This window comes from Yoonia maritima, from assembly GCF_043641945.1.
Taxonomy (GTDB): Bacteria; Pseudomonadota; Alphaproteobacteria; order Rhodobacterales; family Rhodobacteraceae; genus Yoonia; species Yoonia maritima_B.
In genome coordinates, this window is the sequence record NZ_JBHZRX010000002.1 from 225225 (window position 1) to 281193 (window position 55969).

General features: G+C 54.1%; 61 protein-coding genes and 1 tRNA gene (1 of these 62 running past the window's edge). 33 read left to right on the top strand and 29 right to left on the bottom strand.

All coding sequences use genetic code 11. The features are described 5' to 3' along the window. Positions 1–200: 200 nt before the first annotated feature. The 5 genes from ACHUEV_RS04655 to tgt form a co-directional block, all read right to left on the bottom strand. Positions 201–276, bottom strand: a tRNA-Val gene (locus ACHUEV_RS04655). Between the two features lie 41 nt (positions 277–317). Further along, positions 318–878 carry a histidine phosphatase family protein gene (locus ACHUEV_RS04660; RefSeq protein WP_394177897.1) on the bottom strand — a complete coding sequence of 187 codons (561 nt, stop codon included), beginning with the start codon at positions 876–878 and terminating at the stop codon, positions 318–320. A gap of 37 nt (positions 879–915) precedes the next feature. Next, complete coding sequence (locus ACHUEV_RS04665) at positions 916–1236, bottom strand: HU family DNA-binding protein (RefSeq protein WP_394177898.1); 321 nt, start codon at positions 1234–1236, stop codon at positions 916–918. Positions 1237–1372: 136 nt separating this feature from the next. Beyond that, a complete protein-coding gene (gene lon / locus ACHUEV_RS04670; protein ID WP_394177899.1) occupies positions 1373–3778 on the bottom strand; it encodes an endopeptidase La in 2406 nt (801 codons plus the stop codon). A gap of 236 nt (positions 3779–4014) precedes the next feature. After that, positions 4015–5145, bottom strand: coding sequence for a tRNA guanosine(34) transglycosylase Tgt (gene tgt / locus ACHUEV_RS04675; RefSeq protein WP_394177900.1), 1131 nt, complete (start codon positions 5143–5145; stop codon positions 4015–4017). A 149-nt stretch (positions 5146–5294) separates the two neighbouring features. Between tgt and ACHUEV_RS04680 the strand changes: the two genes are divergently transcribed. The 4 genes from ACHUEV_RS04680 (at position 5295) to ACHUEV_RS04695 (ending at position 7618) form a co-directional block, all read left to right on the top strand. After that, on the top strand, positions 5295–5657 hold the full coding sequence (locus ACHUEV_RS04680) for an SUF system Fe-S cluster assembly protein (RefSeq protein WP_106355789.1): 363 nt from the start codon (positions 5295–5297) through the stop codon (positions 5655–5657). A 169-nt stretch (positions 5658–5826) separates the two neighbouring features. Next, positions 5827–6465, top strand: a complete 639-nt coding sequence (locus tag ACHUEV_RS04685; RefSeq protein ID WP_394177901.1) for a MarR family transcriptional regulator — start codon at positions 5827–5829, stop codon at positions 6463–6465. Continuing rightward, positions 6465–7229, top strand: a complete 765-nt coding sequence (locus ACHUEV_RS04690; RefSeq protein WP_394177902.1) for a DUF3307 domain-containing protein — start codon at positions 6465–6467, stop codon at positions 7227–7229. The genes ACHUEV_RS04685 and ACHUEV_RS04690 overlap by 1 nt, the downstream gene beginning before the upstream one ends. A 23-nt stretch (positions 7230–7252) precedes the next feature. After that, the gene (locus ACHUEV_RS04695; protein ID WP_106355795.1) at positions 7253–7618 is read left to right on the top strand and encodes a HesB/IscA family protein; all 366 of its coding nucleotides are present in this window, start codon (positions 7253–7255) and stop codon (positions 7616–7618) included. On the opposite strand, the gene ACHUEV_RS04700 is transcribed toward ACHUEV_RS04695, so the two are convergent. Next, entirely contained in the window at positions 7615–8532 is a 918-nt protein-coding gene (locus ACHUEV_RS04700; RefSeq protein WP_394177903.1) for an isopenicillin N synthase family dioxygenase, read from the bottom strand. The genes ACHUEV_RS04695 and ACHUEV_RS04700 overlap by 4 nt on opposite strands. Positions 8533–8598: 66 nt before the next feature. On the opposite strand from ACHUEV_RS04700, the gene tpiA reads away from it, so the two are divergent. Beyond that, complete coding sequence (tpiA, locus tag ACHUEV_RS04705) at positions 8599–9330, top strand: triose-phosphate isomerase (protein ID WP_394177904.1); 732 nt, start codon at positions 8599–8601, stop codon at positions 9328–9330. A gap of 40 nt (positions 9331–9370) precedes the next feature. Here the strand turns inward: tpiA and ACHUEV_RS04710 are convergent, their stop codons facing one another. From ACHUEV_RS04710 to ACHUEV_RS04735, 6 genes are all read right to left on the bottom strand, one after another. Beyond that, a complete protein-coding gene (locus ACHUEV_RS04710) occupies positions 9371–9730 on the bottom strand; it encodes a VOC family protein (protein ID WP_394177905.1) in 360 nt (119 codons plus the stop codon). A 137-nt stretch (positions 9731–9867) separates the two neighbouring features. Further along, the gene (locus ACHUEV_RS04715) at positions 9868–11334 is read right to left on the bottom strand and encodes a TRAP transporter large permease (RefSeq protein ID WP_394177906.1); all 1467 of its coding nucleotides are present in this window, start codon (positions 11332–11334) and stop codon (positions 9868–9870) included. 4 nt (positions 11335–11338) lie between these two features. After that, positions 11339–12019, bottom strand: a complete 681-nt coding sequence (locus ACHUEV_RS04720) for a TRAP transporter small permease (RefSeq protein ID WP_394177907.1) — start codon at positions 12017–12019, stop codon at positions 11339–11341. 95 nt (positions 12020–12114) lie between these two features. After that, positions 12115–13131, bottom strand: a complete 1017-nt coding sequence (locus ACHUEV_RS04725; protein ID WP_394177908.1) for a DctP family TRAP transporter solute-binding subunit — start codon at positions 13129–13131, stop codon at positions 12115–12117. Positions 13132–13378: 247 nt separating this feature from the next. Beyond that, entirely contained in the window at positions 13379–14608 is a 1230-nt protein-coding gene (locus ACHUEV_RS04730; RefSeq protein WP_394177909.1) for a sigma-54-dependent transcriptional regulator, read from the bottom strand. After that, entirely contained in the window at positions 14605–16374 is a 1770-nt protein-coding gene (locus ACHUEV_RS04735) for a sensor histidine kinase (RefSeq protein ID WP_394177910.1), read from the bottom strand. Before ACHUEV_RS04735 ends, ACHUEV_RS04730 begins: the two co-directional genes overlap by 4 nt. Positions 16375–16433: 59 nt before the next feature. On the opposite strand from ACHUEV_RS04735, the gene ACHUEV_RS04740 reads away from it, so the two are divergent. Beyond that, positions 16434–17597 carry a cytochrome P450 gene (locus tag ACHUEV_RS04740; protein WP_394178273.1) on the top strand — a complete coding sequence of 388 codons (1164 nt, stop codon included), beginning with the start codon at positions 16434–16436 and terminating at the stop codon, positions 17595–17597. 121 nt (positions 17598–17718) lie between these two features. Here ACHUEV_RS04740 and ACHUEV_RS04745 read toward each other — a convergent pair whose 3' ends face one another. The 3 genes from ACHUEV_RS04745 to ACHUEV_RS04755 form a co-directional block, all read right to left on the bottom strand. Further along, positions 17719–18633 carry a hypothetical protein gene (locus tag ACHUEV_RS04745; protein WP_394177911.1) on the bottom strand — a complete coding sequence of 305 codons (915 nt, stop codon included), beginning with the start codon at positions 18631–18633 and terminating at the stop codon, positions 17719–17721. 326 nt (positions 18634–18959) lie between these two features. Beyond that, positions 18960–19151, bottom strand: a complete 192-nt coding sequence (locus ACHUEV_RS04750) for a hypothetical protein (RefSeq protein WP_394177912.1) — start codon at positions 19149–19151, stop codon at positions 18960–18962. Positions 19152–19232: 81 nt separating this feature from the next. Next, positions 19233–19694, bottom strand: coding sequence for an Lrp/AsnC family transcriptional regulator (locus ACHUEV_RS04755; RefSeq protein WP_106355820.1), 462 nt, complete (start codon positions 19692–19694; stop codon positions 19233–19235). Between the two features lie 135 nt (positions 19695–19829). On the opposite strand from ACHUEV_RS04755, the gene cysG reads away from it, so the two are divergent. The 6 genes from cysG (at position 19830) to ACHUEV_RS04785 (ending at position 25303) form a co-directional block, all read left to right on the top strand. Continuing rightward, positions 19830–21221, top strand: coding sequence for a siroheme synthase CysG (gene cysG / locus ACHUEV_RS04760; protein ID WP_394177913.1), 1392 nt, complete (start codon positions 19830–19832; stop codon positions 21219–21221). Further along, positions 21221–21532: a DUF2849 domain-containing protein gene (locus ACHUEV_RS04765; protein ID WP_394177914.1), complete on the top strand. Its 312-nt coding sequence runs from the start codon at positions 21221–21223 to the stop codon at positions 21530–21532. The genes cysG and ACHUEV_RS04765 overlap by 1 nt, the downstream gene beginning before the upstream one ends. Before the next feature lie 65 nt (positions 21533–21597). Continuing rightward, complete coding sequence (locus ACHUEV_RS04770; RefSeq protein WP_394177915.1) at positions 21598–23271, top strand: nitrite/sulfite reductase; 1674 nt, start codon at positions 21598–21600, stop codon at positions 23269–23271. Beyond that, on the top strand, positions 23261–23980 hold the full coding sequence (locus tag ACHUEV_RS04775) for a phosphoadenylyl-sulfate reductase (RefSeq protein ID WP_394177916.1): 720 nt from the start codon (positions 23261–23263) through the stop codon (positions 23978–23980). The genes ACHUEV_RS04770 and ACHUEV_RS04775 overlap by 11 nt, the downstream gene beginning before the upstream one ends. Then, the gene (locus tag ACHUEV_RS04780) at positions 23977–24384 is read left to right on the top strand and encodes a DUF934 domain-containing protein (RefSeq protein WP_394177917.1); all 408 of its coding nucleotides are present in this window, start codon (positions 23977–23979) and stop codon (positions 24382–24384) included. Before ACHUEV_RS04775 ends, ACHUEV_RS04780 begins: the two co-directional genes overlap by 4 nt. A 70-nt stretch (positions 24385–24454) precedes the next feature. Then, complete coding sequence (locus ACHUEV_RS04785; protein ID WP_394177918.1) at positions 24455–25303, top strand: ferredoxin--NADP reductase; 849 nt, start codon at positions 24455–24457, stop codon at positions 25301–25303. 74 nt (positions 25304–25377) lie between these two features. Here ACHUEV_RS04785 and ACHUEV_RS04790 read toward each other — a convergent pair whose 3' ends face one another. Continuing rightward, positions 25378–26193: a hypothetical protein gene (locus ACHUEV_RS04790; RefSeq protein ID WP_394177919.1), complete on the bottom strand. Its 816-nt coding sequence runs from the start codon at positions 26191–26193 to the stop codon at positions 25378–25380. Positions 26194–26437: 244 nt separating this feature from the next. Between ACHUEV_RS04790 and infC the strand changes: the two genes are divergently transcribed. After that, positions 26438–26932, top strand: a complete 495-nt coding sequence (infC, locus tag ACHUEV_RS04795) for a translation initiation factor IF-3 (protein ID WP_463602999.1) — start codon at positions 26438–26440, stop codon at positions 26930–26932. Between the two features lie 89 nt (positions 26933–27021). Here the strand turns inward: infC and ACHUEV_RS04800 are convergent, their stop codons facing one another. The 4 genes from ACHUEV_RS04800 to ACHUEV_RS04815 all read right to left on the bottom strand — a co-directional run bounded on the left by ACHUEV_RS04800 (position 27022) and on the right by ACHUEV_RS04815 (position 31255). Next, a complete protein-coding gene (locus tag ACHUEV_RS04800; protein ID WP_394177920.1) occupies positions 27022–28656 on the bottom strand; it encodes a Hint domain-containing protein in 1635 nt (544 codons plus the stop codon). A 245-nt stretch (positions 28657–28901) separates the two neighbouring features. Beyond that, positions 28902–29690 carry an FAD binding domain-containing protein gene (locus ACHUEV_RS04805; RefSeq protein WP_394177921.1) on the bottom strand — a complete coding sequence of 263 codons (789 nt, stop codon included), beginning with the start codon at positions 29688–29690 and terminating at the stop codon, positions 28902–28904. A gap of 11 nt (positions 29691–29701) precedes the next feature. Then, positions 29702–30187: a (2Fe-2S)-binding protein gene (locus ACHUEV_RS04810; RefSeq protein ID WP_394177922.1), complete on the bottom strand. Its 486-nt coding sequence runs from the start codon at positions 30185–30187 to the stop codon at positions 29702–29704. A gap of 90 nt (positions 30188–30277) precedes the next feature. Beyond that, positions 30278–31255 carry an XdhC family protein gene (locus tag ACHUEV_RS04815; RefSeq protein WP_394177923.1) on the bottom strand — a complete coding sequence of 326 codons (978 nt, stop codon included), beginning with the start codon at positions 31253–31255 and terminating at the stop codon, positions 30278–30280. A gap of 551 nt (positions 31256–31806) precedes the next feature. Here ACHUEV_RS04815 and ACHUEV_RS04820 point away from each other — a divergent pair. After that, positions 31807–32721, top strand: coding sequence for a phosphoadenosine phosphosulfate reductase (locus ACHUEV_RS04820; RefSeq protein WP_394177924.1), 915 nt, complete (start codon positions 31807–31809; stop codon positions 32719–32721). 12 nt (positions 32722–32733) lie between these two features. On the opposite strand, the gene ACHUEV_RS04825 is transcribed toward ACHUEV_RS04820, so the two are convergent. Next, positions 32734–32955, bottom strand: a complete 222-nt coding sequence (locus ACHUEV_RS04825; RefSeq protein WP_394177925.1) for a DUF1127 domain-containing protein — start codon at positions 32953–32955, stop codon at positions 32734–32736. A 104-nt stretch (positions 32956–33059) separates the two neighbouring features. Beyond that, complete coding sequence (locus ACHUEV_RS04830) at positions 33060–33344, bottom strand: hypothetical protein (protein WP_394177926.1); 285 nt, start codon at positions 33342–33344, stop codon at positions 33060–33062. A 118-nt stretch (positions 33345–33462) separates the two neighbouring features. On the opposite strand from ACHUEV_RS04830, the gene pyrC reads away from it, so the two are divergent. The 4 genes from pyrC (at position 33463) to ACHUEV_RS04850 (ending at position 37575) form a co-directional block, all read left to right on the top strand. Further along, complete coding sequence (pyrC, locus tag ACHUEV_RS04835; protein WP_394177927.1) at positions 33463–34515, top strand: dihydroorotase; 1053 nt, start codon at positions 33463–33465, stop codon at positions 34513–34515. 49 nt (positions 34516–34564) lie between these two features. Beyond that, on the top strand, positions 34565–35233 hold the full coding sequence (locus ACHUEV_RS04840) for an orotate phosphoribosyltransferase (RefSeq protein ID WP_394177928.1): 669 nt from the start codon (positions 34565–34567) through the stop codon (positions 35231–35233). A gap of 190 nt (positions 35234–35423) precedes the next feature. After that, positions 35424–36911, top strand: coding sequence for a replicative DNA helicase (locus ACHUEV_RS04845; protein ID WP_394177929.1), 1488 nt, complete (start codon positions 35424–35426; stop codon positions 36909–36911). 37 nt (positions 36912–36948) lie between these two features. After that, a complete protein-coding gene (locus ACHUEV_RS04850; RefSeq protein WP_394177930.1) occupies positions 36949–37575 on the top strand; it encodes a hypothetical protein in 627 nt (208 codons plus the stop codon). Positions 37576–37581: 6 nt separating this feature from the next. Here ACHUEV_RS04850 and ACHUEV_RS04855 read toward each other — a convergent pair whose 3' ends face one another. Continuing rightward, on the bottom strand, positions 37582–38733 hold the full coding sequence (locus ACHUEV_RS04855) for a sterol desaturase family protein (RefSeq protein ID WP_394177931.1): 1152 nt from the start codon (positions 38731–38733) through the stop codon (positions 37582–37584). Between the two features lie 204 nt (positions 38734–38937). On the opposite strand from ACHUEV_RS04855, the gene alr reads away from it, so the two are divergent. The 11 genes from alr to ACHUEV_RS04910 all read left to right on the top strand — a co-directional run bounded on the left by alr (position 38938) and on the right by ACHUEV_RS04910 (position 48374). After that, complete coding sequence (gene alr / locus ACHUEV_RS04860) at positions 38938–39975, top strand: alanine racemase (RefSeq protein WP_394177932.1); 1038 nt, start codon at positions 38938–38940, stop codon at positions 39973–39975. After that, positions 39976–40413 carry a paraquat-inducible protein A gene (locus ACHUEV_RS04865; RefSeq protein WP_106744643.1) on the top strand — a complete coding sequence of 146 codons (438 nt, stop codon included), beginning with the start codon at positions 39976–39978 and terminating at the stop codon, positions 40411–40413. It abuts the gene before it with no gap. 53 nt (positions 40414–40466) lie between these two features. Beyond that, the gene (gene radA / locus ACHUEV_RS04870) at positions 40467–41831 is read left to right on the top strand and encodes a DNA repair protein RadA (protein ID WP_394177933.1); all 1365 of its coding nucleotides are present in this window, start codon (positions 40467–40469) and stop codon (positions 41829–41831) included. Between the two features lie 21 nt (positions 41832–41852). Then, a complete protein-coding gene (locus ACHUEV_RS04875; protein WP_394177934.1) occupies positions 41853–42416 on the top strand; it encodes a CvpA family protein in 564 nt (187 codons plus the stop codon). 193 nt (positions 42417–42609) lie between these two features. Beyond that, complete coding sequence (gene purF, locus ACHUEV_RS04880) at positions 42610–44082, top strand: amidophosphoribosyltransferase (protein WP_394177935.1); 1473 nt, start codon at positions 42610–42612, stop codon at positions 44080–44082. Between the two features lie 3 nt (positions 44083–44085). Then, positions 44086–44490 (top strand): arsenate reductase (glutaredoxin), encoded by a 405-nt coding sequence (gene arsC, locus ACHUEV_RS04885; RefSeq protein ID WP_394177936.1) that lies wholly within the window; start codon positions 44086–44088, stop codon positions 44488–44490. A gap of 108 nt (positions 44491–44598) precedes the next feature. Beyond that, positions 44599–44859, top strand: a complete 261-nt coding sequence (locus tag ACHUEV_RS04890) for a hypothetical protein (protein WP_394177937.1) — start codon at positions 44599–44601, stop codon at positions 44857–44859. A 38-nt stretch (positions 44860–44897) separates the two neighbouring features. Next, on the top strand, positions 44898–45539 hold the full coding sequence (locus tag ACHUEV_RS04895) for an SDR family NAD(P)-dependent oxidoreductase (RefSeq protein WP_394177938.1): 642 nt from the start codon (positions 44898–44900) through the stop codon (positions 45537–45539). Between the two features lie 121 nt (positions 45540–45660). Continuing rightward, entirely contained in the window at positions 45661–46446 is a 786-nt protein-coding gene (gene surE, locus ACHUEV_RS04900) for a 5'/3'-nucleotidase SurE (protein WP_394177939.1), read from the top strand. Then, on the top strand, positions 46443–47084 hold the full coding sequence (locus tag ACHUEV_RS04905) for a protein-L-isoaspartate(D-aspartate) O-methyltransferase (RefSeq protein ID WP_394177940.1): 642 nt from the start codon (positions 46443–46445) through the stop codon (positions 47082–47084). Before surE ends, ACHUEV_RS04905 begins: the two co-directional genes overlap by 4 nt. A gap of 63 nt (positions 47085–47147) precedes the next feature. Beyond that, positions 47148–48374 (top strand): peptidoglycan DD-metalloendopeptidase family protein, encoded by a 1227-nt coding sequence (locus ACHUEV_RS04910; protein WP_394177941.1) that lies wholly within the window; start codon positions 47148–47150, stop codon positions 48372–48374. 33 nt (positions 48375–48407) lie between these two features. On the opposite strand, the gene ACHUEV_RS04915 is transcribed toward ACHUEV_RS04910, so the two are convergent. The 4 genes from ACHUEV_RS04915 to ACHUEV_RS04930 are packed head-to-tail and all read right to left on the bottom strand — an operon-like array spanning position 48408 to position 50751. Next, a complete protein-coding gene (locus ACHUEV_RS04915) occupies positions 48408–49256 on the bottom strand; it encodes an ATP-binding protein (protein ID WP_394177942.1) in 849 nt (282 codons plus the stop codon). Next, on the bottom strand, positions 49243–50112 hold the full coding sequence (gene tatC / locus ACHUEV_RS04920; protein ID WP_394177943.1) for a twin-arginine translocase subunit TatC: 870 nt from the start codon (positions 50110–50112) through the stop codon (positions 49243–49245). Before tatC ends, ACHUEV_RS04915 begins: the two co-directional genes overlap by 14 nt. Continuing rightward, positions 50109–50516: a Sec-independent protein translocase protein TatB gene (tatB, locus tag ACHUEV_RS04925; protein ID WP_394177944.1), complete on the bottom strand. Its 408-nt coding sequence runs from the start codon at positions 50514–50516 to the stop codon at positions 50109–50111. Before tatB ends, tatC begins: the two co-directional genes overlap by 4 nt. A gap of 22 nt (positions 50517–50538) precedes the next feature. Then, positions 50539–50751, bottom strand: a complete 213-nt coding sequence (locus tag ACHUEV_RS04930; RefSeq protein ID WP_394177945.1) for a twin-arginine translocase TatA/TatE family subunit — start codon at positions 50749–50751, stop codon at positions 50539–50541. A gap of 203 nt (positions 50752–50954) precedes the next feature. On the opposite strand from ACHUEV_RS04930, the gene ACHUEV_RS04935 reads away from it, so the two are divergent. Both ACHUEV_RS04935 and ACHUEV_RS04940 read left to right on the top strand, forming a co-directional pair. Continuing rightward, positions 50955–51626: a helix-turn-helix transcriptional regulator gene (locus ACHUEV_RS04935; protein ID WP_394177946.1), complete on the top strand. Its 672-nt coding sequence runs from the start codon at positions 50955–50957 to the stop codon at positions 51624–51626. Positions 51627–51681: 55 nt separating this feature from the next. Next, on the top strand, positions 51682–52722 hold the full coding sequence (locus ACHUEV_RS04940) for a hypothetical protein (protein WP_394177947.1): 1041 nt from the start codon (positions 51682–51684) through the stop codon (positions 52720–52722). Between the two features lie 2 nt (positions 52723–52724). On the opposite strand, the gene ACHUEV_RS04945 is transcribed toward ACHUEV_RS04940, so the two are convergent. Together ACHUEV_RS04945 and dusA are read right to left on the bottom strand one after the other, a co-directional pair. Further along, positions 52725–53543 (bottom strand): sulfite exporter TauE/SafE family protein, encoded by an 819-nt coding sequence (locus tag ACHUEV_RS04945; RefSeq protein ID WP_394177948.1) that lies wholly within the window; start codon positions 53541–53543, stop codon positions 52725–52727. 10 nt (positions 53544–53553) lie between these two features. Continuing rightward, positions 53554–54570, bottom strand: a complete 1017-nt coding sequence (gene dusA, locus ACHUEV_RS04950) for a tRNA dihydrouridine(20/20a) synthase DusA (protein ID WP_394177949.1) — start codon at positions 54568–54570, stop codon at positions 53554–53556. Between the two features lie 287 nt (positions 54571–54857). Between dusA and ytfQ the strand changes: the two genes are divergently transcribed. Together ytfQ and ACHUEV_RS04960 are read left to right on the top strand one after the other, a co-directional pair. After that, the gene (gene ytfQ / locus ACHUEV_RS04955) at positions 54858–55811 is read left to right on the top strand and encodes a galactofuranose ABC transporter, galactofuranose-binding protein YtfQ (RefSeq protein WP_394177950.1); all 954 of its coding nucleotides are present in this window, start codon (positions 54858–54860) and stop codon (positions 55809–55811) included. Between the two features lie 87 nt (positions 55812–55898). Next, on the top strand, positions 55899–55969 hold the start of the coding sequence (locus ACHUEV_RS04960; RefSeq protein ID WP_394177951.1) for a sugar ABC transporter ATP-binding protein. 1444 nt of this gene lie beyond the right edge of the window; 71 of the gene's 1515 nt are visible here — the first part of the coding sequence; it begins with the start codon at positions 55899–55901; the stop codon falls past the right edge of the window.

Here is a 55969-nt window from a genome sequence, read left to right on the forward strand (position 1 = left end):
GCGCATCTAACTTCCGGTCTGTGACCGAACGTGGGGTGCTTCTATGACTGTGCCCCGCCCCCGTCAAGCGGTCCTTGCGCAAAAAATGACTTCATGTGAATCTTTTCTAAAACAGACCAATGAGCGCAGGATATCGCAGCACAAAAAACGCAACAAACCGGCGGTGGCTGCGTTAAGCTATAAACTGATAGCGTGGGGGATGGTGGGTGATGAGAGGCTCGAACTCCCGACATCTTCCGTGTAAAGGAAGCGCTCTACCAACTGAGCTAATCACCCGATGTGGCGTGATTTAGGGTATGTTGCCGGTGGGCGCAAGCCTAAGAAAGCAACTTTTCTGAACCATTTTTCAAATGATAGACGCAGCCCTGCCCGCCGTGGATGTCAGTACCCTGAGTTGCGTCCTTACCAGCAACGATTTCGCGCAATGCCCGCCCCGTGACGCCATGGGTAACCAGTACCGCAGGACCCTTTAATTCCTGCAAAAATGCGTGACAGCGCGCGGTCACAGCAGCCAAGCCTTCGCCATTCGGGGCTATTTCGTACTGCGCCATAAACGGATCGTCCGCTTGCGGAAGCGGAAGCGAGTCGCGCAGCAAACCAGACCAATCCCCAACGCCGATTTCACGCAAACGATCATCTGTTTGGATGATTCCCGCGATACGGCTCAGTGCGATTCCCGCAGTTTGCACCGCCCTGCCCTGTGGGCTGCTGAAAAATGCGAATCCCCGCAGGTCGCATTGGGCAAGAATCGCACCTTGATGGGCTGCTTCAGATTCGCCCTGCGCGGTAAGAGGCGAATTTAACTCCCCCTGCATCCGGCCTTCAAGATTCCACTCCGTCTGGCCGTGACGCAGGATGTATAGTTCTGGATAGTTCAACGATTAACCTTCGCCATTCGCAAAAAAGAAATGAGGATTATTCGTCTGCGTCAGCCGAGTCGGCATGCGCTTGAACAACTGCGACCTTAGGAGTGCGAAATTTTACGGTCAGCAATGCAGCGCCGTCACCAATATCCTTGGTCTTCACGATCCGAGTTTTTCCCATAGGCGGCAAAATCAATTCGTCCCCACGCGCGAGCGCCTCACCGATGACCGCAAGTGCGGCTTCAACCGCCGGCTTCACGTCTCTTTTCTTAAGACCAGTTCGTGCAACTACTTCGTTGAAAAGCTGAGGTTTCTTTAATACTGGCGCGACCTCGTTGACTTCATCAACTTGCGGTTCGATTGGAGTAGCCATTCACATGTTCCTTTTATTTTGCTGCAATCTAGCAGGTCAGCGGTCACATAAGCCAGCAATGCTTTGCATTACGACCACCACAAACCAAAAAGGCGCGCCACAATGGGCGCGCCTTTGTTTGCTAGTTCGCTAACGCTTAATGCGCGCGGGCACCCTCATCGCCAAGTTTCGCTTTCAGAGCAGCCGCCGCCGCTTCTTCAGCAGCCTCGTCCCATTCGATCGCCTCTGGCTTGCGTACCAATGCGTGTTCCAGAACTTCTGACACGTGCTTAACGGGGATGATCGTCAGTCCCTCTTTCACGTTGTCAGGAATATCTGGCAGGTCCTTGGCGTTATCTTGAGGAATCAAAACTGTTTTGATTCCACCGCGCAACGCGGCCAGCAGTTTTTCCTTTAGGCCACCGATTGGCATCGCATTCCCGCGCAGTGACACTTCGCCAGTCATGGCGACATCCTTGCGCACAGGGATCTTGGTCAGCACAGATACAATAGATGTCACCATGGCAAGACCAGCCGAAGGACCATCCTTTGGCGTTGCGCCATCGGGCACGTGCACGTGGATATCAAGCGTATCGAACTGCGGTGGTTTCACACCAATTTCAGGCGCAATCGAACGCACGTACGAAGACGCCGCATCAATCGATTCCTTCATGACATCACCCAGCTTACCAGTCGTTTTCATGCGACCTTTACCGGGCAAACGCAGTGCTTCGATGTTCAAAAGCTCACCACCAACGCTTGTCCATGCCAGACCGGTGACAACACCAACCTGATCTTCTTCTTCGGCCAAGCCAAAGCGGTGCTTTTCTACGCCCAAGAATTCGGTCAGATTTTCGGCAGTGACCGCAATCACTTTTGCTTCTTTCTTTACGATCTTGGTCACAGCTTTCCGTGCCACTTTCGCCAGCTCACGCTCAAGGCTCCGCACACCAGCTTCACGGGTGTAGACGCGGACCATCGACAGCAGCGCATCATCAGAAACGCTGAATTCGGATGGCTTCAGGCCGTGGTTCTTCATAACCTTCGGCAGCAAGTGCTGCTTTGAGATTTCGACCTTTTCGTCTTCGGTGTAACCCGACAGTGAAATGATCTCCATCCGGTCCAACAGAGGCCCCGGCATGTTATAGCTGTTCGCTGTGGTCAGGAACATCACGTTCGACAGGTCATATTCGACCTCAAGGTAGTGATCGACGAATGTGCCGTTCTGTTCCGGATCTAACACCTCAAGCATCGCTGACGCGGGATCGCCACGGAAATCCTGCCCCATCTTGTCGATTTCATCGAGCAAGATCAGCGGGTTCGTGGTTTTCGCCTTTTTCAGCGCCTGAATGATCTTACCGGGCATAGACCCGATGTAAGTCCGACGGTGGCCACGAATCTCAGATTCGTCACGTACACCACCAAGGCTGATGCGGATGAATTCACGACCCGTTGCTTTGGCTACAGATTTCCCAAGGCTGGTTTTACCAACACCCGGAGGGCCAACAAGGCACATGATTGGGCCTTTCAGCTTTTTGGAGCGCTGCTGTACCGCAAGGTATTCAACGATGCGTTCTTTTACCTTTTCAAGGCCATAGTGGTCGGAATCGAGAACTTTCTGCGCGTGGCCCAGATCTTTCTTGGTGCGTGACTTAGTGCCCCATGGCACAGCCAAGATCCAATCCAGATAGTTGCGCACGACCGTAGCTTCGGCAGACATAGGCGACATGTTCTTAAGCTTCTTCAGCTCAGCATCGACCTTTTCTTTAGCCTCTTTCGAAAGCTTGGTTTCAGCGATCTTCGCTTCAAGCTCGGCTACTTCGTTCTGGCCTTCTTCGCCGTCGCCCAATTCCTTCTGAATGGCTTTCATTTGCTCATTCAGATAGTATTCGCGCTGGGTGCGCTCCATCTGAGATTTGACGCGCGTTTTGATCTTTTTCTCGACCTGCAGCACAGACATTTCGCCCTGCATCAGACCGTAAACCTTTTCAAGGCGCTCGGTCACTGACAGCGTCTCAAGCAAGCCCTGTTTTTGATCGACCTCAATACCAAGGTGACCCGCAACCAAATCGGCCAGCTTTGCAGGCTCTGTGGCTTCACCAACGGCGGCCATTGCTTCTTCAGGGATGTTTTTCTTGATCTTGGCGTAACGCTCAAACTCGGCAGCGACATTGCGCACAAGCGCTTCTTCTTCAGCGGCCTCGCCCTGTGTTTCGTCAAGATACTCTGCTGACGCTTCGAAAAAGTCGATGTTTTCGACAAATCCGGTAATGCGCACGCGGCTACGACCTTCGACAAGCACCTTAACGGTACCATCGGGCAGCTTTAGCAGTTGCAGCACATTGGCCAGTACACCTGTTTTATAAATACCATCCTGCGCCGGATCGTCTTCACCAGCGTCAATCTGGCTCGACAACAGAATCTGTTTATCGTCCTGCATCACCTCTTCGAGTGCGCGGACCGATTTTTCACGCCCAACAAACAGCGGCACGATCATATGTGGGAACACCACAATATCGCGCAGCGGCAGAACGGGATAAGATGAACTCAACGGTTCTTGCATATTTACTTCCTTTTTTGGCAAGACACCCAGCCCCGTTTAACGGCAGCGTTAGGAGTCTCCTCTTGCCTAATGCATGTGGGGTTGATGGGGGCGCCTTTCAACCAAACACGTCGTTATATCGCGCCGTAGACTGCCCGTGTCTGTCCCCAGCCGCAACCATACAAACGCAAAAATATTAAGACAGGGTCACGAACCAACATGTTTTTTTGTCGGCCCGCCATAATTGTAAGCAGTGATCACAAAGGCGCGATATCACCTAACGCGCGCTGCGCATGAAAATCCGCTTCCCAAGCGTCAAACGCACCAGCAGAGATCGCATCGCGCATGCGCTGCATAATCTCTTGGAAATAGTGCAGGTTATGCCAGGTCAACAGCATCCCGCTGATCATTTCCTGCGCACGGAACACGTGATGCAGATAGGCGCGTGAATAGTTGCTACAGGCTGGGCACGTGCAATGTTCGTCCAGCGGACGCGGGTCATCCATGTGACGCGCATTTTTGATGTTTAGCACACCACGACGGGTAAATACCTGCCCTGTCCGGCCTGAACGGCTGGGCAGAACACAGTCCATCATATCGATTCCCCGCTTTACGGCGCCAACAATATCGTCAGGTTTGCCAACGCCCATCAGGTAACGTGGCTTATCTGTGGGCAACTGATCTGGCGCGAAATCAAGTACGTTAAACATCGCCTCTTGGCCTTCGCCAACAGCAAGCCCACCAACGGCGTAACCGTCAAATTCGATATCACGCAAAGCCTGCGCCGATTCAGCCCGCAAGTCTTCTTCAAGCCCACCCTGCTGAATGCCAAACAACGCATGCCCCGGACGGTCGCCAAATGCCTCGCGTGACCGCGCGGCCCACCGCATGGACAACTGCATGCTTTCGTTAATGCGTGTGCGATCAGCAGGCAGTGCCGGGCATTCGTCGAAACACATCACAATGTCAGAACCCAACAGGCGCTGAATTTCCATCGACCGCTCTGGGGTTAGCTCGTGCTTGGACCCGTCGATATGCGATTTAAACGTAACGCCTTTTTCAGTCAGCTTGCGCAGATCGGCAAGCGACATCACCTGAAAGCCACCGCTATCCGTTAGAATCGGCTTATCCCAATTCATAAACTTGTGCAGGCCACCCAAACGGTCGATCCGTTCGGCCGTGGGGCGCAGCATAAGGTGATAGGTATTACCCAGCAAAATATCCGCCCCAGTCGCCGCAACGCTTTCTGGCATCATGGCTTTTACGGTGGCGGCAGTACCAACGGGCATAAACGCAGGCGTACGAATATCACCACGTGGGGTGGAGATAACGCCAGTGCGGGCTTTGCCATCAGTGGCATTCAAAGAAAAAGAGAAACGTTTTGTCATACTGTGTCTTTCTCCGATCCTGCTGCAAATGCCAAGAGGCCGCGTAAAACGAAGATAGGGTAATACAGCTACCAGTTGGTCCGGTCTGCTCTTTACGCCCCCTGCGGCAATCCCTATATGTTTCGTCAGGATTTTAGGGAACTGACGTCATGACTGAAACGAACGCACAGCTCGAAGGCACACCAATGATCGCGCCATCCACGACAGATCATCCGCTGTATGATGAAATCGTGCAGGCGTGCCGATCCGTTTATGACCCAGAAATCCCTGTGAACATTTACGACCTTGGCCTGATCTACACGATTGATGTCAAAGAAGATAACGCCGTGAACATCATCATGACGCTCACCGCCCCCGGCTGCCCCGTCGCAGGCGAGATGCCCGGCTGGGTCGCAGATGCGGTAGAACCACTGCCCGGTGTAAAACACGTCGATGTTGAAATGACGTTTGAACCACAGTGGGGCATGGAAATGATGTCTGACGAGGCGCGGCTAGAGCTGGGCTTTATGTAAAAGCCCCACCCTAACCTCGTTAGCTTTTTGATCGGCGGTCCACTGGGCCGCCTTTTTATTTGTGTATCTGGGCGAATACCGCGTTGACGCAACCCAATTAGATTACATAAACCATAACGCAACCTAAATTAGTTGCTAAATTAAATATGCACCCTATATTGGATGCATTATGAAACAGAACCTCAACACCATCGCTGTCTTAACTGGCGACATCGTCGGCTCCACGGCGCTGGGCGCTGCGCAATTAGAACATGCGCTCTCAGCACTTGAACACTGTGCAAATGCCCAAGCTGATTGGATGGGAACGTCATTACATTTCACGCGCCACCGTGGTGACGGCTGGCAGGTCGCGCTGGCAAAACCACACTATGCGCTGCGCTCGGCACTCGCGTTTCGCGCTGCTTTACGCAGCCATAACCCCGATTTTGATAGCTACATCGCAATTGCCACTGGCGAAGCCCCGTCAGTACTGCCCACTGATCTTAATCGCGAAAGCAGCGAAGCGTTCATCAGATCGGGTCAAGCGCTAGACGATCTAAAGGCGACCAAACACGCGCAACGCATGTTGCACAAAGACCAATCCGCCATAGGTGCCGCGACAATCCTTGCCGATCACATTTCACAAGGCTGGACGCAGGCCCAAGCCGCCGCCATACTCCACAGCATCACACCGCTAGAAGACATTTCATATACGCATATTGCCCAGACGCTTGGCAAATCACGCCAAGCCGTAACAAAATCATTAGACGGCGCAGGATTTGGTGCGATTGAGCTTGCGCTTGAAACACTTGAAAGAGATTTCGACTGATGTTTGAGACACTTGCCGCCCTGTTTTTCGCACATGTTCTTGCGGATTATGTCCTGCAAACCAACACCATGGTTGAAACCAAAGACCGCGCGCTCACATTGGCACTACACACGCTGGCAGTCTTAGTGACAGCCGTTATCGCACTTGGATCTATCGACTGGCGGATCGCGGTATTGGCCGGGATACACCTGCTTGTCGATATCGCAAAAACCGTTTGGATCAAAAAACGCGATGATGACGGGATCAACCCCTACCTACTCGACCAAGCAGCACATCTTCTGACGATTACCGCCATCGCAGCCATCGCCCCCACCCTATGGGCAAACGGCATCTGGGCGAATGAATTTGGAAATGGCGGACTTATCAACGCCACCAGTTGGGCACCCAAGTTCATGCTGTTGATCGCCGGGGCCATCTATACCACCCGCGCCGGCGGTTTCGCGGTCGGAAAACTCATGGGTCCATTTGCCGAAGGCGCCCCCAAAGAAAGCCTACCGGCTGGCGGCATGATGATCGGGCTGCTGGAACGCGGATTAATCTATCTGATGTTCATCGCAGGCCAACCCGCCGGGATCGGCTTTTTGATCGCAGCTAAATCCATCCTGCGCTTTGACGCGGCATCAAACAACGCCAAGGCCGAATACGTGATCATCGGCACGCTTGCCTCTTTTAGTTGGGCGATTGCAATCTCAATCCTGATCCTCACGATCAACAATGGGTTAAACGGCACAGCACTTCTTGAGATCATCCCACCGAAGGACTAAGTTAGCCTCAAAGGAGAACGCGTATGTTCGGTATTCCAGGCAAACAAGCTGTCAGCATCACCCCCAAAGCCGCCGCAAAAATTGCAGCGCTCATGGAGAAAGACGGCCACAAAGGGCTGCGCATTGGCGTCAAAAAAGGCGGCTGTGCAGGCATGGAATACACCATGGACTACGTGACAGAAGTCGACCCGCTTGATGAGGTCGTCGAACTGGACGGCGCACGCGTGATGATCGCACCTATGGCCCAGATGTTCCTGTTCGGCACAGAAATCGACTATGAAACGTCGCTTCTTGAATCCGGGTTCAAATTCCGCAACCCCAATGTTGTCGATGCATGCGGCTGCGGTGAATCCATCAAATTCGACGACGCGATCTCTGCCAAAGCCTAAGCCTTGTTCAGGTGAACGTATGTTTCGGCATAGCGTTTATCCAAATGCTCACGCGCGTTGATCACATCATCCGATCCAATTGGTGCAACATTGGCGTCATGGTTCGGGTTAAAGAATAGCGGCACAGAAATACGCGCATGGTCAGGGCCGATCACCCGATGCGGGGTCGCCTTGATCCGACCATTCGTCCACATCTCAAGCATCTCGCCAAAGTTAATGACAAATTCACCCGGCTGCGCCGACACGGGGATCCAGCCACCGCCGCGCTTGCGGACCTCTAGCCCCGGCGATCCATCAGTGGCGAGCAACGTCAAACATCCATAATCCGTATGGGTCGCAATCCCAAAATCATTCTCACCCGCCCATTCCGGCCGCTCAGGGTAATAATTGCCGCGCAGCAGCGCCATGGGACGATCAAACAGCGGGCGGAAATACTCGCCATCCTCACCCGTCGCCTCTGCAATCGCACACAATAAATCCAAAGCAAAACCCGTCGCCTGCGCATAATAATCGCGCAGAACCGCAGCAAAGCCCTCTGGCACATCTGGCCAAAGGTTTGGCGCATAGCACGACAATTGCGTCAGCGGGTCACCCTCTGGCAACTCAAGCCCGCAATCAAACACCTGCTTATAATCAGGGTTCGCATCAGGATCGACCTGCTCTGATCCGGGCGCGCCCCAGCCACGGTTCGAACCCGTCTTCGCCATGTCAAACGCAGCCTTATCCGCAGCAGGCAGGTCAAAGAACGACTGATACGCTGCAATCACATCTTTGACGCGCCCTTCAGAAATCGGAGTATTGTAAACGGTCATGAAACCAACGCCGCCCGCAGCAACGCGTGCTGCCTCTTTCGCGGCAGTATCGCCAGCCAATAGCGCTGCGGCATCAATACGCGGAATAATCATATCTGACATGGGACCCCTTCCGATCTAAGCGCTTGCTTGATAGCAATAACCGAACGCAGACAAAAGGATGTGCTGATGCCCCGTAAACTTGCCGCTGGAAACTGGAAAATGAACGGGCTTCGGGCCAACGTGAATGAGCTCGAAACACTGGCAAAGCAGCATTCAAATGCGAGCGTCGATATCCTGATCTGCCCCCCTGCCACGCTGATTGGGGCTTGCAAGGATATGCCGTTCGATATCGGTGGCCAAGACTGCCACACCGCCGAATCCGGCGCACATACCGGTGATATCAGCGCGCAAATGCTGGCCGATGCCGGCGCGACCTATGTGATCACCGGGCATTCCGAACGCCGGGCGGATCACGGCGAAACAGACGAAATCGTCGCCGCAAAGTCCACTGCAGCGAACAAAGCCGGCCTTATCGCGGTGATATGCGTGGGCGAAACGCTGGACCAACGTGAAGCTGGCACAACGCTAGACATCATTGACGGCCAGTTGGCTGGGTCAATTCCCGAAGGGGCAACCGCCAACAACACCGTCATCGCCTATGAACCCGTTTGGGCCATCGGCACGGGCAAAGTTCCCACCCTTGAACAAATTGCAGAAGTCCACGCGCACATCCGCGCCAAGCTTCAAGCCCGGTTCAGCGACGGCACTGATATGCGGATCCTCTACGGTGGATCAGTCAAAGGCAGCAACGCCGCGGACATCTTTGCGGTCCCACACGTTGATGGCGCCCTCGTCGGAGGCGCCAGCCTCAAAGCCGACGACTTCAGCCCCATCATCAGCGCACTGGAAAAGAGTTAAACATTGCGACGTGGCTTGGTCAGCCCAAGCCACACGCACGCTACTGCGCTTCCCAAAGTTCTATCGGGTTGCCTTCTGGATCATGGATTCGGACGAACTTTCCGACGCCATCCATTGCCACCACTTCTCCGATGGCAATGCCAGCCAACTTCAATTCGTTACACGCTGCATCCAAATCTGCGACCCGAAAATTCAGCATAAATGCATGATCTTTAGGAAAGTAATCGGTCTCCTCGTCAAATGGAGCAAACACAGTAACCCCCTGCTCAGTTGTCCAAGGCTGCATATCTGCCGTAGTTGGTGCCGGTGAAACACCCAGATGTTCATCATACCACCGCGCTAGCATCGCGGGATCTTTCGCACGAAAGAATACGCCGCCGATTCCAAGAACCCTCACCATCAGTTTCTCCGCTGTCCAAATGTTCTATTGCCAGATGACCAAAAAATACCTTGATAGGCAAATTCCATCAACTAAACAAAAAACCGCCGGAGAGGTCTCCGGCGGTTTTATCAGTACATCCCTCATTTAGAAGTTTATCACTTCACGATGATCTCCGGCCCCATAAAGAGCGTGGGCAGATAGGTCGAAATCGCGGGCACGTAGGTCACGATGATCAGGAACACGAACAGAACAGCCAAGAATGGCAGCGCTGCGCGTACGACTGACATCAGCGGCATACCAGCCACGCCAGAGGTCACGAATAGGTTCAGACCGACAGGCGGCGTGATCATCCCGATTTCCATGTTCACAACCATGATGATGCCAAGGTGAATTGGATCAATGCCCAACTGGATCGCGATTGGGAACACCAGCGGTGCCACAATAACGATCAGACCTGATGGCTCCATGAATTGACCACCGATCAGCAGGATCACGTTAACCATGATCAAGAAGGTAATCGGGCCCAATCCAGCACTTAGCATCATGTCAGCGATGTGCTGCGGGATTTGTTCGTCCGTCAACACGTGCTTTAGCAACAGTGCGTTAGCGATGATGAACATCAAAGTGATGGTCAGCTTACCGCCCTCAAAAACTGTCTGACGCGTGTCTTTGTGAAAGAAGGCTGTGATCAGTGCCCAAGGCTTTTGGATCAGGCTGCTGCGCTTGCTCGCCTGTGGCGACGCAAATCCAACGGGCAGACTGCCATCTGGCTCACGTGACGCAAGTGGCCCCATGTCACGGTAGATAAAGCTTGCGACGATGAACGCATAGACAGCAGCGACCGCGGCGGCCTCTGTTGGGGTAAACGCCCCACCTTGCCAGTAAATCAGGCTCAGGCCTTCTTCAAAGCGGATCCAAGGGTGGCCATAGATACCGCCCATGATGATCACGATCAGCAACAAGCCCCACGCAGCATCGCGGAAGCTGGCCCAGATTTCGCCCCAACCCAGCCATTCGCCTTTGGGCATGTTTTTGATCCGCGCCATGACATAGATGGTGATCATCAACATCACGCCAGCCATGATACCCGGAATAACACCCGCCAAGAACATACGGCCAACAGACACGTCTGTCGCAGATGCATAGACGACCATCACGATGGACGGAGGGATCAGAATACCCAGCGTACCAGCGTTACAAATAACGCCTGCTGCGAATTCCTTAGTGTATCCAACCTGACGCATCGCTGCGATTACGATTGTACCGATCGCAACAACAGTCGCGGGCGAAGACCCGGACAATGCGGCAAACATCATACACGCAAACACACCCGCAATTGCCAGACCACCTTGCAGGTGACCAACGCAGGCAATCGAAAACCGGATGATCCGTTTCGCCACACCACCCGTCGACATAAACGACGACGCGAGGATAAAGAACGGAATAGCCAACAGCGTGTAGTGCCCCGCCATCGCCTGATAAAGCGACTGCGCGACCGACGCGAGCGACGTATCCGAGAAAAGAAGCTGGAACATGATCGACGAAAAGCCGAGCGCCACAGCAATCGGCACGCCAAGCATCAGCAGGCCGATAATCATGATAAAGAGAAGTGCGACTTCCATGTTCTTAGTCTTCCTTGTTCAGGGCGGCCGCTTGTTCGACGGCATCTTCGGCTTCGTGGCTGACGATCAATGATCCTTCACCCGCGCGGATGATGCGCACGGTTGCCTCGATCACACGGATCACCATCAGCAAAACGCCGAACGGCAGGATGAAATACGGGATAAAGCGCGGCAGCTTTTCATAGGTCTCGCCCATGTTAAACGTCGTTTCCAACCAGCCCTGCAGGAACGGGATTGGGACCTGCTCGGTCTCGTACCAGCCTTGGTCACGGCTATTGGCAAAACCGGTTGGGAACCAGTGACCTGTCGTGGCGTTGAACCCCGCAAACGGTGCCCAATAATCCCAAGCGCCCTTCATCAGCAGTAGAACATATACCAGCGTCACGCCTGCGCCGATCAACGCCATCGCGAACTGAACGGGCTTTCCGACCAGCGTGATAAGGGCATCAACGCCCAAATGCATCGTGACCTTGAATCCATAGGAAATCCCGAAAATCACCAACCAGGCGAACAAGATCAGGGTCAGCTCTAACCCCCAGATAAGTTGTGAATTGAATGCGTAACGCAGCACTACATTGGTAAACGTCACTAGCGTCATGAGCCCAAGAAGAAGAGCAATCACAGTCTCTTCAATCTCGTGGATCACGCGCGATACTGGCCCAGAAGGCGTGTATTTAGTTGCCATGATATGTCCCCCTACATCGCTGGATGTAAAAACGGCGGGCACTATTGCGCCCGCCGGTAATTTGTCAGGGCCAGCCTGACCCGGCCCTCATCAACTTAGTTTGTGACAGAAGCGTTGATTGCCTGTGCCGCGTCGATGTTTTCTTGGCCAACATCGTCAAGGAACTGCGTCCAAACTGGCTGCATTACAGCAACCCACTCGGCGCGCTGCTCTGGTGTCAGTTCACGGATCACACCGCCGGCGTCCAGAACAGCCTGACGGTTGTTCGCGTCAACTTCACCAACAGCCGCGTTACGCTCTGCAGTGACGTCCTTGAAGATCGCCATGAAGTCATCACGTACTTCGGCATCTAGGCTGTCGAGCCAATCAACGGAAGCAACAACAAGGTAATCCAGCACACCGTGGTTGGTTTCAGTTGTACCGTCCTGAACTTCAAAGAACTTTTGGCCATAGATGTTGGACCAAGTGTTTTCCTGACCGTCCACAACACCTGTCTGCAGTGCGCCGTATACTTCAGAGAACGCCATTGGCTGTGGTGATGCACCCAGTGCTTCCATTTGCGCAACCAGAACGTCAGACGTCTGAACGCGGAATTTCAGACCAGCCGCATCAGAAGGCGAGTTCAACGGAACGTTAGCCGAGAACTGCTTCATCCCGTTGTGCCAGAAACCAAGACCCTGCAGACCACGACGCTGCATAGAGTTGGTCATCGCCTGACCAGTTTCGGACGCTTGGAACGCGTCAACCGCATCCATGTTTACGAACATGAATGGCAGATCGAAGATGCGGAATTGCTTGGTGAATGTTTCGAACTTTGACAGCGAAGGTGCAGCCAACTGAACGTCGCCCTGCAGCATTGCTTCTAGAACTTGGTCATCGTTGTACAGTGTGGAGTTTGGGAAAACTTCCATGCACATTGTGCCGTCCATCTCAGCGTTTACACGCTCAGCCAAAAGCGTCGCAGCGATGCCTTTGGGGTGACGGTCAGTGTTTGTCACGTGGCTGAACTTAACGACGATTTCGCCATCGTCACAGCCTGCTGTGTCGGCTTGTGCGGATGTTGCGATGACAGACATCGCAGCCAATACGGCTGCGGATTTCAAAAAGGTCATATTTTCTCCTCCCTAGAGAATTCCAGTCGCCCTGCATATTTCGGGCTAACGAGTGAAACAAATCCCGCAGCGGTGTGGGCGACAAGAATCTTTCACGAAACATCAACTTTGACTCGCAAGCAATTGATATAAATTTACTTAATCTACAAACACAGCGCCTCACCTTAAGGGTGTGGCGGTTTTCCACACACCCAAACATAGGCCATGTGCGAAAATCCACACAGGTTTGCGCTAACGGGATAGAATCCTAATTTGTCCGATAATCCTCAGCACGCAGCCCGTGTTTGGTTAGCTTGTCATAAAAGGTCTTTCGCGGAAGTTGCAAATCTTTGGCAACATCCGTCGCACGACCATTATGTCGCTGAAGCGCCGCAACCAACAATGACCGCTCTACCTGTGCCATCTGTGCGACCAGTCCACCTGCCACTTGCGTATCTTCCTCATCAAGGCCCAGCGCGAACCGCATAGCGACGTTCATCAGTGCCCGCGCGTTTCCGGGCCAGTCTTGCGCCATAAGGCGCGCGGTTAGATCAGCGGTGATTTCAGGTGGTGTCAGGTTGGCCTGTTCGCAAGCCAAAGAAACATAATGCTGAAACAGGACCGGAATATCCTCTGGGCGTTCGCGCAATGGCGGAATGCGGACGCGCATCAAATCCAAGCGATAAAACAGCTCTGGGTTAAACTTCCCTGCCCCCATCGCCTCTTGCAGGCTACGGGTTGTTCCGGCCAGCACCCGCGCAACACCGCCCTCCTCTAACCGATCCAAAAGCAACAGCTGCATCGCGGGGCTAAGCCCGGTGATTTCATCCAAATAAAGCGTACCATCCAAGGCGTCAGCAAATGCATCAGCAAGGCCCGCCGCATCCAAAGAAGATGCCGCACGTTTGATAAATGGCCGCGCCGCCGCTGGGGAAAGCAAATGAATGACCTCTGCCATCTTTGGCGTGCCTGTTCCGGGCTCTCCCATAATCAGCGCTTCTGTCCCGGCACGCGCAGCAGCACGCGCTTGATTGCGCATCTCGTCGGAAAGCTTGGATCGGCCAACCAACATACGCGACGCCGCATCGCCTGCCTCAAGTTCAGATTTCAGACGCCTGTTCTCAAGGACAAGTGCCCGCGCCTTAAGCGCCCGTTCGACGACCGCAACGAAATCCTGCGGCGCACATGGTTTTTCAAGAAAATCATACGCGCCTGCCGACATGGCGCGCACTGCCATGGGAATATCAGCCTCTCCGGTCAGTAGGATGACAGGCAATTCAGGATCGATCTCGCGCACGTAGTCAAGCAGATGGAATCCATCGCGCCCGGGCATACGGATGTCTGATACAATCACACCAGCAAAGCCCGGTGTCATATGATCCTTTGCTTCAACGAAAGATCCCGCAAGCGTCGGTGCAAGATTAGCCAGCTCAAGCGTCTGCCCCAAAGCTTCGCGGATATCGCGGTCATCATCTACCAGTAAAACACGTTTGGTCATGCGACAGCCTCTTGCGCAACAGCATCCAGTTCGACGGTAAACACAGCACCACCATCAGGGTGATTACGCCCCCGGATCATTCCTCCAAAGCTTTGCACCAAGCCGTAAGAAATGGACAGCCCCAAGCCCATACCTTCGGCGGCACCGACGGCCTTTGTCGTGTAAAACGGATCAAATATCTTTTCTGGCTCTGCGATACCCGGCCCGGTGTCACGCACGGATACAGTCGTACGTGCGCCATGCTGTTCAAGCGTAATAGTGACCTGCTTCGAATCACTCCCCTCCATCGCGTCCATCCCGTTGGAAACAAGGTTCAGGATAACCTGCTGCAACCGGACTTCTCCGCCTCTGACAATCATCGGCACAAGCGGGCGATCCCAGATGACAGCAATTCCGTCCTGCGCTGCACGAGGCGCAGTGATTTCAAGCACGGCATCAATCGCGGCAACAATATCCACGTCTTTTGGCGGTTCATCCTCTTGGCGGGCAAAGGCACGTAGATTGCTAATGATGCGCCCCATACGGCGGGCAAGCTCCGATATCCGGCCCAGGTTCTGTCCAGCAATCTCTGGCTTACCGCGTTCAATGAACCCTTGGGCGTTCTCCGCAAATGATCTGATCGCGGTCAGCGGTTGATTTAGCTCGTGACTAATCCCTGCAGACATCTGGCCCAGCGCTGTCAGCTTTCCCGCCTGCACAAGATCATCTTGGGCCTTTTGCAACCGGGCCTCAGCCGCAGTGCGCTCAGCCACTTCGCGACGCAGGTCGGCGTTCACAGCACGCAATTCAGCGGTGCGGTCGCTTACACGACGTTCTAACCGTGTATTCAGCGCTGCCAACGTCCTACGCCGCTGCGTGGCAATAAATAACAACATACCAAAGGCCAAACATACGGCAGCAACCACAGCGGCCTGCAAGGACGCTAACTTACGCGCAGGCGCAACATCGACTAACACCTCGCCCGTCATATCAATAACCGGCAAGTCCAATGTCAGATGCAGCGCACGGCTTGGAACATAACGCCCGCCATCGACTTGCCAGATATCAAAATCACGGATCGGCTGTTCGGAATAGGACACAAACGGTGTCAGACGTTCAATCGGATAGCTACTTAACCCAGCAGGCATCGCCCCCTTTGCAGTAAAGACCAGCTCTGACCGGTTTGATAGAAACACAACGCCTTGCGCATCAGTGAAAAACAACGCCGGACGCGCACCACGCCATGCAGACTCGACAGCCTCCACATCGGCATAAACCAGCAATGCCGCAACAACAGGGCCAGCATCCGAAAACACAGGTGCCGCAAAGACAAAGGCACGCCGACCGTAGGCCTCACTATACAGATGATGAAAGCCCAGCGCGCCGTCCAGCGCACGGGTCATGTATATGCGCCCCCAATGATCCACGCTAGGCGCACCTTGGGTCGCGATCATCGTACTGCCATCGGGAGCGACTAGCATAATATCCAACGCACCCGTCTTGTCCGCGATTTCCTGCAATACTGGCTGCACCGACGCGGCATCACTATCACCAGCCACAACGGACCGCACCTGCGGATGATCCGAGGTCAGAACCGCCAACTCACGAAACCGCTGCAACTCTCCGGTCAAACTATCCGACGCAAGCGCAAGGTCAGCACGGGCACGCTGCTCCAATGGACCCAAAGCAGACACATAGCCATACCAATAGACCGCCCCAGCAAAGCCCACCACTGCCGCCAAAAAAGCAGCAATCACCAATAGCCGTGGTCTTAGAAATCGTTCCATAGATCACAACTTATCGACGCGGACTTGCAATGGCCAGACAGGCGCGTCAAACCTGCCATATGCAACGCTTTTCTCAGTCCCCGACGGACCCCGCCTTTGTCCAAAACCCCTACCCGTTTTATGACCGCGCCCGCGCGGGCGGAGATTTCTTTTGGTGGGATGAATACGACATGGCCTGCGCCGTTTCGCACAGCGCCGTACACGCAGTACTGCGCAATCGGAAAATGGGGCGCGAATACCCGCCGGAATTAGCACCCGACATCCCAAAGGCGCTCCAACCATTCTACGATGTCGAAGCCCACTCCATGCTGGAACTGGAACCACCCAAACACACGCGCCTGCGGTCGCTCGTATTGCGCGCCTTCACCAGCCGGACCATCGCCGCACTGGCACCCGATATCACCCAACTCTGCCAAGACCTGATCGACAGGTTTCCATCCGAGCCCTTCGATCTGCTTACCGCCTACGCACAACCCGTCCCCGTCGTCGTGATCTCGCGACTGCTAGGCGTCCCCGAAGACCGCGCTGGTGACCTGCTACGCTGGTCCAACGCGATGGTCTCCATGTACCAAGCGCGACGCACCCCCGAGATCGAAGCCGCCGCAATCGCTGCCACCAACGACTTTACCGCCTTCATGCGCGGCTACATCAACGTGCGGCGCAAATCCCCGACCGACGACTTGATCTCGACCCTGATCGCGGCCGAAGAAGACGGTGAAAAACTGTCAGAGGATGAATTGATCACCACCTGCATCCTGCTTCTCAACGCCGGACACGAGGCCACGGTGCACACGCTGGGCAACGGGGTTAAAACACTCCTAGAACGAGATATCCGTGAAATTACAGACCCCTGCGTCGAGGAAATCATCCGTTTCGACCCGCCCCTGCACATGTTCACACGCTGGGTCTACGAAGACGTGACCATCGGCGACCAGTCCTTCAAACGCGGCGACCAAATCGCCTGCCTACTCGGCGCGGGAAACCGAGACCCTCTCGCCTACGACGCCCCCAACACATTCGACCCCACACGCAAAGGCCCCCAAAACACCAGCTTCGGCGGCGGCATCCACTTCTGCGTCGGCGCACCACTCGCAAGACTAGAACTCCGCATCGCGCTCGAAACACTATTCGAACGCTGCCCTAACCTAAAACTGGCCGAAAAACCGCAGTACGGAGACGTATTTCACTTTCATGGGTTGGAACGCTTGATGGTAAGAGCGTGAGGCAAGCTGATCAAAAAGCAGCCACTTAAGAAGTACTAAGCTCAGTATCACAGCGAAGGTCTGATTTGAGCCCAAAGGGTTGGATGCTGCGCAGTGAACGAACGGCTGCTTTCACTTGCCCCTAGAATTCGTCGTCGCGCAGCTTAACAAAGTCTATAAAACCTTCGGGCGAAGCGACCGGGTCGCAGTGTTTGGCTCCGGAATAAGTCAGAAAATCCTCACCTGACTCGTAAATAAACCGAAGCCCCGCCAAAATTGGGGCGCGAACAGTCTTCGGAAGAACATTGTAGTCCGCCGCCAAGTTGCTCCAACGAAACTCAAACCAGCCAACGTTGTCTCTACCCTGCAACGCGTTCGCCAAAAGGAGGGCGGTGCAAGGAACGAAGCCGGACGTTGCACGTACATGCGATACCAGCTCGACGACTTCGCTTGGGTACCAGGCCTCATCATTTGGGAATAGGCATGTCTCCGACGACAGCACGTCATTGAGAGCTTCAAGATGACGATCAATATCGCAGCCGTAGTCTGCAGCGGCGACGCTCTTGCGCGTTGGCTCGTCCATTGACTTGGCAATCTCGCACAGTTGGGGCAGTATTTGTTCTGCTGTGCGCGTCAACCTCGATTTATCGGGCTGAAAGTACTCGGTCGGTTCATAGCTGTAGGATAAGTCTTCGAGAGCGTCTAAGCCGCGAAATATTGCTGTGCAAAGCGGCCGACCGGCGGCGAGAACTTTCTTCGCTGCCATTTCTGCGAAGTCTCTCGTATCGCCGCCCCACAATCCTCTTTGAAGATCGTTGGCCACGATCATGGCAACTGCGATGTCTGCCCCTTCTGAGGACTCGATTGCTGTGGCCGCAAGCTGTTCATAGCACTTTGCGTCTGTTTCCTCCTCAAAGCGACACGACTTTTCCCGAACGATTTTTGGAAAACCTTGGCCGCCAATCTCGGCAAGCAAAACATCGTCTTGAACTTGTAGCAACCAAATCAAGTCGAATGCAGATTGCGCCTGCCGGAAATGAAAATCTGGACGATCCATACCTGAAAACTAGCTGTATCCGGTGACCATTTAAAGGCATTGATTGCTAGACCTACCTAGAGAAGCAGTCATTCGCTTTGCCGATGGAAATGAAAGCTTCGTCCCGCATAGCCGGCATTAACCCTTCCCGACCGTACGCAACGTTAAACCACTCAAATACATACAGCTGTACATACGCCTACTGTACGCAGTCTGTACGGCATCTGCATCGCCACATCGCCCCTGTTTTCAAGCATTAACCCAGCATATCTGCTGCATGTCAGCATGCGCAGCAAAAACTGCGCACGCTTCGTTAACCAAATTCATCGTTACAACCGCAGTGTAACTTAGCCGCCGCTGTGGCTGGTTGTTTGGTCTTGGTCACGGTCGCGGTCGCCCGGCTCCTCCGTGTCACTGGTGCTGGTAGCCGCAGCTTCGCTTTCCGCAGACATTTGATCGTCGGCAGGATAACCGGACATCGTATCTTCGCAAGCCGCAAGCATGCCGATCATGGCAAGTAGAATAACAGTGTTTTTCATAACAAATCTCCTTTTCTACTCGCCAGTTTCGAGCAATAGCGACCGTCCCGCATTGATATAGCTCAATGGCCCGAAACGCGCCTAAAGCGGCAGCGCCACGGTCGATTTGATCTCTTCCATCGACAATAGCGCGGTGACGTTGTGCACCTTCACTTCGGATATCAGCGCCTGATAGAATGTGTCATACGCCCGGGCGTTTTTCACGCGCACCTTGAGGATGTAATCAATGTCCCCTGCCAGCCGGTGGGCCTCTTGCACTTCGGGTCGTGATTTCAGGGCCTTAAGGAATTTACCCTGCCAGTCCGCGTCATGCTCTGAGGTGCGGATCAGCACGAAAAAACAGGCCTCAAACCCCAGTGCTTCGGCATCAAGCATCACTGTCTGATGACCAATGATCCCGGCCTCGCGCATCTTGCGAATGCGATTCCAAACAGGCGTTTTCGAAGACCCTACATTCTTGGCAATTTCATCCAATGATTGCGCGGCATCGGCCTGCAATGCTGCCAAAATTTTCCGGTCTGTCGCATCAATCCGTACCGACATTCTTATTTCTCCGCATTCTTAGGACAGACGGTCCAAATTCACAGGCAACCAGAACAGTTTTCCTTAACTGCCCTGTAGGGGGCGTAAATAGCAGAACGATATTCTATATTAAACCCAAGAAATCAGAGGTTCGCTATGCAGCACTTTCCAATTTTCCTAGCCGTCGCCGGTCGTCGCATTGTCCTTTCGGGCGGTGGTGATGCGGCTATGGCAAAGCTGCGCCTGCTGATGAAAACCGAAGCAAAGCTGACCGTCATCGCGGCAGACGTTGCGCCAGAAATCCAACGTTGGGCTGCCCAAGACAAGCTGACAATCATCAACCGTGCTATGCAGCCGGGCGATGCGCTCTGCGCTGCGCTATTCTATGCCGCCAACGAAGATGATGCCGAAGACGCACGTGTTGCCGCAATTGCGAATGCTGAAGGCGCACTGGTCAACATCGTCGATAACCTTGCTGACAGCCAGTTTATCACGCCCGCCATCGTAGACCGCGATCCTGTAACCGTGGCCATCGGCACCGAAGGTGCTGCCCCAGTTTTGGCGCGTGCAATCAAAGCAGACCTAGAAGCACGCCTACCACAGTCGTTGGGCGTTCTGGCCCGGATCGGCAAAACATTCCGCCACGCTGTTGATGTGCTGCCTATGGGCCGCAAGCGTCGTGATTTCTGGTCGTCCTTCTATTTCGGCGCAGGCCCCAAGGCTTTTGACGAAAAAGGCGAAGCTGCGGTTATTCCAACTTTGGAAACGCTTCTTGATCAGCAAATCATGGCGACAGACACTGCTGGTCATGTTGACCTCGTTGGTGCGGGCCCCGGCGACCCCGAACTGCTGACACTGAAAGCCCGTAACGCGCTGGACAAGGCCGACGTCGTTATTCATGACCGGTTGGTAACGCCAGAAATCTTGGAACTTGCCCGCCGCGAAGCGATCATCATCGACGCCGGTAAAGAAGGCTTTGGCCCATCCATGGCGCAGTCTGACATTGACGCGCTAATCGTTGAACATGCCCAAAATGGTCACCATGTTGTGCGCCTTAAGGCCGGTGACCCGACTGTCTTTGGTCGCTTGGATGAAGAAATCGAAGCACTGGAAGCCGCGCAGGTTAGTTACCGGATTATTCCGGGCATCACGGCCGCCTCTGCTGCTGTAGCGCATATTGGGCAAAGCCTGACCAAGCGGAACCGCAATTCAGCTGTGCGCCTGATCACAGGGCACGACACCAAAGGTTATGCTGACCACGATTGGAAAGCATTGGCTGCCCCCGGAGAAGTCGCAGCCATCTATATGGGCAAGAAGTCTGCCCGCTTTATTCAGGGTCGGCTGCTGATGCACGGCGCCGACCCAGCTACGCCCGTTACGATTATCGAAAACGTTAGCCGTGCCGATCAACGCATCATCGCGACCACATTGGTCGCACTGGAACCAACAATGTCACAATCACGTTTGTCTGGTCCTGTAATCACATTTTATGGCCTCGCTCCACGCGAAGCCGCTGCTCAATCGCTGAAACTCAAGGAGTTTGCATAATGGCCCGTGCCTTTACCCCCAAAGTCATCACCGCAAATGCGTTGCTGGAAGGCGACGCTGTTTGGTTCACCGCTGACGACCGCTGGACCCCGCATATGTCCGAAGCCGAGCTGATCACCGACGAAGCGCACGCAGACCTGCGCCTGTTGGAAGCACAAGCACGTCAGGCTGAGATCGCTGGCGCCTACCTTGCCGACGCAAAAGAAGGTCCAAACGGCCCAGAGCCAACGCATTTCCGCGAAACATTCCGCACACGCGGCCCGTCAAACTATGCCCATGGCAAACAAGTAGATAACGCGTCCCGGACCTAATCCGCGACCAACACATAACCCACGAGGTTCCGGGGCCCTCCCCGGAACGCGAAGGAAGAAGCCAGATGTACGTATACAACGATTTTGATGAAGCATTTGTCCGCGAGCGCGTTGCCCAGTTCCGTGGTCAAGTTGAACGCCGTATCGACGGATCACTGACCGAAGACGAATTCAAGCCGCTTCGCCTGATGAACGGCCTGTACTTGCAACTGCACGCCTACATGCTGCGTGTTGCTGTGCCTTACGGTACGTTGAACCCGTCACAGATGCGCCAGTTGGCATATATCGCTGATCGTTGGGACAAAGGTTACGGCCACTTCACCACCCGCCAGAACATCCAGTACAACTGGCCAAAACTGGCCGACGTGCCTGATATTCTTGAGGCTTTGGCCGATGTCGGCATGCACGCGCTTCAGACATCTGGGAACACGATCCGCAACGTGACTGCCGACCATTTTGCAGGCGCGTCCGCGGACGAGATCGAAGATCCACGCCCGGTTGCTGAATTGCTGCGCCAGTGGTCCACTGACCACCCAGAATTCCAGTTCCTGCCGCGCAAATTCAAAATCGCGGTAAGCGGTTCTGAACATGACCGCGCTGTAACCCGTGCACATGACATCGGGGTGCGCATGGTCCGCAACGCCGAAGGCACGCCGGGCTATGAAATCATCGTTGGTGGTGGCCTTGGTCGTACGCCAATGGTTGGAAAAGTACTGCGCGAATTCCTTCCTCGCGAAGAGCTGCTTGCATATTGCGAGGCCATCGTCAGCGTCTACAACCTGCTAGGCCGCCGCGACAACAAATACAAAGCACGGATCAAGATCACTGTTCACGAAAACGGTCTTGAGACAATGCAACAGTTGGTCGAAGAACGTTTCCAAGCCATCCGCAAAGGCTTTACCGGTTTCGACCAAGAGTTGCTGAAAAGCATCGAAGCCGCTTTCGCCCCGCCTGCCTATGTCAGTAAATCTGAAGGTGGCTATGAAGCGGCGCGCCTTGCGAACCCTGCTTTCCGCGCCTGGTCTGACACCAACTTGGCGGCGCATAAGGCGCCGGGTTATGCGATCGTGTCGATCAGCATCAAGAAACACGGTCAAACGCCGGGCGATGCGACTTCTGACCAGATGCGCGTGATGGCGGATATTGCCGAACAATACGGTCACGGTGAACTGCGGATCAGCCACGAACAGAACGTGATCCTGCCGCATGTCCACAAAGCTGACCTGCCCGCTGTTTACGCAGCGCTGCGCGAGGCTGACTTGGCAACAGCCAACATCGGTCTGGTCAGCGATATCATCGCCTGCCCCGGCATGGACTACTGCGCCTTGGCGACTGCGCGGTCGATCCCAATTGCACAGGAAATCGCGACGCGCTTTGACGAGCTTAAGATCGAACATGACATCGGCGAGCTAAAGATCAAGATTTCAGGCTGCATCAACGCCTGTGGCCACCACCATGTGGGTCACATTGGTATTCTTGGTCTGGATCGCGCTGGTGTTGAAAACTACCAGATCACGCTTGGCGGTGACGGAACCGAAACCACCACGATCGGCACGCGCGCAGGCCCCGGCTTTAGCGCTGACGACATCGTGCCTGCGATTGAACGGTTGGTGACAGGTTATCTCGATCTGCGTCAGGACGCAGATGAGACATTCTTGCAAGCCTACCGCCGCCTAGGGATGGAGCCGTTCAAAGCGATCCTCTATCCACCAGCCGAGGATAAAGCCAATGCCGCTTAGAGAGATCGCCGAGCGTCGGAATTTGCTGCATCGCGATAGCGATGCGCAAACCGTGCTGCGCCATGCACTAGAGGATGTACAACTTGGCAGTATCGCCATGGTGTCGTCCTTTGGGGCCGAAAGCGTTGTGTTGCTGCACATGATTGCACAAATCGACAAATCCACGCCGATCATCTTTCTTGATACAGAAATGCTGTTCCCAGAGACCCTACAATATCAAAAGGATGTCTCGGAAAAGCTGGGACTTATCGACGTGCGTGTCATTACGCCATCACGCGAGGCCGTCCTGAAAGAAGACGTCGATGGGCTGCTGCATCAGGCTGACACCGACGCCTGCTGTGACTTACGCAAAACCCGCCCACTTGCGGATGCGTTGCAAGAGTTCGATGGCTGGATCACTGGCCGTAAGCGGTACCAAAACGGTCAGCGCGCAGCACTGCCGCTGTTCGAAAAGGACGGCGACAAGGTAAAGGTGAACCCCCTTGCAAATTGGGGTCCCGACGAACTAAAGGCCTATATGGAAGAACATAACCTGCCCCGGCATCCGCTGGTGGCACAAGGGTACCCATCTATCGGATGTATGCCCTGCACAAGCCGCGTCAGCGAAGGCGAAGACCCCCGTGCAGGCCGCTGGCGCGATAGCGAAAAAGAAGAATGTGGTATCCACTTTGAAAACGGTAAAATGGTACGCGGAGGAAAAGCAGCATGAGCGTGATCGTAACTGATAACGGGTTTGGAACTGACGATTGGGCCAACGGCTTTGTTGCACGCGAAGAAGCACCTGCAAATGGTGACTACTGCGTCGACCTTCCTTCAGACACCGCACCGGACACATTGGCGCAGTTGACGAACGCGCCAATGATCCGCATTGATTTCCCATCATTTGCAGATGGTCGCGGCTTTACGCTTGCCGCGATGCTGCGCCGCGCAGGTTTCAAAGGCCGCCTGCGTGCCAAGGGCCATGTCATTGCCGACCAATACGCTATGGCGCGTCGGTCAGGTTTTGATGAGGTCGAAATCGACGAAACGCTAGCGACCCGCCAGCCCGAAGACCAATGGCTTTTCCGCGCCGATTGGCAAAACCATAACTATCAGGCCCGGATGCGCGGCTAAGGCCCCTTTCCCTGATCCAGATCAACGACTAGACCGGAGGGCGGCCCGATAAGGGTCGCCGACTTACATTATGACCGAGCAAACACCAGTGACCGAAACCACAGCCAAAGCCGTACCTGTCCTGCCGGATGCGCAGACTGTTACCGAAGTGAAGCACTATACTGATAGTCTTTTCTCGTTTCGCGTAACGCGTCCTGCATCTTTGCGGTTCCGTTCAGGCGAATTCGTTATGATTGGCCTGATGGGCGACCCTGATCCGAAAACCGGCAAACAACGCCCATTGCTGCGTGCATATTCCATCGCATCCCCATCTTGGGATGAAGAGATGGAATTCTATTCGATCAAGGTCCAAGATGGCCCCCTGACATCGAAACTGCAGCATGTGAAAGCAGGCGATCAGATCATTCTAAAGCCAAAGCCAGTTGGCACGTTGGTGCATGATGCGCTGCTACCCGGTAAACGCCTGTATTTCTTCTCGACCGGGACAGGGTTTGCACCTTTCGCTAGCCTACTGCGCGAACCGCAAACCTATGAAGACTATGATGAAATCATCATTACGCATACCTGCCGTGAAGTCGCTGAACTGACCTACGGCCGCGATCTGATCGAAGGTCTGAAAACTGATGAGCTTTTGAACGAAGTGATCGGTGAAGGGTTCTGGAAAAAGATCAAATACTACCCAACCACAACACGTGAAGAGAGCCCAAAGATGGGACGCATCACAACGTTGATCGAAAACGGTGAGCTGTTCGCTGACCTTGGTGTTCCTGCAATGGATCCTGCGACGGACCGTGCAATGGTCTGTGGGTCACTGGCGTTCAACCTCGACATCAAAGAACTACTGGAAAAGGCGGGCCTGAATGAAGGCGCCAACTCTGAGCCCGGCGAGTTCGTGATTGAGAAAGCCTTTGTCGGCTAAGTTACTAATACATAATTAAAAAAGGGCCGCGTCAGCAATGACGCGGCCCTTTTTTGTTTCCAGATATGTTGGGCTTACATGCCCAGCATACCTTTCAACTGCTCAAGAGCTGCTTCCAGTAGTTCTGGGTTGTCTTTTGCAGCGTTCAGCGCTGTTGTGATGGTTGTCTTCTGAATGCCGGAAAGATCAGAACCGTCGATCATCTCCATAACCTTTTCAGAATCAAAACCGTCAGTTGTCAGCAGGTCAGCAACAGAGCCCATAGCTGTATCAGCGGCTTCATCAGCAGCTTCTGCGGCTTCGCCAGCAGCTTCGGTTGCTTCAGTCGCAGCCTCTTCTGCTGCATCAGCGGCTTCTTCAGCCACAGCGGCAGCTTCTTCGGCTACAGCAGCTTCTGCAGCTTCGGCTTCGGCAGCAGCTTGCGCAGCGGCTTCTTCAGCAGCAGCTTCTGCAGCTTCAAGTTCTGCAGCGGCGGCGGCTTCTAATGCAGCAGCTTCCTCAGATACAGCAGTTTCTGCAGCCTCAAGCTCAGCAGCAGCCTGTGCGGCAGCTTCTTCTGCAGCTGCTTCAGCGGCAGCGGCGGCTTCAGCGGCAGCAGCTTCTGCTTCTGCAGCAGCAGCGTCAATCGCAGCTTGGGCGGCAGCAGCTTCTTCTGCAGCGGCAGCTTCAGCCTCGGCAGCAGCTTGCGCAGCGGCTTCAGCGGCGGCAGCTTCAGCAGCCTCAGCAGCAGCTTGCGCAGCAGCGGCAGCTTCAGCCGCAGCTTGTTCAGCCGCAGCAGTTGCGCCGGTCAAAACGCCAACAGCTTCGGCTGGTCCACGGCCCTTAGCGGCATATTGGTAACCAAAGAAACCGAGTACAGCGACAATGACCAAAATGGCGATTGCTCTCATTTTAACATCCTTTCAGATCTATTTTTTACAGGCCCAATGGCCCTCAATGCGGATATGTCAGATGGCGCAGACAAGGTGAAGTAGAAAACAGGGGGAAAATCTAACGTGTCCACGCAGTTTTGCGGGTTGAAGAGCCCTGTTTCGCAGTCTACTTTACAGGCTACCTAAACGGAACAATTAAAGGATAAAGACCATAGGACGCAGACCCCATAACGCCCCACCGCAACGCGAGACAGGGCCACGGATCAACGACCGAATCCGCGCAAGCGAAATCCGCCTTATTGGGGCGGAAGGCGAAAACGTTGGCGTTGTGACGCCTCAACGTGCAATGGCGATGGCAGATGAAGCTGGGCTAGACCTTGTGGAAATCTCTCCCAATGCAACCCCGCCGGTTTGCAAGATCATGGACTATGGCAAGTTCAAATACGAGACTCAGAAGAAAGAAGCTGAGGCACGTAAGAAGCAAAAGATCATCGAAATCAAAGAAGTGAAGTTCCGTCCAAACACGGATAACCACGACTATGAAGTGAAGATGCGCAACGTTTTCAAATTCTTGGATAACGGCGACAAGGTAAAGATCACCCTGCGCTTCCGTGGCCGTGAAATGGCCCACCAAGAATTGGGTCGTCAGTTGCTGGAACGCGTTGCTGAAGACACCAAAGAGTCAGGTAAGGTCGAGAATTTCCCGAAAATGGAAGGCCGCCAAATGGTCATGCTGATTGGCCCATTGCCGAAGTAACACATTTACAGCAATCATCAGAAAAGCCTCGGCATTTTGTCGAGGCTTTTTATTTTTGCTAGGCGCGAAGTTAGATCGCCGATGAGTTCCTAAGACACCAAGCGTGTTTCGACTGGCTTAAGCGACATTCTTGCCGCACAATAACGGCGGCGTCCTTTTCTGTTCGCCAGTTCAGGAAAGAGTGTGAGCAACTCTTCAAAGATATCGACACTTGCATCATCACCTAACATGTCGCCCGGCTGAAAGCTTTCAGTCCAAGTGTTGTCAGCTAAAATGATCTCGTGTTGATCGAACATAATGTGAATGTATGTGACACACGCGGCATCGTCGCGCGCGACACCGGGCTTATGAAGCAAGTCTTTGGCTTTTACCAAGACCTCATCCTCACCAAACAACAGTTGCGCCTCAAAGCCGCCAAGCATCAGCCGATGCTGTGGCGAAACACGCATATCACGACAGGGATTCCCAACACCAATCGAACCTGCACGTATTTTGATTGGCCTCAGACATGCATTTGCAGCAAGGTCGCCCGCCGAAAGCTGCTTGCGTCCGACCCAACGGATTGGCTGCAAGCCGTTATCGTATGTTTCAACCAGATCGCCGACTTTCAGGTCCTCAACCTTGGTATGGCCATTTGGTGTTTTGATCGAAGTACCGGGAGTAAAGCATGGAATGACGACATTCTCTATATTCGTATAGGTTAGTGTCGTGGAATCCGAAAATGTAACGGTCCCGTTTTCCGGGTTTCCCGCATCTGGCGTAATGATGGCTCCTGGATCGTTGATAATCAGGGTATCGTTGTCGACACCGCCCTCGCCGCCATCGATGACATCACCTGAAGCGCCATAAATGGTATCAGAGTCGTCTCCGCCAAAGATGGTATCAGCGCCGTCACCACCATAGATCGTGTCATCACCGGCATCGCCCGACAGGATGTCCGCGCCCTCTTCACCATGAATGGTATCGTTGCCATCGCCGCCGTAGATCGCGTCGTCCGCGTTTATAAACGGCGCGATGTCGATGCTTGTGTCATCGGTTGAAACGACTGCAACATCAGAGACAGAATAGGTTTCGTCGTCGACCCCCTGATTAAGGGTCGAACCTAGACCGATATCCAAGGTCGCTGGTGCATTCTCGACCTCAATACGCACACGAAAAGACTGATCATAGGTCCAGTCTGCACCACTAATCCAATAGCCTTCCTCGGCCGCATCCCCCAGCGATGTCAAAGTAACTGTATAAGTCACACCGTCTACGGTGACAGTATTTGAACCGCCGACGGTCGTGTTGGGATAGAATGATTGTGAAAATATTTGGGTTCCACCGGAGTATATTTGGAACGCTTCGTTGTCCCAACTGTCAATCCGGTGAAAGTCAAACTCGACGATGGCGTGGCTGTAAGACGTATCAAGATTGAAACTCCGAGAGGCTTCGATATCACCAGCGTCCGCCGTACCGACAACCCTTCCCAACAAATCCTCAAATCCAGTGCCGGGGGCCGAACCTCCGGGTACCCAACCCGCTGCGCCACTATCGAATGCTTCTGTGGTGCTATGATAAACTAGGCTTCCGTTCGGGATCGCATTATCGCCGTCATCGCCAAAAACGACATCATCCCCAGCGCCCGCGTTAATCGTATCACTACCGCCGCCGCCAGTAATGTTGTCAGCATCAGCCGTGCCATTTATTGTATTGTCGGAGCCATCACCATCGATTGTCGCCATCTTCACACCACCTGAATACGCAATTTAACCACCCAAAACGCGGAATGGTTGAAATTAACATGCAATCAAAAGGTGTATTGTGAACATATTTTCTCCAATGGGGACTCGTGAAATTGCAGCATTCGCGAGCCTCAAATCACCAACAGGCCTTAAAGTGCTATATCTAAACAATAAAAGTATGAATGAGGGCTCGGCGAAAACGCCGCGACCGACGCAAATTCACAAATAGCCGAACACCTAAAAGGCTATTTTGCCGCAATCACTGCGCGCTGCGTCATGACTCTAACCAAATGCGCACGATATTCTGGTGAACCGTGCATGTCGCCCAGCATCCCATCTGCGCTGATTGATATGCCATCTAACGCCGAGGCTGCGAACTCTTGGTTCAGTGATGTTTCGGCATCTGTCCATCGAAACACGCCTTCTTCGGAGGCGCCGGTTACGGCAACCCGCACACCATCAGCAAATTTCGCGACGAAAGCGCCCACGAGCGCAAAGCGTGACGCAGGCTGTACGAATTTTTGGTAATTCGCGACCTCAGGCACAGGAAAACGGACTTCAATAATGATTTCGCCGTCATCAAGTGCGGTTTCAAACATCCCTTGAAAATAGTCGTCCGCAGGGATTTCGCGCGCGTTCGTGACAATGATCGCGCCAGATCCAAGTGCAGCGGCAGGATAGCAGGCCGACGGATCATTATTCGCAAGCGAGCCGCCAATAGTGCCACGATTGCGCACCGCCGGGTCTCCGATATGGCTCGCCAAAGCCGCGAGCCCCGGAAACTGCCCCACCCCATTCGCCACTGCGGCATGTGTTGTCGCGCCGCCAATGCAGATCTGCCCAGCGTCATTGGTGCAAATGCCCTGCATCTCTGGGATCGCCGTCAAGCTGATCAGCTTCTCGGGCATAGCAAGCCGCGCCTTTAGCGTCGGGATAAGCGTTTGCCCGCCGGACAGCGCCTGCGCTTCGTCATTTTCAAGCGCAGAAACTGCGGCAGCGATGGTAGAAGGTCGTTCGATTTCAAACGCATACATTTGATTAGCCCCTACTCTGCCGCGATTGCGCTGACGTCTTGGCCAGAAGCGGCAAAGATCGCTTTGACGATATTATGATAGCCGGTACAGCGACAGATATTCCCTTCGAGATAGTCACGAATTTCGACCTCGGTCGGTTTTGGGTTTTCTTTCAACAATGCAGAAGCGGACATCACCATACCTGGCGTACAAAATCCGCATTGCAGGCCGTGGTGGTCTTGGAATGCCTGCTGAATCCGGTTGAGCGTCCCGTCTGCCGCTGCCTGACCTTCAATCGTTGCGACATTTGCACCTTCGGCCTCGACCGCGAACATCGTGCAGGATTTCACGGCATCACCATTCACATGCACCACACATGCGCCGCATTGCGATGTGTCACAGCCCACGTGTGTTCCGGTTAATCGCAAATCATTGCGAAGCAGATCAACAAGAAGGGTCCGGTCTTCCACGTCTTTCGACACGGATTGTCCATTCACGATCATGGTTACCGTTGTCATCGTTTCCTCCGGAGTATGCCCTAAGCTGGGCCAAGTTAATCATGGACCAGCCAGATTGAGAACCGTAAATATCATGCGCGCCAAAGTTACTTACAACGCTGTTTTACGAAGCTTTTGGGTGATCTGCGCCATGATGCTCACCGCGATTTCTGCAGGATGACGTCCCCCAAGGTCAAGGCCCACTGGGGCATGAATGCGCGCAAGGTCATCGTCAGAGAACCCTACCTCTTTTAGCCGTGCGATACGTTTCGCATGGGTGCGGGTGGACCCAAGGCAACCAAGATAAAACACTTCTGATTCCAATGCGGTCACAATAGCGGGGTCATCCAGTTTCGGATCGTGGGTCAGTGTGACAACCGCCGTACGCGCATCAAGCTTAAGCGCGCGCAGCGCCGCATCAGGCCATTCGTTGACAATTTCCTCATCTGGAAAACGGGCCTCAGAACCAAAGGCCGAACGCGGATCGATTAGGATCGGTAGGTAGCCACAAGCGCGGGCCATCGCGACCAATGGTTGCGCGATGTGAACGGCCCCGACCACCACCAAGCGAAGCGGCGGGTTATGGATCGCAACAAAGGTTCTCCCATCATCTTCGATCCCTGATTGATCCAGCCGAAACCGATTGGGATAGGAATCCGATCCGGCCAAACGCGGCTGTCCCGCTTCAAGGTCGGTGATATATGCAACCGGCTCAGCCTGATCTCTGGCTGACACCAATCGTTCAAGGACTTCAACAGGCAATGCCTTACCGACTGGTTCGACTAATATTTTGATTTCACCACCACATGCCAGACCCACCGCAAAGGCATCGTCATCGCTGACGCCGAAGTCGAGCACGCGCGGTTTACCATCATTCACGGCTTCGATCGCTTCGGTAATCACGGCACCTTCTACGCAACCGCCGGAAACTGACCCTTCGATTGCGCCGTCAGCGTCGATCACCAACTGGCTTCCAACTGGGCGCGGGGCCGAGCCCCAGGTTTGCACAACGGTCGCAATTGCGACTCCACGCCCTGCCCGGTGCCATTCCAACGCAAGTTTTGGCAAGTCAGTGATCAAATCTGTCATTTTGAACGAATAATCCTAGTTAGAAAGAAATTGTTTTTAGCCGAACGCAAATCGACGAACGCGACGCAATCACGATCAAACAGGTCTTTGGCGTATTGCGCAACAGCTTCGCTCTTTGTGATTTGCTTAGTGCCGTAAGCTATCCGGTGATCGCCGCTGTAGGCTTTCACAAGGAATGTCAGAAATTCGCAAAAACCCCACCTGAGATCGTCCGGTCAGCATGTTATACGACTACCGCCTGATCATACGCGAGAAAACTGAGTGTCATGTGACATTCTACCCATTGATAGGCAGAATCTAGCCAACCTCGCCCCGCCCGGGCGACCCTAAAATTGCGCACCCAATGGTAGTAAATCCCGGCCGCCCGTTATGCATACGTGCGCAAAACCCTCTATTTTTGAACATTGGATCAAAAACGAACACAACCATAAGATAAAAAACAGTTTTAATCAGGAAAAGGAACAATTAAGTGGTTTGCACTACCCAGTTCTGCCTTATTGCACGGGTAAAGTTAGACGAGTAACGCCCACGTTGGGCACAAGGACGAATGAATGGTCGATCGACAGCTATCTTTTGAGACAAATCTTACGAATCTTTCGCACAATGCCTGGCTAGCTAAGATCGACGATGTTTGCGAAGACTTCGGCTTTTTCGAACAACTTGGCACGGATCATTTCGTTGGCTTCTTAGAGGCCGGCAACAACCTTTTGGTCACGTTCGAGAATACCCAAAATGTGCGCAACCATAATGCGCGATCGGAACCCCGCGGTTTCACCTATACCCGGCACGAAGGCTGGTCGCATTTGGCACTGTTTTCTTCAAAAGAAAGCTGGTTCCGCGACGGAGCCGTATTTGATTTCTTTGATCGCATGGTCGACGACGCATTTTTCGAAGATTTTGAAAAGATCGTCTTTTACGGGGCCGACGGCGGCGGATACGCAGCTGCCGCATTTTCGGTCGCCGCACCGGGATCAACTGTTGTTGCTTTGCGCCCGCAAGCAACGCTCGAGGCAGCAAGCACCGGTTGGGACACCCGCTATCGCAACCATCGCCGATTAGATTTCACCGGACGCTATGGATACGCCCCCGAGATGGTCGAAGGCGCCGAAGACGTCTTTATCGCCTTTGATCCCATGGAGAGGTTAGACGCCAGTCACGCTGCGCTGTTTCGCCAGCCGCATGTCACCCTTCTGCCCTGCCCCTTTATGGGGGCAAACCTTGATCAGGCGTTTGATCGGCTTGGTATTCTGGACGTTACTTTGAAACTAGCGATGGATGGATCGCTGAATGCAAGACGGTTTAACCAGCTACTTCGCACACGGCGCTATGACGACACCTATGCAATTGATCTTATCGGTCATTTGATCGAGGCGAACCACTCACGCCTTGCCCGTGTCATCTGCGAGTACAAAATACAGCGCAGTAAAAACCCATTCTACGCCAAGACATTAGCTGACCTGACGTAGCGAAAGTTGTTCTTAAAGACCGTAAACGTCGCGGAATACGTGACGTACGATATCTTGGCGCGCAATGCCCATCTCAGCTAGCTGGATGTCGCTAAGTGCTTCAAGACGGCGCACTTCGTGGCTGCGGTCTTGTGCTTCGATAATGCGGCTAAAGGCTGATGCAATGCTTGCCCCTACTTTGGACAGAATGCCAGTTTGAGGTTGTGCAGATACGGTATCAGTAAAAAAGGCCATCGTAAGCTCCTATCAGGTGCATTTCCTATGCACCCAATATACGTCACTTATGTTGACCTAAAACCGACAATGCTGCATTGCCGCATTGCGTCTGCCGCATGGCATCACTCGGAAGCGTTACGACCGTCGATGAATCTTTTGATCGCTTCAACGATGCGTGTGCCAAAATAGCCAAGAACACCACCAGCAACGACCCAAAACGCTGTACCGCTATACAAGATAGCAGAGGCAATGCCCGCGATCAGCATTGCAACCATAAAGGCAACCAGTCGCTTTTCGGTTTCAGCGATCGCAATGTGCTCTTCGATTCCCTTGATCATAGGCGCAATGATGGTTTCGATTTGCGGCGTCAGAAATCCCGCAGCGGCGGCAATGATAAAACCAAGCATTTGGTCTCTCCGTTTCATTAAGAAATGTTAAGGGGTTATATCAGTATCTATACTGCAAACTGCAAGGGTTAACACAAGACCTATGGCCTTGGCGCGCACAACGGTGTAACCCAGCAACATGCCTGAAAAAGACCTTACAACGCTAACGATCCGCCGCCCAGACGACTGGCACCTGCACCTTCGTGACGGGAATATGCTGCGGGCAGTCCTGCCTGAAACAGCGCGCCACTTTGGTCGCGCGATCATTATGCCAAACCTTGTTCCGCCTGTTGTGACGGCAGCACAAGCATCTGCATACCGTGAACGGATTATGGCCGCACTGCCCGATGGCATGCAGTTTGAACCGCTGATGACGCTGTATCTGACCGAAACAACAGACCCGGCCGATGTGCGGGCCGCGTTTGAAAGCGGGATCGCCAAAGCTGTCAAACTTTACCCAGCTGGCGCCACGACCAACTCTGCATCTGGTGTGCGTGATTTTGAAAAAGTCCGCCCAGTACTAGATACCATGGCCGAAATCGGCATGCCGCTATGTGTGCATGGCGAGGTAACCGACAGCAGCATCGACATCTTTGACCGTGAAGCAGTATTCATCGACAAGGTCCTCAAGCCCCTGCGCAAGAAGGTGCCTGATCTAAAAGTCGTGATGGAACATGTCACGACCGAGGACGCGGTTGATTACGTGCGCGATAATCACAAAAACCTCGCGGCGACGATCACGACGCACCATTTGATTATCAATCGGAACCATATTCTGGCTGGCGGCATCAAACCACATTACTACTGTTTGCCCGTCGCAAAACGCGAAGCGCATCGTGTTGCACTGGTACAAGCCGCTGTTTCCGGTGATCAGCGTTTCTTCCTTGGAACGGATAGTGCACCGCATACGGACCCGAACAAGCTTCAGGCGTGCGGTTGTGCAGGCATCTTTACTGCGCCCAATACAATGTCGTGCCTTGCCGAAGTATTCGCGGCCGCCGGGCAGCTAAAGAAACTCGAGGCGTTTGCATCGCTTAATGGTCCTCGCTTTTATGGCTTACCGCCAAGCGAACAAACCATCACGCTCCATAAAGGTGACCCGGTCACCTACCCCACACATATCGCCACAGATGACGGCCCGGTCACCGTATTTGACCCAGGGTTTGATCTGCACTGGCGCGTCGAAGTCTGATTTGCCGGCGAACCCGGCCCAACCAACAAAATAGCTATAGGTCCTCGTAATGATCCCTACCTCCTTCCCGACCAAAGAAGAAATCGCACGCCTGACCGCCGGAATGCTGATCGAGATCGGCGCGATTGATTTCAATGCAAAGGAACCGTTCACGCATGCGTCGGGCAAGCAGGCACCAACATATGTTGATTGCCGCAAGCTGATCTCGTTTCCGCGCATTCGTTCGACGCTTATGGATTTCATGGCCGTTTCGATCATGCGCGAAGCTGGGTTCGAAGCATTCGATAACATTGCTGGCGGTGAGACTGCGGGTATCCCGTTCAGCGCATTGGTTGCCGAACGCCTTGCGCTGCCGATGACATATGTCCGCAAAAAGCCCAAAGGCTATGGTCGAAACGCCCGTATCGAGGGTGTGATGACTGAAGGACAACGCGTTCTATTGGTCGAAGATCTGACCACTGATGGCGGATCAAAGCTTTCGTTCGTTGACGCGATCCGTGAAACTGGCGCGACATGCAGCGCGACTGCTGTCATCTTTTACTATGGTATCTTTGACGGTGTTGAAAAAACGCTGGCGGATCACGGCGTACAACTGATTAGCCTGTGCACATGGTGGGATGTTTTGGCCGAGGCCAAAGCACGCGGTGTCTATGATGCAGCCACACTAGCAACAGTCGAAGCATATCTGCGTGATCCGGCTGGGTGGAAACCCGCCTGATCTTATCCACAGGCTGTGTATAAAATATCATAGATATAGCGTACGCAGCCTTGGACCATTCCACATATTGGTAAAAATTCGGAATCCTGCTATCAAAGCAGGACTTATCCGCATTGATCCACAGAATGCGCACTAGTCAGCTTTGCGCGCACCCTGCTAGAACCCCACGATGAATTGGTGAGAGTCGACAATGAACGAAATTACGACATTCAATGCGTCCGGCGTCGAGGAAACTACGACAAATCTAATGCCCCACTCGACCGAGGCTGAACAACAGCTTTTGGGTGCAATTCTGACCAACAACGATATCTTTGATCGCGTGGCTTCGGTCGTTGGACCAAAGCACTTTTATGATCCCGTGCACGCCCGCATCTTTGAAACGGCTGCAGCACGGATCGCAAAAAACGCGCTCGCCAGCCCCGTTACGCTGAAGGCATTTCTCGAAGATGACGAAGGCCTGAAAGAGCTGGGCGGTCCGGCTTATCTGGCCCGTCTTGCTGGTGCTGCGATTTCCGCCTTTGCTGCGCGTGACTATGCACAGATGATCTATGATCTGGCAGTCCGCCGCGAATTGATCAAAGTTGGCCGCGATATTTCCGACAAGGCCGCGCGGGTCGAAGTCGACTCTGAGCCAAAAGAACAGATCGTAGAGGCCGAACAGGCGCTTTATAACTTGGCCGAACAAGGCACCTCAGAAAGCGGTTTCCAGTCGTTCCTACGCGCCGTGACCGAGGCGGTGAACGTTGCTAACACTGCCTACCAACGTGAAGGTGGGCTTGCGGGGATCTCGACCGGGCTTGTCGATCTTGATGGGAAACTCGGTGGCCTGCACAAGTCCGACCTTTTGATCCTTGCTGGTCGTCCATCGATGGGTAAGACCTCGCTTGCGACAAACATCGCTTACAACGTCGCCAAGGCCTATCAGCGCGGTAAGATGCCTGATGGAACCGAAGGTGCCGTCGACGGTGGCGTCGTTGGGTTCTTCTCACTCGAGATGAGCGCCGAACAGCTAGCTGGTCGTATCCTTGCGGAAGCAGCAGAGATTTCGTCACACAAGATCCGTCAGGGTGACATGACCGAAGGCGAGTTCCGTCGCTTTGTGGATGCTGCGAAAAGTCTAGAGTCGTGCCCATTGTTCATCGATGACACCGCCGCGATCCCGATTTCGCAGCTGTCTGCTCGCGCGCGACGCCTCAAGCGGACGCATGGCCTTGACCTGTTGATCGTCGACTATCTTCAGCTGGTGCGCGGCACTTCTGAAAACCGGGTACAGGAAATTGGTGAAATCTCGATGGGCCTAAAGGCCATCGCAAAGGAATTGAACATTCCTGTGATCGCCCTATCCCAGCTGTCGCGTCAGGTGGAAAGCCGCGAAGATAAACGCCCACAGCTATCTGACCTTCGTGAATCGGGTTCGATCGAGCAGGACGCCGACGTTGTTATGTTCGTTTACCGTGGTGAATATTACACCGAACGTGAAAAGCCCGATGATGCGAACATGGAAGCAATCGCTGCTTGGCAAGAAAAAATGTCGAGCCTTCACGGCAAAGCCGAAGTCATCGTAGGCAAACAGCGTCACGGTCCGATTGGTACGGTCGAGCTTGCGTTTACAGCCGAGTTCACCCGCTTTGGTGACCTTGTTAAGCCGTGGCAAAGCAACGCCGTTGAAGAATACTAATTCCTCAGTGGCGGGGAAAACCTGACCCAAGGTCACCTTGTCAGAGCCCAATACAACTCGGATGAATGGTCTAACGATTATTCTGGGAGGTCTTTCAATTGACCTGCCACGCGAGCTTTGGGACGGTATTGGGATGGCAATTGAATTCGTGAAGTCTGCGAAGCGCATCGCGTTTGAGAAATCCTTGTTACTTGTCGTAGCTCTCTTCGTCGGTGGCGCATTTTCATTCGTTCTGTTTAGCGGCATCACCCAAGAGATAATCGTAAAGCTCGCGTCAGCAATTGCGGTTATGATTGCCGCTTTCATGACAATCGCAATTCTTCTGGACATAAATAGGGTTCTTGCTGATGGCCGCGATTGGCGCGTGATCATCAATGATGAAATGTTGTCATGGGAATCCCCGGTCCCCGAAGTGATGAAACCATTTCAGCTTGCGCTCACCGAGATCGACAAGACACGCTTTACGGTCACACACTTCAGAAACAGCAAAAGAACGCCCGACAAGAAGTGGGAAATCATTCTACGCAATGGACACCCGATGAAGATCGACGGCCAAAGCTCTGGCATCAACCCCCACAAGGTTTTCACTGCGCTTGAGACCAAAGGGATCACATTCGAAAAGATCAGCGAACGCAAAGGGTCTGGCATCAAAAGTAGCGGGTGACGCCCCTTACTCGGCTGGGTCTTTGGGCTTAGGCTTTAGGAATGGGTGAATGAACTGTTTCCAGTACCCACGTGGGACATCATCACCAACGACCCCATATTCATCGGGCCACCGATCTTCTGGCAGGTGATGGGTCCCGAACAGCCAATCGTAAATTGGGAAATGTGAAGCATAGTTGATATCAATCGCTTCACGGTCGGACCCATGGTGCCAATGGTGGAATCGGGGCGTGACAAAGAACCGCTCAATGAAACCAAGCTTCCATCCGATGTTTGCGTGAATAAAGCTTGAGTAGAAGTAAACCACCAGAAGATAGGCTTGGATCGCTTCGGGCTTAAAACCGAGTGTAAACATCGGCACAGCGGTCAGCCCGCGAAGCACAGCGATTTCCATGATGTGCATGCGTGCCCCTGCCAGCCAGTCCATCTTTTTCGTGGAATGATGCACCGCATGAAAACGCCACAGAACCGGAAAAGTATGGAACGCGCGATGCACCCAGTATTGCACGAAATCCGTGGCCATCATGATGATCACAACCTGCATAAAGAACGGAAGCTGGGTGATGTAGAGCCGGACTTCGTCCAGACGTACCGAGGCATTCACATAGTTCGCAGGCGCGAGCGTAAGAAATCCCAAGACCTGGACCAGCATAGAACTGACAAGGTAATAGAACATATCCTCGCGCCACTCGGTACGGAACACCGTTTGTTCGGGACGCGCCGGAAAGAAACGTTCGAGCGGCACAAACAAGAATCCGACGATCAGTACATTGATGATGAAATAGTCCAAGCCAAAGTAAACGCTTTGCGGTGTCGAAGTGGCAATCTGTGGCTGCGTTGTCGCCATGAGAGACGCAATTACCGATACCGCCAAAGCGGCCCAGCCCAATGATTTGCGCTGGCTTAGAATCAAACTCACCAATGACAGCGTGTACCCCGCCAAGAGCGTAAACCGCAAAAACGCGGTAACCACGCCGCTGTCTTGGATGAAGGCGATTTCCGGATAGGAGAAAGTCTCAGGAAACCAGCGCAATAGGACAATCAATAATCCCGCAATCGCGGCCAAGAGAGCAAGCGAGCCGGATAACCAGCCGCTGCCAAATGGGCGTTCTTCGCGCGGTGTTTCTAGCTGCGTGATTATTTTTCTAAAGATATTCAAAGAGTGCCTCGTGGAAAATTTCAGCTGATCCTAAAACTGCGATTAGCATTCCGCAGGGTAAGGAATACCCTAACCCTTTGCCAAGCGGCATTTTTCCGCCTATTCGCCTGACCATTGCATCAAAACCACGGTCTGGGCGAATTGCGACATCACGCCCAACTTAAACCTCTTGCCGCAATGCCTGCCCCCTGCCAAAAGGTCCGTATGAGTACAGGACGCCTAACTATCGACTTAGACGCCGTCGTCGCCAACTGGCGCGCACTAGACGGCATGACGAATTGCAAGACTGCCGCCGTGGTCAAAGCTGACGCTTACGGCGTCGGTGCAGAGAACGTGTCAAAGGCCCTGTTTAAAGCAGGCGCCCGCAAATTCTTTGTCGCGGTCGCAGAAGAGGCCGTAGTGCTTCGCGAAGCTTTAGGGCCAGGCCCAGAAATCTCTGTATTTTCAGGGCATATGCGCGGCGATACTGATCTAATTCGCGAACTAAATCTGACACCAATGCTGAACTCTGTTGAACAGATGACTCAGCACTTTGAAACGCTACCCGGTCATTCGTTTGGTATTCAAATTGACACCGGTATGAACCGTCTTGGGATGGAACCCCAAGAATGGGGTGCAGTCGCAGATTTGGTTCTGGCCCAAGGCCCAAAATTGGTGATGAGCCATCTGTCCTGTGCGGATGAACCCGACCATCCAATGAACCCGCATCAGCTTGACGTGTTTAAGCAACTGACTGATGGCATTAACGTGCCACGTTCGCTTGCAGCGACGGGCGGTATTCTGTTGGGCCCTGATTATCACTTTGATCTGACCCGTCCGGGTATTGGTCTGTATGGTGGACTACCGTTCGAACAGGCCACTCCTGTAATTGAGCTTGAACTACCTGTCGTACAAATCCGTGACGTCGCCGAGGGCGAAGTCGTGGGTTACGGCAATAGCTGGCAAGCTGAACGCCCATCACGCGTTGCAACCGTTTCAGGCGGTTACGCAGATGGCATTTTCCGTATGCTTTCCGACAAGGCAACGCTGTACCACAGTGACAAGCCCTGCCCGTTGATCGGGCGCGTTTCCATGGACCTGTTGACGATTGATGTCACCGACCTTTCTGAGGACCCAGAGCGCCTGACGCTTATCGGCCCACAGCAAAGCCTCGACGCTCTCGCTGCGAAGGCAGGAACCATCGGATACGAAGTTTTGACACAGCTTGGTGCGCGCTATAACCGCCGCACATACGGCAAATAGATGCTGAACGTTCTTCGCGTCGCGAACCTCGCCCTTTTGATCCTGTTCCCAATCGCATGGTTTGCCCCTTTGATGCGCGCAGGCCTCTTGCCGGTATTTGGCCTGAGCGAGATCAGCGTCATTTCCGGGATGCAGTCGCTTTGGGACAGTGATGTCGCGCTGGCGCTGCTCGTGACGTTCTTTGCGCTATTTGCGCCCTACCTCAAAACAATTGGCCTTGCGATGATCCACTTCAACCTCATGCGCCGCAAGGTGCTACCTGTGTTGTCGTGGTTGGGCAAACTGGCGATGGCCGACGTATTCTTGATCGCGCTTTATATTGTCTTGGCCAAAGGTGTCGGCATCGGCAAAGTCGAAACGGCTTGGGGGCTCTATTTGTTCACGGCATGCATCTTAGCTTCGATCGTGATTTCGACACTGACAGCAAAGCGCAGCTAGCCCAATCAACAGGCCACCTTGCCCACGCGTCGCATTTGGTCCAAAAGGTGAACATGGCAAAAGAACTTAACTTCTCATGTTCGGAATGTGGCGCGTCCTTTGGCAAATGGTCTGGGCAATGCGACGCCTGCCAAGCATGGAACACCATCACCGAAAGCAAAGCGCTATCTAGCGGTCCAAAGGGTAAATCGCTGGGCGCAATTCGCGGCAAAACGATCCCCCTGACTGATCTTGATACCCAAGAGAAGGAACCACCCCGCACCCAAGCAGGCGTGGGCGAGCTGGATCGCGTGCTCGGTGGCGGGTTGGTTAAGGCCTCTGCCTTATTGGTTGGTGGCGACCCCGGCATCGGGAAATCGACGCTGCTGTTGCAGGCCGCTGCGCGGTTTGCCCGTAACGGGCTCAAGGTCGTGTACATCTCGGGCGAGGAATCAAACGCACAGGTGCAGATGCGCGCAAGGAGACTGGGACTAGAAAAAAGTCCTGTATTGCTCGCGTCTGAAACGAACCTGCGCGATATTCTGACGACGCTGGAAAACGAAAAACCTGATCTCGCGATCATCGATTCGATCCAAACAATGTGGGCCGACAACGTCGATAGCGCCCCCGGATCGGTTTCACAGGTCCGATCATCGGCGCATGAGCTGACCACATTTGCCAAACGCAACGGCATGGCCGTGATCATGGTCGGCCACGTCACCAAAGAAGGCGCAATCGCTGGCCCACGTGTTGTCGAACATATGGTCGATACCGTGCTCTATTTCGAAGGTGAGCGCGGACATCAGTTCCGTATTCTCCGCGCCGTTAAGAACCGTTTCGGTCCTGCTGACGAAATCGGTGTTTTTGAAATGACCGGCAAAGGACTGGCTGAAGTAAAGAATCCTTCTGCCCTCTTTTTGTCGGAACGCGGCAAGCCCGCACCCGGATCTGTGGTGTTTGGCGGCATCGAAGGGTCTCGTCCGATGCTTTGTGAGATCCAAGCACTTGTGGCTCCTTCGCCACACAGCCAACCACGCCGTTCAGTCGTCGGTTGGGATGGTGGACGGCTTGCTATGATCCTTGCGGTCCTTGAATCGCGGTGCGGTGTTCCGTTCACCGGATTGGACGTTTACCTCAACGTAGCAGGGGGTTTGCGCATTACTGAACCTGCAGCTGACCTTGCAGTTGCCGCTGCGTTAGTATCAGCCAGAGAGGACGCTGCCCTACCCGCAGAAGCTGTAATATTCGGGGAAATCAGCCTATCGGGTGCGCTCCGTCCTGTGGTCCAAACGGAAAATAGATTGAAAGAAGCCCAAAAACTTGGTTTTACAACGGCAATTATACCGCAACAGGCAAAACAGCCCGCGGTTGCCGGTCTGGGTCTGCGCCATGCGGATGACTTAGCCGGGTTTGTAGAAGAAGTATTTGGCGCCAGATAGCGCCGAGGCAGGAGACGGACCATGGAAGGCTTCACACTTGTCGACGCAGGCGTCGCCATTATCATCCTACTATCAGGCGTATTGGCATATAGCCGTGGCTTGGTACGCGAGGCGATGGCGATCTTGGGTTGGGTCGGCGCAACAATCGTCGCATTTATCTTTGCAGATCAGGTTGAACCGCTTGTGCGGCAAATCCCGATTTTGGGCGATTTCATCGGCGACAGCTGTGAGCTCGCAATCATCGCAGCCTTTGCTGCAGTCTTTGCTGTGGCCCTCGTTGTTGCGTCAATCTTTACGCCGCTGTTTTCAAGCGTCATTCAGCGTTCAGCGCTAGGTGGTGTCGATCAGGCACTTGGCTTCTTCTTTGGTGTCCTGCGCGGCATCTTGTTGATCGCTGTTGCGTTCTTTGTTTACGACACGATCTTTGCCTCGCAAGAGATCGCTGTGATTGACGATAGTCGCGCCGCCAAAGTCTTTAATCAACTGACTGGCAAGATTGAAGAACAGAACCCTGAAGAAGCATTGGGTTGGATCAAAGAGCAGTATCAACAGCTCGTTGGTTCGTGCGGCGCACCGGCTGAATAAATCAACCAACACACGAAATTCAAAAGCCACCGCTCTTTGCGGTGGCTTTTTTGCTTTAAACTGATGCGAAAATGAGATCACGCAGGCGTGCCTGCCATTTTCGCGCCATAGAAGTATGATCGTTTCGTGACACCATGCCCCCGACCCACTAAGAGGGAGGCAATCAAAGTAAACTCGGATTCGGAGCGGCCCCTTGTCCAATTATAATTCCCCAATCGACCCTTTTGATGACGACAAGTTACGCGAAGAGTGCGGCGTTTTCGGTGTGATTGGCGCCCCGGACGCTGCCAACTTTGTTGCCCTAGGGCTGCACGCGCTCCAGCACCGTGGTCAAGAGGCCGGTGGCATCGTAACCCACGACCCAAAGACTGGCTTTAACCAAGCACGTCGCATGGGTCTGGTTCGCGATAACTTTACTACCAATGACATGATGGCCATGCTTCCCGGTGATATTGGGGTCGGTCACGTACGGTATTCGACCACTGGTAGCAAAAGCCAGCACACGGCGATCCGCGATGTACAGCCATTCTTTGGCGAATTTTCGATGGGCGGCGCGGCTGTTGCGCACAACGGCAACCTTACCAATGCCATCGCCCTACGCCGTGATCTGATCGAGCGTGGCGCGATTTTCCACAGCACGTCAGACAGTGAGTGTATCATTCACCTGATGGCGCGTTCGATGGGCCGCACAATTCCTGACCGAATGAAAGAAGCGCTCCGCCAAGTTGAGGGCGCTTTTTCAATTGTGGCGATGACACGCAGCAAATTGATCGGTGTCCGTGACCCACTGGGCATTCGGCCGTTGGTTTTGGGAAAAGTCGGCGATGCCCATATCTTGTCGTCCGAAACCTGTGCGCTGGATATCATCGGCGCTGAATTCATCCGCGAAATCGAACCCGGCGAAATGGTTGTGATTTCAAGCGATGAAATCAAAAGCTACCGCCCATTCGAAGACAAAAAACCGCGTCCGTGTATCTTTGAGTATGTGTACTTCAGCCGTCCAGATTCTGTGATCGCTGGAAAATCTGTCTACGAAGTACGTCGTAACATCGGTAAAGAGCTGGCCCGCGAAGCCCCGGTTGAGGCGGACATGGTCTGCCCTGTTCCAGATAGCGGCACCCCGGCGGCGATCGGTTATAGCCAAGAAAGCGGTATCCCGTTCGAAATGGGCATTGTGCGTAACCAATACGTTGGCCGTACGTTCATCGAACCAACAGCGCAAATCCGTAACATGGGCGTTCGTCTAAAGCTAAACGTGAACCGCGAACTGATGCGCGGCAAGCGTGTTATCCTTGTTGACGACAGCGTTGTGCGTGGCACGACCAGCCGCAAGATCAAGGATATGGTTCTTGAGGCTGGTGCGGCAGAGGTCCACTTCCGCGTTGCCAGCCCACCAACTGTTTGGCCAGATTTCTACGGTGTCGACATGCCGAACCGTGAAGATCTGCTAGCTGCGCGCATGACCGAAGAAGAGATGTGTGAATACCTTGGCGTTGCCTCGTTGAAATTCGTTTCAATCGATGGCTTGTATCGTGCGGTTGGTGAACCTAACGGCCGCGACCCGAACAACCCCGCATACCATGACGCGGTGTTTACAGGTGATTATCCGGTCGCACCTTCCGACATGATTGCAAAAGGTTTCAAACCAAAATTCGCTGCTGAGTAAGCCATGACAACGGTCATCCATCACAACCCGGCCTGTGGCACGTCGCGTAATGTGTTGGCCGTTATCCGTGCTTCTGGGACGGAACCTATCGTCATTGAATATCTTGATACTGGTTGGACCCGTCCCCAGCTGCTGGCGCTTTTTGCCGCAGCTGACCTGACGCCTCGCACTGCGCTTCGCACCAGCAAGTCCCCTGCTGCCGAGCTTGGGCTACTTGACCCGAGCGTGAGCGACGATGCGATCCTTGATGCGATGTTGGAACACCCGGTTTTGGTCAATCGTCCTATCGTTTGCACGCCAAAAGGCGTGGCGCTGTGTCGTCCGTCTGAGACGGTACTGCCACTGCTTGAGATCGCGCTGACCGAACCTGTCTACAAAGAAGACGGGACCGAGATCGTGCGCCCCTAATTTCGCGTCACGTCACACACGATAACGTTACGTATAAGGGCTTTTCTTAATTCAAAGCCTCTGCCACTACCTGTCGATCAAAGTTAAAATCGACACGGTATTCAGTAAATGACAAACGACACACCCGCCAATGTGGCGGCCTCAGCGACTTTGCCTGATCTACTCACTTTGGATAACCTAACGGTCATCGGCGTCATGGCCGGACAAGCGCCCCCTGCGGCACTACTTCGTTCATCGCGCGGCGATATTGCACGCGTCTCGCCCGGTGAAAGCGCCTTTGGCGTGGTGATCGCAGCCATTGATGCCAACCAAGTTGTTCTGACAGACCGGATCGGTACGCAGCATGTCCTTGCAGTTCCGGGCAGCTAGGTCTTGACCTTGCGCGACAATCGCAGCACACCGCGCATATGACAAAGACAGCACTTATCACCGGCGCATCACGCGGCCTAGGCGCAGCATTAGCCAAGGCGCTTGCGCCGACGCACCATATCATCGCAGTCGGTAAAACCGTTGGCGCGCTGGAAGAGCTCGACGACGAGATCCAAGCGGCAGGTGGGCAAGCAACCCTTGCGCCGATGGACATCACCGTTGACGCAGCGATGCAGCAATTGTGCCGTGGCATATTTGACCGCTGGGGTAAGCTGGACCTATGGGTTCATACCGCCATTCACGCGGCACCACTGGCGCCAGCGGGTCACATCGGCCCTAAAGACCTTGCTAAGTCGCTATCTATCAACATCGAAGCCACATCGCGCCTGATTTCATATGTAGCGCCTTTGCTCGGCGAAACGGGCCAAGCCGTGTTCTTTGATGATCCACGTGGCGGAGATCGTTTCTTTGGTGCCTATGGCGCAACGAAAGCCGCACAGATCGCGCTCGCGCGTAGCTGGCAGGCAGAGTCGGTTAAGACAGGGCCAACCATTAAAATCCTAACGCCAGCGCCGATGCCGACCGCCACGCGCGCACGGTTCTTCCCCGGTGAAAGCCGCGATGAATTGGCTGACCCCAATTCCGAAGCTGCCCGCCTACTGCCCGAGATCCTGAACTAAGTGCTGCTTTCTGAGTCCTTTCAGCCACAGCACTGAAATCGCCACAATTGTATTGCCCCCACGGCTTGCCGCCCAAGGTTTGCTCGCCTAGGAACGTGATTAGCTGACTAGGGGCAACATAATGCGCATTCTTATTACCAACGACGACGGGATCAACGCGCCGGGGTTGAAGGTCTTGACTGACATCGCGCATGAAATCGCAGGGCCAGATGGCGAAGTATGGACTGTCGCGCCCGCATTCGAACAATCGGGCGTCGCGCATTGCATCAGCTACACCCACCCCACCATGATTGCCCAACTCGAAGAGCGCCGCTTTGCAGCAGAAGGATCGCCCGCTGACTGTGTCATCGCCGGGCTTTATGACGTGATGAAAGATACACGGCCCGATCTCGTGCTATCAGGTGTGAACCGCGGCAATAACGCGGCTGAGAACACAATGTATTCTGGTACCGTTGGTGGAGCGATGGAGGCCGCGTTGCAGGGCATTCCCGCAATCGCGCTTTCGCAATACTATGGCGCAGGAAATGCGACGCTCGACAATCCGTTCGATGCAGCCGCAGTCCATGGTGCCAAGGTGATCAAGACGTTACTCGACCCATCCTTGTGGGATGATGCTAATTACCGACTGTTTTACAACGTCAACTTTCCTCCGGTACGGGCTGCCGACGTAAAAGGGAAACGCGCAACAACCCAAGGGTTCCGCCCCAATACGAACTTCACAGCCGAGGCGCAGATGTCGCCGACTGGCCGCAGGTTTTTATGGGTCCGCGGGGGCGCACAACACGAACCGACTGCGCCCGGCACCGACGCCGCTGCAAATCTGGACGGCTACATTTCGGTTACGCCTATGCGCGCGGACTTGACCGACTATGATATGGTTGCCGCACTTGAGGACGTATTCTCGTGACTTTTGATGCCCCCACTAAGATGCAGTTCGTTTATGCCCTGCGCAGCAAAGGGATCACAGACCCCCGTGTTCTAACAGCAATGGAACAAGTCGACCGCGCTGCCTACATCAAAGGCGTCTTTGCGGAACGCGCCTATGAGGACATGCCCCTGCCGATCGCATGTGGGCAAACGATCAGCCAACCATCAGTTGTTGGGCTGATGACGCAGGCGCTCAAGATTAGCCCACGTGACAAGGTTCTCGAAATTGGAACGGGTTCTGGGTATCAGGCGGCGATCCTGTCCAAGCTGGCACGCCGTGTCTATACCATTGATCGCTTTCGCAGCCTTGTTCACGCTGCACGCGCGACGTTCGAAGAACAAGGCATCAGCAACATCACCACGTTTACAGCCGACGGAAGCCATGGGTTAACCGAACAGGCACCGTTTGACCGGATACTGCTGACGGCCGCAGCCGAAGACCCTCCTGGCCCGTTGCTTGCGCAATTGCGCGTTGGCGGCATCATGGTTTTACCCGTCGGTCAATCCGATACGGTACAAAGCTTGATCCGTGTGACCCGGCTTGAACATGGGTATGATTATGACGAATTACGCTCGGTTCGGTTTGTGCCCTTGCTTGAAGGGCTCGGACAAGAGTAAACAGGTAAGAAAATAAGGCACGACCCCGGCAACAAGGGGCGGCTAGGCATAAGGAGCGGTACGATGGCCAATGGGCAACGCACGGTAAAACGTATTCTAATGACGGGTGTAGCCTTGGCGGCACTCGCGGCTTGCGAAGACTTTGATCCAGATTTCCGTGATGTCGGGAACGGGTTCGACACCTCAAGTTCAGTCACAAATCTACCAAACCGGCCACGCCCGGATGATCGTGGTGTGATTTCATACCCCACCTATCAAGTCGTCGTAGCGCGCCAAGACGATACTATTCGCGGCATCGCGATCAGACTTGGCATCGATGCGAATGAGCTGGCCGAGTACAATGGCGTCGAGCCTGACGTCGTCCTGCGCCGCGATGAAATTATCGCCCTACCCGGTCGTGTCGCGGAACCGTCTTCAGCAACGGGGGCAACACAACCGTTTGATGTCACAGCGGTCGCGACAACCGCGCTTGATCGGGCCGAAGCAAATGGCGGTGCGGTAACAGCAACGCCGCTTGATCCCGCGCCGACAGCCGCTGCAGCCCCTACCCCAGCTCCTGCACAAGCCGCCCCCACCAAGGCGGAGCCAATTCGACATCAGGTTGCACGCGGCGAAACCGTTTATTCGATCTCGCGCCTTTATAACGTGCCGGTGACTTCGATCGCAGAATGGAACGGGCTGGACAGCGCATTCACTATTCGTCAGGGTCAATATCTTCTTGTCCCACAAGGTGGTTCACGCCCAGCAACAACAACGGCTGCACCTGCGCCCGCACCAACGCCTTCAACACCGGCAGTCACTGCTCCCGGTCAAGGCACAGCAACACCTGTCCCACCAAGCGCGTCTACGCCGCTACCCGCCCCGACACCCAGCACATCAGCGATACCGACACCTGCAGCGCCTGATCTGGGGAAAACAGCGGCACCAGCAGCATCAAACAGCGCACGCATGGTCCAACCTGTCCAAGGCAGCATCATCCGTGAATATGCCGCTGGCCGGAACGAAGGCATCGACATCGGCGCACCAGCTGGCACCGCTGTCAAAGCAGCTGATGCAGGTAGCGTCGCTGCTGTGACTGCAGACACAAGCGGTGGTTCCGTCGTCGTTATTAAGCACAGCGACGGCTTGTTGACGCTCTATACCCACCTCGACAGCCTCACCATTGAAAAGGGCGACACGGTCAGCCGTGGTCAAACTATTGGTAAGGTGCGTGCAGGCGACCCAAGCATGCTGCACTTTGAAGTCCGTCGCGGACTGCAAAGCGTCGATCCTTCTGGCTACCTGCCTTAATGGGCTAAAGCGTAGGGTGGATTTCAATCCACCTTACGTTAACTTTATCCCAAGACGTCCAGCCAAATCAGTGAAATATTGCCATGCCACGCGGCCCGAACGGCTGCCGCGTGTGGCTTGCCATTCGATGGCCTCTGCCCGCATTGTTTCATCATCGATTTCGACACCATAGGCATCGCAATAGCCTCGGATCATCGCCAAATATTCATCCTGATTACAGGGGTGAAATCCAAGCCACAGGCCAAAGCGGTCTGACAAGGATACCTTTTCCTCTACAGCCTCGGATGGCGAAATCGCGGATGAACGTTCGTTTTCGATCATGTCGCGCGGCATCAGGTGGCGGCGGTTGGATGTCGCGTAAAGCACAACATTGTCTGGCCGACCTTCGATACCGCCATCCAGAACTGCCTTTAGAGACTTATAATGCGCATCATCAGGACCAAAGGAAAGGTCATCGCAGAACATGATAAACCGTTCTGGCGCACCGCGCAGCATGTTCAAACAACGACCAATGCTCGGTAGGTCCTCGCGTTGAACCTCGACCATTTTCAGATCCGGATAATCCGCTTGCAAAGCGCCGTGTACTGCTTTGACAAGGCTGGATTTACCCATCCCACGCGCGCCCCAAAGCAACGCGTTATTGGCGGGCATACCTGCAGCAAACTGCGCAGTATTGGCCATCAATGTGTCGCGTGACCGGTTCACACCGACCAGCAATTCCACGGGGATACGGTTCACCTTTGGGACAGGCACCAGCCGATCCGGGTCAGGATGCCACACAAATGCGGCAGCCTTTTTGAATTTCGGGGCATCAGCCGGCGGTGGGCTCATCCGTTCAAGCGCGTCGGCAATCCGACGCAGCGCCTTCTTACTCACGCTCATCAGCCTCGTCCGTCACGCCCTCACCGTGGATTTCATCATCCCAGAGACCCTCTGCACGTAGCTTGGCTTCGCGCTGACGTTCCACCCGGGCAACAAGCTGGATCGAAACTTCATAAAGCCCGTAAACGACCGCAAACAGGATAACCTGACTGATGACATCTGGCGGCGTGGCCAGTGCCGCAACGATCAGGATGCCAACCATTGCATACTTGCGCGTACCGCGCAGACCGCGCGCAGAGACCAGTCCCGCTTTGCCCATCAGCGTCAACAAGACAGGCAGTTGGAAACACAGGCCAAAGGCCACGATGAATTTGATGGTTAGGTTCAGATAGGCTTTGGCGGAACCTTGGAACAAGATGCCAGCCGCTTGCGTCGCGCTATCAGTGCCCGCCTCTAGAGTGCCGGGCTGTTGGAAGCCCAAGAAGAACCCGAAAGCCAAAGGCGTAATCACATAGTAAGCAAATGCCGCGCCCAGAAAGAACATAAACGGCGAAGCGATCAAGAATGGCAGGAACGCCCCTTTCTCGCTTTTGTATAGGCCCGGCGCCACAAAGCGCCACAGCTGGTAGCTGATGACCGGAAACGACAGCATCAACCCACCCAATAGCGAGATCGAGATCGCGACAAAGAAACCTTCTTCGAGCGCGATAAACTGTAGATCGCAAGCCTGCCCGCGCGATGCCAGCGCATCACACAGCGGATAGGTCAGAAAGTTAAAGACCGGATTCCAAACGGTAAAGCAGATTACCATCCCGACGATGAATGCCAGCAATGATCGGATCAACCGCGAACGTAGTTCTGTGAGATGCTCGATCAGTGGGGCTGCGCTGTCTTCCATTTCGTCTGTCGCGCTCATTTATCGTCACCCTTGGGCTGTTCAGCCGCGGCCTCGGCAGCTTCGCGCGCTTGGCGTTCGGTGGCAGCCTTGGCCATTGCGTCGCTCATCTTCTCTTTTGCAGCTTGGCGTTCGGGTGACAGCGCCGTCTTTTCAGGCGCTTCTGTCATACCGGTCGCTTCTTTGATCTTATCGACGCCAAACTTTTGCGGGTTTGCCGCAGCACGCACCGTCTTGGAAATATCGTTCATGCCGGATTCATCGGCGGCCGCTTCCATCGCGCGCGAAAACTCGCGCGCCATGCCGCGTGCCTTACCAGTGAACTGTCCCAAGGTACGAAACATCCCCGGTAGATCCTTTGGCCCGATAACAATCAGGGCCACGATGCCAACCAGCACCATTTCGCTCCAGCCTAAGCCAAACATGAACGATATTCCTTATGGTGAATTAGGCTTTGTCTTTTTCTTCTTCAGGAGTCACATCGCGTGCGTTTTCGATGCCGTCTTCGATCTCTTTCTTGCCGTCATCAACGCCCTTTTTGAACGCGGTGATGCCTTTGCCAACTTCGCCCATCAGGCTAGAGATCTTGCCGCGCCCGAACAGCACAAGAACGACAACTGCGATAAGTAGAAGGCCTGGCAGGCCGATATTGTTAAGCATGGTTTTCTCCTCTGACGGGTCCCGGTCCCGTATTTAATTCTATCACCTTCACAAATACGGCCCGCCGCAACGCAAGGGAAGCGCGAAAAGCATGTTTTCTGCCAGTTCCGCACCCTTTTTTACAAGGGCTTGCACTATGTCGTGACAAAAACTTGTCAGTTGACAGAAAATTGACAAAACTGTCACGAATCGAAAGGAAGATCATGCGACGTGCAGACAGATTGATGCAGCTGGTTCAGGTGCTCAGGGATGGCAATTTACATAAGGCCGCTGATCTGGCTGCCGTTGTGAATGTCTCGCTCAGGACCATCTATCGCGACATGGAAACGCTTGCCGCATCGGGTGTTCCCATTACTGGTGAGCGCGGAATTGGTTACCGCGTGACAGCTGCAGTCACCCTGCCCCCGCTGAACCTTACCATGACCGAAGTCGAAGCCCTGCATCTGGGTCTAAGCGCTGTAGGGCAAAGTGGTGACAAAGAACTATCCGCAGCGGCCCGCGCGCTATCGGCAAAGCTTGACGCGGTAATGCCCGAAGACCGCAGCCGCGCCCCTGCTGGCTATGGGTTTGCGGTCTATCCGTTTGCTGACGCCGCCCGAGGGTTCCAGCACCTACCCGCAATGCGCCAAGCAATTCGAACCAGACAGAAGTTATCTATTACATTGAACGGTGACGAACGCACAGTACGGCCCTTACAGCTTGATTATTGGGGGCGGCTGTGGACATGCATCGTTTGGTGCGAAAAATCAAAGAATTTCAGTGATTTACGCGTTGATCAGATCACTGAACTACGCATCCTGCCAAGCCTGTTCGTAGACGAGCATGGGAAATCTTTAGCCGATTTTAACGCCCGCCGCGTTATTGCTGGAAGTTAAACTACTTATCCGACAGTGTGGTAGTCATTTCTGACCTCTTTGTCTGGCGTCCCAAATGACCGCGAAAAAATTACTTATCCATATTGGACACCGGAATGCCGGTGCAGAGGTCTTGCAAAACACGCTGCTGGCATCCCAAGAGGTGCTTTCGGATCAGGACATTTATGTTCCAGCCTATGCGACTGACAATCATGAAAAATTTACGCTTGGTTATCGCCAACATGACGAGCAGGACACCGACGATTTCGTTAATGGCAATGCGTCGCCGACTGGGGCCGAACATGATCACTGGTCCCGCATCGCTGACAGCAAAGAAACGCAGAATTGCGAGATAGTTGTCGTCAGCAATAAAAGCTACCTCAGGCATCTTTCAGCTAAGACGGTCAGTCGTTTTGAGCAGGCAACGAATTGCATCGCGGAAAAGAAAGAAGTCATCGCATACTTGCGACCGCCCGGCGCACATTTTCTTTCCCTGACCCAACAAAAGCTCTCGCAAGGCAAAGAGCTTTCTCCGCCCTCTCGGACCCGTGTGAAGGAACGCATTCGCCCCCTGTCCGAAGCTTGGTCGGGTAAAATAACGCTTCAGCTTTTCGACGAACAAATTTTGGCGAATGGGGATATCGTAGAAGACTTTTTCGCACGGCATTTACCAATGGTCGACACGCAGCAATTGCGCCGTCCCAAAGCGTCTGACAACGCCCCTATTTCGACAGAGGCCATGGCGCTTTTGATTGACAGAATGCATGGCCGCTTAGACGATACAATTGATCCGGCGTCGATGATCAGACAGATCATACGAGTAGACAGGAAAATACCAGAGCCGACTTTGCCAGTACTGCGCCCTGCAGCGGAACGCACGCTAAACAACTGGGCGGCACCGGACCTTGCATGGCTACGGGGGCGTCACGACGTCCGCTTTCCGCAGCTAGATTACAAGGATATCGACTGCGATGATGTGGACCTTAGCCTGATACATTTTATCGATATCTCGCAAATCTGCGAGGTCAACGAAGACCGCAAAGAGGCGCTATATCAAAAGGCACTGACGCGCGCCAAATTACCCAAAATCGCACAGCACCTGCTGGCCAACTGGTAGCCTTACCAGCCCACCGCCTTGCGGATCATGTTAAGTGCAACAAGGATAAGGAACACGCCAAAAATCCGCTTGAGTGGCTTCGGGTCCAATTTATGCGCAAGCGCAGCGCCCCATGGTGCAGTGATCAGGGTCATTGCGATAATCACAAAGAATGCCGCGAAATTGACAGCGCCAATCGTAAACGGCGGCGCGACTTCCATATCAACAAGCAACAATCCCGCAACCGAAGGCACTGCGATAAGCACGCCAAATCCAGCAGCCGTCGCTACAGCCCGGTGAATTGGCACGTTGAACAGCGTCATGGTTGGCACGCCAAACGATCCACCCCCGATCCCCATCAAAACAGAAAGGAACCCAAGCACAGGCGACAGAACAGCGCGTTTGATCCCTGCTGGCATCTGCTCGCCCAAGCGCCAATGGCTTTGGCCCAAGGTCATATAAAGGCCCACGATGATCGCGAGCCCGCCAAAAATACTCTGCAAAACAGCTGAACGTAGCGACGAAACAATGAGCACACCAACCAAAGCACCAACAGCAATTCCCAGCGCCCAAGTCTTAAGAATAGGCCATTCGACAGCGCCCTTCTTATTGTGCGACATGACCGACCGAATGGACGTCACAATGATTGTCGCAAGGGATGTCCCAAGGCAAAGCTGCATCAATTGCGGGCTGTCGTAGCCCAAGGCACTAAAGACGTAATAGAACGCGGGGACCAGAATGATCCCACCGCCGACGCCCAAAAGCCCTGCCAATACGCCCGCAAAAGCCCCGATGACCAATAGCAAAGCGCCCATGGTCAGTAACAATGTCATATCGTCCATCAATATTCCCTCAGGCGGCAAGCCGCGTCACGTGTTCGAGTGCATCCAGTACCACCTTTGGACCGGCTCCGTCGGCATGTACGTTTTCAGATAGGTGGCGACGCCATCCGCGCGCGCCGGGCCGCCCCTGAAACATCCCCAGCATATGTCGGGTGACCTGCCCCAACCGCCCGCCCTGCGCGATGTGAGCGTCAATATAGGGCAGCATCACGTGAACCACTTCTTCAGCAGTACGCGATGAAGACGGATCACCAAAGATGCGGGCATCCGCGTCCAAAAGGATGTCGCAAGGCGTGTGATAAGCAGCCCGGCCAATCATCACGCCATCCAAGCCCTTGTCCAGCAACTCTTGCGCCGCATCCAGCGTCGCGATGCCGCCATTGATCGAAAAGTTGACTCCCGGAAACAGCCCGTTCATTTCCAGAACCAAGTCATAGTCAAGCGGTGGAATATCACGGTTTTCTTTTGGGCTTAGCCCCTGCAGCCACGCTTTGCGCGCATGAACTGTGAAGTGATTGACGCCAGCTGCAGAAACACGCGCTAGGAAATCAGGAAGAATGACATGCGGATCTTGGTCGTCTACGCCGATACGGCACTTAACCGTAACGGGCACATCGACGGCATTCATCATCGCCGATACACAATCCGCCACGAGCGGCGCGTTTTCCATCAGGATCGCACCAAAACTACCCGACTGCACGCGGTCCGAAGGGCATCCACAGTTCAGGTTGATTTCATCATAGCCGTAGTCAACTGCGATACGCGCAGCCTCGGCCAACTGTGCCGGGTCTGACCCACCTAGCTGCAACGCAACCGGATGTTCAGCATCATTAAGACCAAGCAAGCGATCGCGATCACCATGAATAACGGCCGGTGCGGTCACCATTTCAGTATACAAAAGCGCGTGACGCGACATGAGCCGGTGCAGATACCGGCAATGGCGATCCGTCCAATCCATCATCGGGGCGACGGACAAGCGACCAGCACGGCGCACCTCGGAAACACTTAATTTTACATGGTTTTCCATGTGAGCCTCAGTTTGCGTTTCCGCTTATTTTGGCTGTTTCAAGCCGGTTTTCAGAGAAAGTGCTACAGAATGTAGCACCGCGAGTGCCGTGTAGCACTTTTTTGGCTCCACTTTCCAGCCGTCAAAGCCCCCGTGTCCCGAACGTCAACAGACGCAATTCGCGGCTGCCCTATTCCGTGAGAAAACCACACCTCCAAAGCCGAAGGCATGCCATAACATGTGGCTCTTTACAAAAGTAATAAAGTAATACTTAATAGATTCACTTTTACGTTCTTTGGGAGGAACTCATGAATATTAGATCAACGCTCCTTGCGAGCGCCGTTACATTTTTGCCTGTTACTGCGATGGCTCAGGAATTGACGATTGGCTTTTCTCAGATTGGTTCAGAATCTGGCTGGCGGGCCGCCGAGACAACCGTCACACGTCAAGAAGCCGAAAATCGCGGTATCGATTTGAAGTTCGCTGATGCACAGCAAAAACAGGAGAACCAGATTTCCGCGCTGCGTTCGTTTATCGCGCAAGGTGTGGATGCGATCTTGATTGCGCCCGTGGTAGCGACTGGATGGGATGAAGTGCTGGAGGAGGCCAGCGACGCAGAAATTCCGGTCATATTGCTGGATCGTACAGTTGACGCCTCGGATGACTTGTATCTGACTGCAGTGACTTCCGACCTTGTGCACGAAGGATCCGTTGCCGGGCAGTGGTTGGTTGATACTGTGGACGGCGGGGATTGCCGTATCGTAGAGCTGCAAGGCACGACGGGTTCGTCGCCAGCGATTGACCGCAAAACCGGATTTGAGAATGCAATTGAGGGTCATGATAACCTTGAGATTGTCCGCTCGCAGACGGGCGATTTTACCCGTTCGCAGGGCAAAGTCGTGATGGAAAGCTTCTTAAAAGCTGAAGGCGGCGAAAACATTTGTGCCCTGTATGCACATAATGACGACATGGCCGTGGGTGCGATCCAAGCGATCCGCGAAGCCGGGTTGCAGCCCGGTACGGATATTTTGATCGTTGCGATTGATGCAGTGCCGGATGCCCATTTGGCGATCGCAAATGGCGAAATGAACGCCACCATCGAGCTGACCCCAAATATGGCGGGACCCGCGTTGGACGCGCTCGAGGCGTATCTGGCAGATGGCACCGCACCGCCAAAGTGGATCCAAACTGAATCGCGGCTTTATACGGCGGCGGATGATAATCAGGCGATTTACGAAGTGAAAAAGGGCTTGGGTTACTGAGTTTTGTGCCAATATGGCACCTATTCATAAACCTTTGAGTCCCGCGTTGCATTTTGCGGGGCTCGCCTTTGACTGCAGGATATTCAAATGACCGACGATAAGCGCCCAGTGCTCTGTGCAGAGGGTATCTCAAAGTTTTTTCCCGGTACGATTGCGCT

Excerpts from the sequence above, each read along its gene's own strand:
- ACHUEV_RS04665 (WP_394177898.1), bottom strand. The coding sequence starts at position 1,236 with ATGGCTACTCCAATCGAACCGCAAGTTGATGAAGTCAACGAGGTCGCG.
- lon (WP_394177899.1), bottom strand. The coding sequence starts at position 3,778 with ATGCAAGAACCGTTGAGTTCATCTTATCCCGTTCTGCCGCTGCGCGAT.
- tgt (WP_394177900.1), bottom strand. The coding sequence starts at position 5,145 with ATGACAAAACGTTTCTCTTTTTCTTTGAATGCCACTGATGGCAAAGCC.
- ACHUEV_RS04680 (WP_106355789.1), top strand. The coding sequence starts at position 5,295 with ATGACTGAAACGAACGCACAGCTCGAAGGCACACCAATGATCGCGCCA.
- ACHUEV_RS04685 (WP_394177901.1), top strand. The coding sequence starts at position 5,827 with ATGAAACAGAACCTCAACACCATCGCTGTCTTAACTGGCGACATCGTC.
- ACHUEV_RS04690 (WP_394177902.1), top strand. The coding sequence starts at position 6,465 with ATGTTTGAGACACTTGCCGCCCTGTTTTTCGCACATGTTCTTGCGGAT.
- ACHUEV_RS04695 (WP_106355795.1), top strand. The coding sequence starts at position 7,253 with ATGTTCGGTATTCCAGGCAAACAAGCTGTCAGCATCACCCCCAAAGCC.
- ACHUEV_RS04700 (WP_394177903.1), bottom strand. The coding sequence starts at position 8,532 with ATGTCAGATATGATTATTCCGCGTATTGATGCCGCAGCGCTATTGGCT.
- tpiA (WP_394177904.1), top strand. The coding sequence starts at position 8,599 with ATGCCCCGTAAACTTGCCGCTGGAAACTGGAAAATGAACGGGCTTCGG.
- ACHUEV_RS04710 (WP_394177905.1), bottom strand. The coding sequence starts at position 9,730 with ATGGTGAGGGTTCTTGGAATCGGCGGCGTATTCTTTCGTGCGAAAGAT.
- ACHUEV_RS04715 (WP_394177906.1), bottom strand. The coding sequence starts at position 11,334 with ATGGAAGTCGCACTTCTCTTTATCATGATTATCGGCCTGCTGATGCTT.
- ACHUEV_RS04720 (WP_394177907.1), bottom strand. The coding sequence starts at position 12,019 with ATGGCAACTAAATACACGCCTTCTGGGCCAGTATCGCGCGTGATCCAC.
- ACHUEV_RS04725 (WP_394177908.1), bottom strand. The coding sequence starts at position 13,131 with ATGACCTTTTTGAAATCCGCAGCCGTATTGGCTGCGATGTCTGTCATC.
- ACHUEV_RS04730 (WP_394177909.1), bottom strand. The coding sequence starts at position 14,608 with ATGACCAAACGTGTTTTACTGGTAGATGATGACCGCGATATCCGCGAA.
- ACHUEV_RS04735 (WP_394177910.1), bottom strand. The coding sequence starts at position 16,374 with ATGGAACGATTTCTAAGACCACGGCTATTGGTGATTGCTGCTTTTTTG.
- ACHUEV_RS04740 (WP_394178273.1), top strand. The coding sequence starts at position 16,434 with ATGCAACGCTTTTCTCAGTCCCCGACGGACCCCGCCTTTGTCCAAAAC.
- ACHUEV_RS04745 (WP_394177911.1), bottom strand. The coding sequence starts at position 18,633 with ATGGATCGTCCAGATTTTCATTTCCGGCAGGCGCAATCTGCATTCGAC.
- ACHUEV_RS04750 (WP_394177912.1), bottom strand. The coding sequence starts at position 19,151 with ATGAAAAACACTGTTATTCTACTTGCCATGATCGGCATGCTTGCGGCT.
- ACHUEV_RS04755 (WP_106355820.1), bottom strand. The coding sequence starts at position 19,694 with ATGTCGGTACGGATTGATGCGACAGACCGGAAAATTTTGGCAGCATTG.
- cysG (WP_394177913.1), top strand. The coding sequence starts at position 19,830 with ATGCAGCACTTTCCAATTTTCCTAGCCGTCGCCGGTCGTCGCATTGTC.
- ACHUEV_RS04765 (WP_394177914.1), top strand. The coding sequence starts at position 21,221 with ATGGCCCGTGCCTTTACCCCCAAAGTCATCACCGCAAATGCGTTGCTG.
- ACHUEV_RS04770 (WP_394177915.1), top strand. The coding sequence starts at position 21,598 with ATGTACGTATACAACGATTTTGATGAAGCATTTGTCCGCGAGCGCGTT.
- ACHUEV_RS04775 (WP_394177916.1), top strand. The coding sequence starts at position 23,261 with ATGCCGCTTAGAGAGATCGCCGAGCGTCGGAATTTGCTGCATCGCGAT.
- ACHUEV_RS04780 (WP_394177917.1), top strand. The coding sequence starts at position 23,977 with ATGAGCGTGATCGTAACTGATAACGGGTTTGGAACTGACGATTGGGCC.
- ACHUEV_RS04785 (WP_394177918.1), top strand. The coding sequence starts at position 24,455 with ATGACCGAGCAAACACCAGTGACCGAAACCACAGCCAAAGCCGTACCT.
- ACHUEV_RS04790 (WP_394177919.1), bottom strand. The coding sequence starts at position 26,193 with ATGAGAGCAATCGCCATTTTGGTCATTGTCGCTGTACTCGGTTTCTTT.
- ACHUEV_RS04800 (WP_394177920.1), bottom strand. The coding sequence starts at position 28,656 with ATGGCGACAATCGATGGTGATGGCTCCGACAATACAATAAATGGCACG.
- ACHUEV_RS04805 (WP_394177921.1), bottom strand. The coding sequence starts at position 29,690 with ATGTATGCGTTTGAAATCGAACGACCTTCTACCATCGCTGCCGCAGTT.
- ACHUEV_RS04810 (WP_394177922.1), bottom strand. The coding sequence starts at position 30,187 with ATGACAACGGTAACCATGATCGTGAATGGACAATCCGTGTCGAAAGAC.
- ACHUEV_RS04815 (WP_394177923.1), bottom strand. The coding sequence starts at position 31,255 with ATGACAGATTTGATCACTGACTTGCCAAAACTTGCGTTGGAATGGCAC.
- ACHUEV_RS04820 (WP_394177924.1), top strand. The coding sequence starts at position 31,807 with ATGGTCGATCGACAGCTATCTTTTGAGACAAATCTTACGAATCTTTCG.
- ACHUEV_RS04825 (WP_394177925.1), bottom strand. The coding sequence starts at position 32,955 with ATGGCCTTTTTTACTGATACCGTATCTGCACAACCTCAAACTGGCATT.
- ACHUEV_RS04830 (WP_394177926.1), bottom strand. The coding sequence starts at position 33,344 with ATGCTTGGTTTTATCATTGCCGCCGCTGCGGGATTTCTGACGCCGCAA.
- pyrC (WP_394177927.1), top strand. The coding sequence starts at position 33,463 with ATGCCTGAAAAAGACCTTACAACGCTAACGATCCGCCGCCCAGACGAC.
- ACHUEV_RS04840 (WP_394177928.1), top strand. The coding sequence starts at position 34,565 with ATGATCCCTACCTCCTTCCCGACCAAAGAAGAAATCGCACGCCTGACC.
- ACHUEV_RS04845 (WP_394177929.1), top strand. The coding sequence starts at position 35,424 with ATGAACGAAATTACGACATTCAATGCGTCCGGCGTCGAGGAAACTACG.
- alr (WP_394177932.1), top strand. The coding sequence starts at position 38,938 with ATGAGTACAGGACGCCTAACTATCGACTTAGACGCCGTCGTCGCCAAC.
- ACHUEV_RS04865 (WP_106744643.1), top strand. The coding sequence starts at position 39,976 with ATGCTGAACGTTCTTCGCGTCGCGAACCTCGCCCTTTTGATCCTGTTC.
- radA (WP_394177933.1), top strand. The coding sequence starts at position 40,467 with ATGGCAAAAGAACTTAACTTCTCATGTTCGGAATGTGGCGCGTCCTTT.
- ACHUEV_RS04875 (WP_394177934.1), top strand. The coding sequence starts at position 41,853 with ATGGAAGGCTTCACACTTGTCGACGCAGGCGTCGCCATTATCATCCTA.
- arsC (WP_394177936.1), top strand. The coding sequence starts at position 44,086 with ATGACAACGGTCATCCATCACAACCCGGCCTGTGGCACGTCGCGTAAT.
- ACHUEV_RS04890 (WP_394177937.1), top strand. The coding sequence starts at position 44,599 with ATGACAAACGACACACCCGCCAATGTGGCGGCCTCAGCGACTTTGCCT.
- ACHUEV_RS04895 (WP_394177938.1), top strand. The coding sequence starts at position 44,898 with ATGACAAAGACAGCACTTATCACCGGCGCATCACGCGGCCTAGGCGCA.
- surE (WP_394177939.1), top strand. The coding sequence starts at position 45,661 with ATGCGCATTCTTATTACCAACGACGACGGGATCAACGCGCCGGGGTTG.
- ACHUEV_RS04910 (WP_394177941.1), top strand. The coding sequence starts at position 47,148 with ATGGCCAATGGGCAACGCACGGTAAAACGTATTCTAATGACGGGTGTA.
- ACHUEV_RS04915 (WP_394177942.1), bottom strand. The coding sequence starts at position 49,256 with ATGAGCGTGAGTAAGAAGGCGCTGCGTCGGATTGCCGACGCGCTTGAA.
- tatC (WP_394177943.1), bottom strand. The coding sequence starts at position 50,112 with ATGAGCGCGACAGACGAAATGGAAGACAGCGCAGCCCCACTGATCGAG.
- tatB (WP_394177944.1), bottom strand. The coding sequence starts at position 50,516 with ATGTTTGGCTTAGGCTGGAGCGAAATGGTGCTGGTTGGCATCGTGGCC.
- ACHUEV_RS04930 (WP_394177945.1), bottom strand. The coding sequence starts at position 50,751 with ATGCTTAACAATATCGGCCTGCCAGGCCTTCTACTTATCGCAGTTGTC.
- ACHUEV_RS04935 (WP_394177946.1), top strand. The coding sequence starts at position 50,955 with ATGCGACGTGCAGACAGATTGATGCAGCTGGTTCAGGTGCTCAGGGAT.
- ACHUEV_RS04940 (WP_394177947.1), top strand. The coding sequence starts at position 51,682 with ATGACCGCGAAAAAATTACTTATCCATATTGGACACCGGAATGCCGGT.
- ACHUEV_RS04945 (WP_394177948.1), bottom strand. The coding sequence starts at position 53,543 with ATGGACGATATGACATTGTTACTGACCATGGGCGCTTTGCTATTGGTC.
- dusA (WP_394177949.1), bottom strand. The coding sequence starts at position 54,570 with ATGGAAAACCATGTAAAATTAAGTGTTTCCGAGGTGCGCCGTGCTGGT.
- ytfQ (WP_394177950.1), top strand. The coding sequence starts at position 54,858 with ATGAATATTAGATCAACGCTCCTTGCGAGCGCCGTTACATTTTTGCCT.